The sequence below is a fragment of the Acinetobacter sp. ANC_7655 genome (assembly GCF_056784015.1).
Genome location: NZ_JBWYJB010000003.1, coordinates 173,014 through 230,684 on the forward strand (window position 1 = coordinate 173,014; position 57,671 = coordinate 230,684).

The 57,671-nt window shown below is 38.4% G+C and carries 51 protein-coding genes, 4 tRNA genes and 1 other RNA gene (2 of these 56 only partly in view); 29 read left to right on the forward strand and 27 right to left on the reverse strand.

Features of this window, described 5'->3' with window-relative positions:
* A protein-coding gene (gene rsmD / locus AC1M9N_RS06045) for a 16S rRNA (guanine(966)-N(2))-methyltransferase RsmD (protein ID WP_481954429.1) crosses the window boundary here: on the reverse strand, positions 1-287 show its 5' portion. The gene continues 265 nt to the left of window position 1, outside the view; only the first 287 of its 552 coding nucleotides appear in the window; the start codon lies at positions 285-287; its stop codon lies beyond the left edge, outside the window.
* The gene (gene mrdA / locus AC1M9N_RS06050; protein ID WP_481954430.1) at positions 288-2,387 is read right to left on the reverse strand and encodes a penicillin-binding protein 2; all 2,100 of its coding nucleotides are present in this window, start codon (positions 2,385-2,387) and stop codon (positions 288-290) included.
* A 236-nt stretch (positions 2,388-2,623) separates the two neighbouring features.
* Between mrdA and AC1M9N_RS06055 the strand changes: the two genes are divergently transcribed.
* The 4 genes from AC1M9N_RS06055 (at position 2,624) to AC1M9N_RS06070 (ending at position 5,483) form a co-directional block, all read left to right on the forward strand.
* A complete protein-coding gene (locus AC1M9N_RS06055; protein WP_035268492.1) occupies positions 2,624-3,139 on the forward strand; it encodes a hypothetical protein in 516 nt (171 codons plus the stop codon).
* Between the two features lie 64 nt (positions 3,140-3,203).
* On the forward strand, positions 3,204-4,520 hold the full coding sequence (locus tag AC1M9N_RS06060; protein ID WP_035268489.1) for a DUF445 domain-containing protein: 1,317 nt from the start codon (positions 3,204-3,206) through the stop codon (positions 4,518-4,520).
* Positions 4,521-4,595: 75 nt separating this feature from the next.
* Positions 4,596-5,255 (forward strand): adenylate kinase, encoded by a 660-nt coding sequence (gene adk, locus AC1M9N_RS06065; protein WP_035268488.1) that lies wholly within the window; start codon positions 4,596-4,598, stop codon positions 5,253-5,255.
* 75 nt (positions 5,256-5,330) lie between these two features.
* Positions 5,331-5,483, forward strand: coding sequence for a hypothetical protein (locus tag AC1M9N_RS06070; RefSeq protein ID WP_171076785.1), 153 nt, complete (start codon positions 5,331-5,333; stop codon positions 5,481-5,483).
* On the opposite strand, the gene nth is transcribed toward AC1M9N_RS06070, so the two are convergent.
* Complete coding sequence (gene nth / locus AC1M9N_RS06075; protein WP_481597251.1) at positions 5,480-6,181, reverse strand: endonuclease III; 702 nt, start codon at positions 6,179-6,181, stop codon at positions 5,480-5,482. The genes AC1M9N_RS06070 and nth overlap by 4 nt on opposite strands.
* A complete protein-coding gene (locus tag AC1M9N_RS06080) occupies positions 6,182-6,973 on the reverse strand; it encodes an RnfABCDGE type electron transport complex subunit B (RefSeq protein ID WP_180027938.1) in 792 nt (263 codons plus the stop codon). It abuts the gene before it with no gap.
* Between the two features lie 336 nt (positions 6,974-7,309).
* Here AC1M9N_RS06080 and gdhA point away from each other — a divergent pair, with 336 nt between their 5' ends.
* Positions 7,310-8,653 (forward strand): NADP-specific glutamate dehydrogenase, encoded by a 1,344-nt coding sequence (gene gdhA / locus AC1M9N_RS06085; RefSeq protein ID WP_035268479.1) that lies wholly within the window; start codon positions 7,310-7,312, stop codon positions 8,651-8,653.
* A 50-nt stretch (positions 8,654-8,703) separates the two neighbouring features.
* Here the strand turns inward: gdhA and AC1M9N_RS06090 are convergent, their stop codons facing one another.
* The 5 genes from AC1M9N_RS06090 to AC1M9N_RS06110 all read right to left on the reverse strand — a co-directional run bounded on the left by AC1M9N_RS06090 (position 8,704) and on the right by AC1M9N_RS06110 (position 14,306).
* Entirely contained in the window at positions 8,704-9,480 is a 777-nt protein-coding gene (locus tag AC1M9N_RS06090) for a DUF4377 domain-containing protein (protein ID WP_481954431.1), read from the reverse strand.
* 153 nt (positions 9,481-9,633) lie between these two features.
* On the reverse strand, positions 9,634-10,410 hold the full coding sequence (locus AC1M9N_RS06095) for a DODA-type extradiol aromatic ring-opening family dioxygenase (protein WP_481586468.1): 777 nt from the start codon (positions 10,408-10,410) through the stop codon (positions 9,634-9,636).
* 100 nt (positions 10,411-10,510) lie between these two features.
* Positions 10,511-10,993 (reverse strand): 23S rRNA (pseudouridine(1915)-N(3))-methyltransferase RlmH, encoded by a 483-nt coding sequence (rlmH, locus tag AC1M9N_RS06100; protein ID WP_035268469.1) that lies wholly within the window; start codon positions 10,991-10,993, stop codon positions 10,511-10,513.
* A 155-nt stretch (positions 10,994-11,148) separates the two neighbouring features.
* The gene (gene lon / locus AC1M9N_RS06105; protein WP_035269773.1) at positions 11,149-13,575 is read right to left on the reverse strand and encodes an endopeptidase La; all 2,427 of its coding nucleotides are present in this window, start codon (positions 13,573-13,575) and stop codon (positions 11,149-11,151) included.
* Between the two features lie 116 nt (positions 13,576-13,691).
* Positions 13,692-14,306, reverse strand: a complete 615-nt coding sequence (locus AC1M9N_RS06110; protein WP_481607589.1) for a 5-formyltetrahydrofolate cyclo-ligase — start codon at positions 14,304-14,306, stop codon at positions 13,692-13,694.
* A gap of 285 nt (positions 14,307-14,591) precedes the next feature.
* Here AC1M9N_RS06110 and AC1M9N_RS06115 point away from each other — a divergent pair, with 285 nt between their 5' ends.
* Entirely contained in the window at positions 14,592-15,788 is a 1,197-nt protein-coding gene (locus AC1M9N_RS06115) for a putative solute-binding protein (RefSeq protein WP_481954454.1), read from the forward strand.
* Positions 15,789-16,041: 253 nt separating this feature from the next.
* On the opposite strand, the gene AC1M9N_RS06120 is transcribed toward AC1M9N_RS06115, so the two are convergent.
* From AC1M9N_RS06120 to AC1M9N_RS06135, 4 genes are all read right to left on the reverse strand, one after another.
* Positions 16,042-17,016 (reverse strand): hypothetical protein, encoded by a 975-nt coding sequence (locus AC1M9N_RS06120; protein ID WP_481607591.1) that lies wholly within the window; start codon positions 17,014-17,016, stop codon positions 16,042-16,044.
* Between the two features lie 388 nt (positions 17,017-17,404).
* A non-coding RNA gene (gene ssrS, locus AC1M9N_RS06125) (6S RNA) lies at positions 17,405-17,588 on the reverse strand.
* Between the two features lie 101 nt (positions 17,589-17,689).
* Entirely contained in the window at positions 17,690-17,974 is a 285-nt protein-coding gene (locus tag AC1M9N_RS06130) for a cell division protein ZapA (protein WP_180027932.1), read from the reverse strand.
* Between the two features lie 2 nt (positions 17,975-17,976).
* Positions 17,977-18,528 (reverse strand): hypothetical protein, encoded by a 552-nt coding sequence (locus tag AC1M9N_RS06135; RefSeq protein ID WP_035269763.1) that lies wholly within the window; start codon positions 18,526-18,528, stop codon positions 17,977-17,979.
* A gap of 65 nt (positions 18,529-18,593) precedes the next feature.
* Between AC1M9N_RS06135 and AC1M9N_RS06140 the strand changes: the two genes are divergently transcribed.
* From AC1M9N_RS06140 to AC1M9N_RS06160, 5 genes are all read left to right on the forward strand, one after another.
* Entirely contained in the window at positions 18,594-19,214 is a 621-nt protein-coding gene (locus AC1M9N_RS06140) for a UPF0149 family protein (RefSeq protein WP_481954432.1), read from the forward strand.
* Between the two features lie 82 nt (positions 19,215-19,296).
* Positions 19,297-20,616 carry a Xaa-Pro aminopeptidase gene (pepP, locus tag AC1M9N_RS06145; RefSeq protein ID WP_481954433.1) on the forward strand — a complete coding sequence of 440 codons (1,320 nt, stop codon included), beginning with the start codon at positions 19,297-19,299 and terminating at the stop codon, positions 20,614-20,616.
* A 195-nt stretch (positions 20,617-20,811) separates the two neighbouring features.
* A complete protein-coding gene (locus AC1M9N_RS06150; RefSeq protein ID WP_481954434.1) occupies positions 20,812-22,020 on the forward strand; it encodes an FAD-dependent monooxygenase in 1,209 nt (402 codons plus the stop codon).
* Positions 22,017-23,255, forward strand: a complete 1,239-nt coding sequence (locus AC1M9N_RS06155; protein ID WP_481591808.1) for an FAD-dependent monooxygenase — start codon at positions 22,017-22,019, stop codon at positions 23,253-23,255. The genes AC1M9N_RS06150 and AC1M9N_RS06155 overlap by 4 nt, the downstream gene beginning before the upstream one ends.
* 170 nt (positions 23,256-23,425) lie before the next feature.
* Positions 23,426-23,674: a hypothetical protein gene (locus AC1M9N_RS06160; protein WP_035269751.1), complete on the forward strand. Its 249-nt coding sequence runs from the start codon at positions 23,426-23,428 to the stop codon at positions 23,672-23,674.
* Positions 23,675-23,714: 40 nt separating this feature from the next.
* Here AC1M9N_RS06160 and rsmI read toward each other — a convergent pair whose 3' ends face one another.
* Positions 23,715-24,557, reverse strand: a complete 843-nt coding sequence (rsmI, locus tag AC1M9N_RS06165; protein ID WP_481588939.1) for a 16S rRNA (cytidine(1402)-2'-O)-methyltransferase — start codon at positions 24,555-24,557, stop codon at positions 23,715-23,717.
* A gap of 11 nt (positions 24,558-24,568) precedes the next feature.
* On the opposite strand from rsmI, the gene AC1M9N_RS06170 reads away from it, so the two are divergent.
* The 4 genes from AC1M9N_RS06170 (at position 24,569) to AC1M9N_RS06185 (ending at position 27,567) form a co-directional block, all read left to right on the forward strand.
* Positions 24,569-25,498: a penicillin-binding protein activator gene (locus AC1M9N_RS06170; protein ID WP_481954435.1), complete on the forward strand. Its 930-nt coding sequence runs from the start codon at positions 24,569-24,571 to the stop codon at positions 25,496-25,498.
* A gap of 14 nt (positions 25,499-25,512) precedes the next feature.
* A complete protein-coding gene (locus AC1M9N_RS06175) occupies positions 25,513-25,929 on the forward strand; it encodes a YraN family protein (RefSeq protein ID WP_180027924.1) in 417 nt (138 codons plus the stop codon).
* A gap of 64 nt (positions 25,930-25,993) precedes the next feature.
* Positions 25,994-26,686 carry a BON domain-containing protein gene (locus AC1M9N_RS06180; RefSeq protein ID WP_035266827.1) on the forward strand — a complete coding sequence of 231 codons (693 nt, stop codon included), beginning with the start codon at positions 25,994-25,996 and terminating at the stop codon, positions 26,684-26,686.
* The gene (locus AC1M9N_RS06185; protein ID WP_481954436.1) at positions 26,686-27,567 is read left to right on the forward strand and encodes an alpha/beta hydrolase; all 882 of its coding nucleotides are present in this window, start codon (positions 26,686-26,688) and stop codon (positions 27,565-27,567) included. Before AC1M9N_RS06180 ends, AC1M9N_RS06185 begins: the two co-directional genes overlap by 1 nt.
* Positions 27,568-27,590: 23 nt before the next feature.
* Here AC1M9N_RS06185 and nudC read toward each other — a convergent pair whose 3' ends face one another.
* The 3 genes from nudC to dnaQ all read right to left on the reverse strand — a co-directional run bounded on the left by nudC (position 27,591) and on the right by dnaQ (position 31,536).
* Entirely contained in the window at positions 27,591-28,349 is a 759-nt protein-coding gene (nudC, locus tag AC1M9N_RS06190) for an NAD(+) diphosphatase (protein WP_481954437.1), read from the reverse strand.
* Positions 28,349-29,989, reverse strand: coding sequence for a chemotaxis protein (locus AC1M9N_RS06195; protein WP_481612975.1), 1,641 nt, complete (start codon positions 29,987-29,989; stop codon positions 28,349-28,351). The genes nudC and AC1M9N_RS06195 overlap by 1 nt, the downstream gene beginning before the upstream one ends.
* A gap of 119 nt (positions 29,990-30,108) precedes the next feature.
* Complete coding sequence (dnaQ, locus tag AC1M9N_RS06200) at positions 30,109-31,536, reverse strand: DNA polymerase III subunit epsilon (protein WP_481593053.1); 1,428 nt, start codon at positions 31,534-31,536, stop codon at positions 30,109-30,111.
* Positions 31,537-31,751: 215 nt separating this feature from the next.
* Between dnaQ and AC1M9N_RS06205 the strand changes: the two genes are divergently transcribed.
* The 6 genes from AC1M9N_RS06205 (at position 31,752) to AC1M9N_RS06230 (ending at position 41,848) form a co-directional block, all read left to right on the forward strand.
* On the forward strand, positions 31,752-34,964 hold the full coding sequence (locus AC1M9N_RS06205; RefSeq protein ID WP_481954438.1) for a LysM peptidoglycan-binding domain-containing protein: 3,213 nt from the start codon (positions 31,752-31,754) through the stop codon (positions 34,962-34,964).
* A 33-nt stretch (positions 34,965-34,997) separates the two neighbouring features.
* Complete coding sequence (locus AC1M9N_RS06210; protein ID WP_481954439.1) at positions 34,998-36,851, forward strand: extracellular solute-binding protein; 1,854 nt, start codon at positions 34,998-35,000, stop codon at positions 36,849-36,851.
* An 11-nt stretch (positions 36,852-36,862) separates the two neighbouring features.
* On the forward strand, positions 36,863-37,933 hold the full coding sequence (locus AC1M9N_RS06215) for a microcin C ABC transporter permease YejB (RefSeq protein WP_481954440.1): 1,071 nt from the start codon (positions 36,863-36,865) through the stop codon (positions 37,931-37,933).
* Positions 37,934-37,935: 2 nt separating this feature from the next.
* On the forward strand, positions 37,936-38,946 hold the full coding sequence (locus tag AC1M9N_RS06220) for an ABC transporter permease (protein WP_481954441.1): 1,011 nt from the start codon (positions 37,936-37,938) through the stop codon (positions 38,944-38,946).
* Positions 38,924-40,501 (forward strand): dipeptide ABC transporter ATP-binding protein, encoded by a 1,578-nt coding sequence (locus tag AC1M9N_RS06225; RefSeq protein ID WP_481954442.1) that lies wholly within the window; start codon positions 38,924-38,926, stop codon positions 40,499-40,501. The genes AC1M9N_RS06220 and AC1M9N_RS06225 overlap by 23 nt, the downstream gene beginning before the upstream one ends.
* 102 nt (positions 40,502-40,603) lie before the next feature.
* Positions 40,604-41,848 (forward strand): NADH:flavin oxidoreductase/NADH oxidase family protein, encoded by a 1,245-nt coding sequence (locus AC1M9N_RS06230; RefSeq protein ID WP_481954443.1) that lies wholly within the window; start codon positions 40,604-40,606, stop codon positions 41,846-41,848.
* Positions 41,849-41,907: 59 nt separating this feature from the next.
* Here the strand turns inward: AC1M9N_RS06230 and AC1M9N_RS06235 are convergent, their stop codons facing one another.
* From AC1M9N_RS06235 to AC1M9N_RS06260, 6 genes are all read right to left on the reverse strand, one after another.
* Positions 41,908-43,311 (reverse strand): iron-containing redox enzyme family protein, encoded by a 1,404-nt coding sequence (locus AC1M9N_RS06235; RefSeq protein ID WP_481954444.1) that lies wholly within the window; start codon positions 43,309-43,311, stop codon positions 41,908-41,910.
* Positions 43,312-43,468: 157 nt separating this feature from the next.
* Positions 43,469-43,544 (reverse strand) — tRNA-Glu (locus AC1M9N_RS06240).
* Positions 43,545-43,589: 45 nt separating this feature from the next.
* Positions 43,590-43,665: transfer RNA gene (locus AC1M9N_RS06245), tRNA-Glu, on the reverse strand.
* Between the two features lie 24 nt (positions 43,666-43,689).
* Positions 43,690-43,765 (reverse strand) — tRNA-Glu (locus AC1M9N_RS06250).
* Between the two features lie 214 nt (positions 43,766-43,979).
* Complete coding sequence (locus AC1M9N_RS06255) at positions 43,980-45,392, reverse strand: amino acid permease (RefSeq protein ID WP_035266846.1); 1,413 nt, start codon at positions 45,390-45,392, stop codon at positions 43,980-43,982.
* Between the two features lie 108 nt (positions 45,393-45,500).
* Positions 45,501-45,576, reverse strand: a tRNA-Glu gene (locus AC1M9N_RS06260).
* Positions 45,577-45,832: 256 nt separating this feature from the next.
* Between AC1M9N_RS06260 and AC1M9N_RS06265 the strand changes: the two genes are divergently transcribed.
* On the forward strand, positions 45,833-46,315 hold the full coding sequence (locus AC1M9N_RS06265) for a YaiI/YqxD family protein (RefSeq protein ID WP_481954445.1): 483 nt from the start codon (positions 45,833-45,835) through the stop codon (positions 46,313-46,315).
* 23 nt (positions 46,316-46,338) lie between these two features.
* Positions 46,339-47,247 carry a DMT family transporter gene (locus tag AC1M9N_RS06270; protein WP_481954446.1) on the forward strand — a complete coding sequence of 303 codons (909 nt, stop codon included), beginning with the start codon at positions 46,339-46,341 and terminating at the stop codon, positions 47,245-47,247.
* A 9-nt stretch (positions 47,248-47,256) separates the two neighbouring features.
* Here AC1M9N_RS06270 and AC1M9N_RS06275 read toward each other — a convergent pair whose 3' ends face one another.
* Positions 47,257-47,832: a PilZ domain-containing protein gene (locus tag AC1M9N_RS06275; protein ID WP_035266851.1), complete on the reverse strand. Its 576-nt coding sequence runs from the start codon at positions 47,830-47,832 to the stop codon at positions 47,257-47,259.
* Between the two features lie 23 nt (positions 47,833-47,855).
* Here AC1M9N_RS06275 and AC1M9N_RS06280 point away from each other — a divergent pair, with 23 nt between their 5' ends.
* The 3 genes from AC1M9N_RS06280 (at position 47,856) to AC1M9N_RS06290 (ending at position 52,333) form a co-directional block, all read left to right on the forward strand.
* Positions 47,856-49,091, forward strand: a complete 1,236-nt coding sequence (locus AC1M9N_RS06280; protein ID WP_035266853.1) for a lipoprotein-releasing ABC transporter permease subunit — start codon at positions 47,856-47,858, stop codon at positions 49,089-49,091.
* The gene (gene lolD, locus AC1M9N_RS06285; protein ID WP_035266856.1) at positions 49,084-49,761 is read left to right on the forward strand and encodes a lipoprotein-releasing ABC transporter ATP-binding protein LolD; all 678 of its coding nucleotides are present in this window, start codon (positions 49,084-49,086) and stop codon (positions 49,759-49,761) included. The genes AC1M9N_RS06280 and lolD overlap by 8 nt, the downstream gene beginning before the upstream one ends.
* An 82-nt stretch (positions 49,762-49,843) precedes the next feature.
* A complete protein-coding gene (locus AC1M9N_RS06290; protein WP_481597228.1) occupies positions 49,844-52,333 on the forward strand; it encodes a DNA internalization-related competence protein ComEC/Rec2 in 2,490 nt (829 codons plus the stop codon).
* On the opposite strand, the gene AC1M9N_RS06295 is transcribed toward AC1M9N_RS06290, so the two are convergent.
* Positions 52,330-53,265 carry a lysophospholipid acyltransferase family protein gene (locus tag AC1M9N_RS06295; RefSeq protein WP_035266859.1) on the reverse strand — a complete coding sequence of 312 codons (936 nt, stop codon included), beginning with the start codon at positions 53,263-53,265 and terminating at the stop codon, positions 52,330-52,332. The genes AC1M9N_RS06290 and AC1M9N_RS06295 overlap by 4 nt on opposite strands.
* A 131-nt stretch (positions 53,266-53,396) precedes the next feature.
* Between AC1M9N_RS06295 and sppA the strand changes: the two genes are divergently transcribed.
* Together sppA and AC1M9N_RS06305 are read left to right on the forward strand one after the other, a co-directional pair.
* Positions 53,397-54,410, forward strand: coding sequence for a signal peptide peptidase SppA (sppA, locus tag AC1M9N_RS06300; RefSeq protein WP_035266860.1), 1,014 nt, complete (start codon positions 53,397-53,399; stop codon positions 54,408-54,410).
* Positions 54,407-55,216: an alpha/beta fold hydrolase gene (locus tag AC1M9N_RS06305; RefSeq protein WP_481954447.1), complete on the forward strand. Its 810-nt coding sequence runs from the start codon at positions 54,407-54,409 to the stop codon at positions 55,214-55,216. The genes sppA and AC1M9N_RS06305 overlap by 4 nt, the downstream gene beginning before the upstream one ends.
* A gap of 15 nt (positions 55,217-55,231) precedes the next feature.
* Here the strand turns inward: AC1M9N_RS06305 and purN are convergent, their stop codons facing one another.
* Positions 55,232-55,861 (reverse strand): phosphoribosylglycinamide formyltransferase, encoded by a 630-nt coding sequence (gene purN / locus AC1M9N_RS06310; protein WP_481595881.1) that lies wholly within the window; start codon positions 55,859-55,861, stop codon positions 55,232-55,234.
* 18 nt (positions 55,862-55,879) lie between these two features.
* Positions 55,880-56,950 (reverse strand): phosphoribosylformylglycinamidine cyclo-ligase, encoded by a 1,071-nt coding sequence (gene purM, locus AC1M9N_RS06315; RefSeq protein ID WP_035266866.1) that lies wholly within the window; start codon positions 56,948-56,950, stop codon positions 55,880-55,882.
* Between the two features lie 135 nt (positions 56,951-57,085).
* Between purM and cxpE the strand changes: the two genes are divergently transcribed.
* Positions 57,086-57,671: the 5' portion of a chloramphenicol efflux transporter CxpE gene (gene cxpE, locus AC1M9N_RS06320; protein WP_481586444.1), read on the forward strand. Its footprint extends 638 nt past the window's final position; the window shows 586 of its 1,224 coding nt (coding positions 1-586); its start codon is at positions 57,086-57,088; its stop codon lies off the right edge, out of view.

The window sequence follows — 57,671 nt, forward strand, 5'->3', positions numbered from 1 at the left end:
GCATTATTCACATTTAAAAGCGCTAAGTTTGATTTTAAAAATTTATTTTGCTCTAAATTAGGTTCGATCATCGTGACATGAGCTGCCCCTCGAGATAGCGCTTCAAAACCTAATGAACCAGATCCAGCGCAAACATCTAGCACCTGCGCTTGTTGAATATCCCACATTAACCAATTAAATAAAGTTTCGCGTACACGATCTGGTGTTGGTCTTAAACCCTCAATAGTGGCAAAAGGTAATACACGGCGTTTCCATTCACCACCAATGATGCGGAGTTGATTTTTCATTTATTGACTCGTGTTACGTTGAGTGTCAGTGTTTGCATTCGTTGCATTCGTTGCATTCGTTGCATTCGTTGCATTCGTTGCATTCGTTGCATTCGTTGCATTCGTTGCATTCGTTGCACTGTTGCTGTTACGTGATGTTGGGAGTTCACGAGGAAGTGCATTTGGATCGGCTGACAAATTGGTAGATCCGCTAGGTAATTCACCAGGCTTAATGCCTGCTGTCATTAGGCCGCCACTGACAACATGATTCATAGGCTTTATTGGTTTACGATCACGATGGAGTAACCAATAATCCAATACAGGTCGTGCGAGTGCGGTTGCTCCTGAACCTCCACGACCATTTTCCCATATCACTGCAATCGCTATTTCTGGGTTGTCGGCAGGGGCGAAGCCTACAAATAAGCCGTGATCGAGTTGACGTTCAGTTAATAAAGCTTCGTTATACTTTTTACCTTGCGCAATACTCTTGACCTGAGCGGTACCTGTTTTACCCGCAATTTGATATTGCAGTCCACCACGAATCCCTTTACCTGTTCCAGATTGGATCACATCCACCATGGCATCACGCATCTTTATCCAATCTTCATCAGCACCATTGAAGGCAATTTTATAATCTGGTGCATTGTGGACTTTGAATTGCTTTGTTCCTTTGGTTTCACGTAATACATGCGGTGTAACATGGGCGCCATGATTTGCGGTAATTGCAGTTGCCATCGCGAGTTGTAAAGGGGTAGAAGTGAACGCACCTTGCCCAATACTGACTGAGATTGTTTCACCTTTGAGCCATTTAGAATTGCGAGTACGCATTTTCCATTCTGGCGAAGGATACAAGCCTGTGCTTTCGCTAGGAAGGTCTACACCCGTTTTCTCACCAAATCCAAACTGACGCATCCATGTGTTCATACGATCAATCCCCATCTGGTAAGAAAGAACGTAATAGTAAGTATCACAAGAGACAACAATGGATTTATGCATATTGACTACACCATGCCCCGTTTTTTTCCAGTCGCGGAATTTGTGAGAGTCTCCTGGTAAGTGGAAATAACCTGGATCTGAAATAGCAGTTGACCAATCGACAATTCCGTAGTGAATACCCCCTAATGCAGCCATAGGCTTAATGGTAGAACCTGGTGGATAGGTCCCTTGAACTGCGCGGTTATACAACGGCTGATCTAGATTGTCACGCAGTGCACTATAGTCTGTATGACTGATACCAGTCACGAATAAATTGGGGTTGAAACTCGGACTCGAAACGAGTGCCAAAATTTCACCTGTACGTGGATCCATTGCAACAATTGCACCACGACGCCCCGCAAGTTGCTCAGCAGCTACTGTTTGGAGGCCATAATCAAGTGATAAATAGAGGTCATTACCGCGTACAGAATCTTTACGCCCTAATTTCCGTAAGACATTACCAAATGCATCTGTCTCAATAGATTCAAAGCCAGGTGAACCATGCAACAGGTCTTCGTAAAATTTTTCTACGCCAATTTTACCGATCAGGTTGGTGCCTGCGTAAGCATCTTTATCAATGCTTTTAAGTTCTTTATCATTAATACGACCGACATACCCAATAACATGGGCAAATAATTCACCGTGTGGGTAATAACGCGTCATTTGGGTTTCAATGGAAACACCAGGAAATTTAAACTTTACTTCGCTAAATTTAGCGATATCTGTTTCAGTTAAGTTTAGTTTAAGCGTTACACGTTCAGTCTTTTTTGCGGTTTTTACACGACTCATGAAGCGTTCAATGTCTTCTTCGCTCAAGTTAATAATCTTTCTAAGGCGTTCTACCGTGTCTTCAATATCAGGCACATCCGCTTTACTTAATGTAGCCGTAAAAACTGGATAATTGTCAGCCAGTAGAATGCCGTTACGATCAAAAATATAACCGCGGGCAGGGGAAATCGGTTGTAAACGAATTCGGTTTTTGTCCGATGCATCTTTAAACTGGTCGTAATGCACAATTTGCAAATAAGCATATCGAGACAATAGAACAAGTAAAAAAAAGATTACCACGCAAATAGCAAACACCACTCGACTACGAAAAATTCGCTTTTCTTGTTGTACATTCTTCAGTGGGAACTGCTGCTTCATAGATCTTTACTTTTTTGCGGGTAAAAGCTGACTTTATATCAAAGTATTTTAACTCAGATTGACTATAAAATTTGTAAAATTAATAAATAGTTCGTATGTTATAAAAATTAAAATTTGACCAAATAGACACTAATTTTAAAGCTTGTTGTATATAAGAACGAAAATTATTCTGTTAAAGTCGAATCACTATGGATGAATAATAATATTGTTCTCAGTTTGAGAAAATGGAGAAAATAATGAGAAAAATCGTTTCCTTTGCTGTCATGATGTGGGTAGGGAATTTAGCATACGCAGATTTTTCATCGTTTTATCCTGAAGCAAAATTGAAACCAGAACAATTTTCTAAAATAAATGTGGGTGCTGGTGTTACACAACGGTTAGCGCATGGGAATTTAGAATACGTCACTCCATACGGTATTGGATACGGAAAGCTTGGCGCTTTCTTAAATGACGACCACGATGTGGGTGCTCAAGTCGGTTTTCGTTACCCAATAATTCTCGGAACTAAGGACTTAAATGGATTTTATTTAGGTGCATTTGCTGGTCATCTAAAATCAAAAACAGTCAATGGTGAAAAGGAATCTCAACTCGGTGGTGGTATAGATTTATCTTATGTCATGCTGAATAAAGAAAGAATTAGTACATTTAGTGTAGGGATAAAAGCAGGAGAGGAAATCACGCAAGGAAACCAAGTGATTTTTGAAACTAAACCAGAACTACAGTTTGCTTACACCTTAAGTGTAGGATTTTAGAAAGCTTTATGGTTTTATACCTCAAGTTCGACTGCAATTAGATATATGAATATGAGAGTCATGAATGTTTGGATATGTGAGTGATTTGTGGCAAGCCTTCGTCAATCGACCTGATTTTTATGCAGTACTGAGTATTATCCCAGTAACCGCATTTGTGACTTGGGCTCACGTCTGGATGGCACTCAAGATGGTGTTTTATCCAATTAAGTTTTGGGGTTTTCACTTAGGTCCGCTTCCGGTGGGATGGCAAGGAATTGTTCCACGTAAGGCAGGACGTATATCGGGTATTATTACCGACAATACACTATCAAAACTTGGCTCCTTACGAGAGTTCTTAGATGCGATGGATCCCGAGGATACTGCTCGTATCATTGGTGAACAGGTTGGCTTTGAGTTAGAGCACTTAATTGATGAAGTGATGATGGATCGCAATGCGGTTCTATGGGAAAACTTACCTTACTCAATCAAGAGACGTATTTATGCGCAAGCACATAAGCAACTTCCAAATGTTTTGAAAGAGCTCGTAACCGAATTAACTTTAAATGTTGAGTCGCTCGTGGATATGCGTGCGATGGTAGTGAGTCAAATGGAAGGCGACCGTCAATTGATGGTCAATATGTTCCTAAAAGTGGGTCAAAAAGAAATTAACTTCATTTGGCATATCAGTGCATTAATCGGTATGTTCTTCGGTATCTTCCAAATGATCGTTTGGTTTGTGGTGCCTTGGCATTGGACTGTACCATTCTGGGCAGCAATTTGGGGCTTTTTAACAAATTGGATTGCAATTTGGATGGTATTTAATCCAGTTGAACCACACTATATACGTTATCCCCAATTCTTTGAATTAACGAAAGATCGTAAATTCCCTTGGATAAAACCTGTCATTCCACGCATTGGTTCTTATAATATTCAAGGTGCGTTTATGAAGCGCCAAGAAGAAGTATCTGATGTATTTGCACGTGTAGTGACTGAAGATTTGATTACATTGAAATCTATTATGATGGAAATGATGTATGGTGGAAAAAAAGACAAAACACGCCGTATTGTTAAACGTCATATCAATGAAATCATGGAAACACCATTGGTTCGTACATCATTACAGCTATCTTTAGGTCCAAAAGAGTATGCAAAACTCAAGACAGACTTGATCGATCGCTCAATTGAAATTACGATGGTGCCTGTATGCGACCCAGCTTTTAATGCGAGCCGCGCACAGAAAATCTATCAAATGTTTAAAGAACGTATCCGTGAATTAACGCCGCGCGAGTTTCAAAATCTATTACGTCCTGCATTCCAGGAAGACGAATGGATCTTAATTGTGCTAGGTGGGGTAACAGGTTTCTTCGCGGGTCTGATTCATTTATTTGTGGCTTTCTTATAAATAGATGCTGGATTGGTGCCTACCAAAGACATTAACCAAGTATCGTCGATATAGTTAAAATGAGGATGTTTATTTATGCGCATTATATTACTCGGACCACCTGGAGCAGGTAAAGGTACTCAAGCTCAGTTGATCTGCAAGCGCTACAATGTCCCACAAATTTCAACCGGTGATATGCTCCGTGCTGCAATTCGTGAAGGAACTGAACTCGGTCTACAGGCAAAATCTGTAATGGACAATGGTGGTCTAGTTTCTGACGAACTGATTATTGGTCTGGTTAAAGAGCGTATTGCACAACCAGATTGTGCAAATGGTTGTATCTTTGATGGTTTCCCTCGTACGATTCCTCAAGCTGAAGCTTTGGAAAAAGAAGGCATTGATATTGATCACGTGATCGAAATTGATGTGCCTGATGAAGAAATCGTTAAACGCTTATCGGGTCGTCGCCAACATCCAGCATCAGGTCGTGTTTATCATATCGTCTACAACCCACCAAAAGTGGAAGGCAAAGATGATGAAACTGGTGAAGATTTAGTTCAGCGTCCAGATGACCAAGAAGAAACAATTCGTAAGCGCTTAGGTTCGTATCATACTGAAACTGAACAGTTGGTTGGCTTTTACCAAGGGCGTGCAGCTTCAGGTGAAAATGCGCCAACGTATGATAAGTTGAATGGACTTCGTCCTATTGAAGAAGTTCAAAAAGAACTTTTTGCAATTTTAGATCAAACTAAATAACCATTATTCAGCTTTGACAAAAAAGAAGCCCTAAGTCATATTAGGGCTTCTTTTTTATGATGTTAAGGTAAACAAGTGCAAAATATTGCCATTATTTTATTGATGCTTGCATGCTTGGCAGTATTGTCTTTTTTGGTATTTATAAGTTTTAAATTACTTCGCGATAGTCAAAAACAGATGAAATTAGATAAAGAGAAAAAAGATCAAAAAAAATCTCTTGATCGTTAAACCTGTTTTAAATCGATCTGTCTTGTCGCTCCATATTCGAAACGTTCAGGCCAGTTGCACACGTCACTCACAACACATTCATTGCACTTTGGCTTCCGCGCAATACAGCAATAACGTCCATGTAAAATTAACCAATGATGAGCGTCTACAATAAACTCTTTTGGAATCACTTTAACTAGACGGTGTTCAACTTCGAGTACATTTTTTCCTACCGCAAGTCCAGTACGATTACCTAATCGAAAGATGTGGGTATCAACGGCCATGGTTGGTTGACCAAAAGCGGTATTTAATACCACATTTGCAGTTTTTCGACCTACGCCCGGAAGTGCTTCTAAATCAGCACGGTTGTTAGGAACAGTACTGTTGTGTTGTTTAATCAATATTTCACAAGCTTTGATGACATTTTCAGCTTTAGAGTTATAGAGACCTATTGTTTTAATATAAGATTTTAATCCTTCTACACCTAAGGCATAGATTGCTTCAGGTGTGTTTGCTACAGGGAAAAGCTTATCTGTGGCCTTATTTACGCTTACATCAGTGGCTTGTGCTGATAAGGTCACAGCAACTAACAACTCAAAGGGTGAAGAATAATTCAGCTCTGTTTTAGGGTTTGGGCGTTGAGCTCTTAATCTTTCAAAAAAAATTTGAATTTGGTTTTTTGTCATGTTTTTTACAGTTTTAGGTGTTTTAACGTTCATTTAAACACCCTCAATTGAATTGAGTTTTTCATATAAAGTATTGAGTTGCTCTTGCTTATCGACACTCTCACGTACAGCAAGTTGTTTTTCAAGCTTTTTAATTTGTGTACGTAATTTGGCAAGTTCGATTGTAGATTTTGCATCTAATGTCTTATGAAGCGCTGTTTTTTTTATCGTTTGAATAGTAGGTACTGATTGTAATTGTTTTGAAAATTGAGCAAAAAGCGCAGTATCAATTTCAGCTTTAACGACAGGACCTTTGCGATGAAGACTGCGATTTTCCTCACGTTGAATATGAGCATAATAACGATTTCTAAGATCATTTTGTTCTAGGATGCGGGCTTGCTCATTTGGTATGGGCTGTAAATCTTCAACAAGATCGATACAGTCAACTGGACAAGGTGGTATACATAATTCGCATCCAGTACAAAGATCAGTTAACACAGTATGCATTAACTTTCCTGATCCAATGATGGCATCTACAGGGCAAGCACTGATGCATTTAGTGCAACCAATACACTCGTCTTCACGTATGATCGCTTTCATACGCTGTGGGCGACCATCAGATTGAATTGGCCAAACGCTTTCTTCAGCTTTAAGCTTAGGGCGATTCAGTAAGTGAGCAATTGCGTCAGCAACAGGTTGACCGCCAGGGACACATTTATTCGCGTCTTCTCCTTCTACAATAGCTTTAGCATAAGGTAAACAACCATCACGGTGGCCACATAGACCACATTGGGTTTGAGGTAGGAAAGCATCAACTTGTTGTATCAATGAGATTTGTGCGTGCATGTACGTTAAAACTTAATCAAGCGAAAAGGAGATCATAGGTGCGAAATATGAATGATTTTAACATGATTAGTGTTAGTTTGGGGTGCGCTGTTATGGGTCATTTATCGCGCAATAAAAGCGCCGAATAAGCATTAATTCATAATTAAAAGTAATGAATTTGATAATTTAAAATTATTAAATACTATAATTAAGTAATTGAAATTAAAAAAATATTAAAAAAAATTATGAAAACTATTGTACAGTGCCTGTAAAAGATATTTAATACTTTGCGCCAAAACTTATCAATATATTGAAATTTTGACCAATTTTGATCCATTTTCTGCTGAGGATTAAGCGTTGAAATACAACAGCCTTAACGACTTCCTAGACTACGTTAAAACACGTGATGCACATCAACCAGAATTTCTTCAAGCTGTTGAAGAGGTGATGACAAGCTTATGGCCTTTTATTGAAAAGAACCCTAAGTATGCAGCTCATGGTTTATTAGAACGTTTAGTTGAACCTGAACGTGCGATTCAATTCCGCGTTTCTTGGGTTGATGATCAAGGTCAAACACACGTTAACCGTGCGTTCCGTGTTCAGTACAACTCAGCAATTGGTCCATTCAAAGGTGGTATGCGTTTCCACCCTTCAGTGAACCTTTCAATCCTAAAATTCTTAGGTTTTGAACAGACTTTCAAAAATGCGTTAACTACACTACCAATGGGTGGTGGTAAAGGTGGTTCTGATTTTGACCCTAAAGGTAAATCAGAAGGCGAAATCATGCGTTTCTGCCAAGCACTCATGATCGAGTTATACCGTCACTTAGGATCTGACACAGATATTCCTGCGGGTGATATTGGTGTTGGTGGCCGCGAAGTTGGTTACATGGCGGGTATGATGAAGAAGCTCAGCAATGACACTTCATGCGTATTTACAGGTAAGGGTTTAACTTTTGGTGGTTCACTAGCGCGCCCTGAAGCAACTGGTTACGGCACAGTGTATTTCGCTGAGGAAATGCTTAAGACTCGTAACGACAGTTTCAAAGACAAGGTAGTTACAATCTCTGGTTCGGGTAACGTTGCACAGTTTGCTGCTGACAAAGCAATGTATTTGGGCGCAAAAGTTGTTTCACTTTCAGATTCAGCTGGTACTGTATACATTAAAGACGGTTTAACTCCAGAGCTTTTAGCTGAAGTAATGGAGCTTAAAAACGTTCAACGTGGTCGTATCTCTGAGTTTGCAGCGAAGCATGGTTTTGAATATCTTGAAGGGCAACGTCCTTGGGGTATTAAGTGTGATATCGCACTTCCATGTGCAACACAAAATGAATTAGATGCTGATGATGCGGATAAATTGCTTGCAAATGGTGTGATCTGCGTAGCTGAAGGCGCAAATATGCCTTCTACACTTGCTGCAGTTGAAAAATTCGTTGATGCAAAAATTCTGTATGCTCCAGGTAAGGCATCTAATGCAGGTGGTGTTGCAACTTCTGGTCTTGAAATGTCTCAAAATGCGCTTCGTTTAGGTTGGTCTTTCGAAGAAGTAGATGAGCGTTTACATGCAATCATGAAAGAAATTCACCGTAACTGCGTAAAATTCGGTACTCAAGAAGATGGTACTGTGAATTATGTAGATGGTGCGAACATTGCTGGTTTCGTAAAAGTTGCTGATGCGATGTTAGCTCAGGGTGTATTCTAAGAATATATTCAAAAATAAAAAACCGAGGCTTAGCCTCGGTTTTTTATTCTTTATAAAGAACCTTTTACAGCTTCACGTTCTACAGCCATATCAAAAATATAAGCATACTTTGATTGATCTGCAGCAGGATTTTTAATTTCATAACGTTTTACACGAATGATTTGACGTTCATTCGGACTATGTGAAAAACCTTCAATTTGATCGTAGAATAAAGTCCAGTCTTTATCGACTTGCGATTTAATACCGCTATCGTTGTATTTTATTTCTCTGACTTGTAGACAAGTTTGGGGAGCTACACCAGTACATTGTTTAGTTTCTGGCGAAATTTCAAGAAATATGGTTTCACCTTGAGTTTTGTATTTGGTTTCAGGTGTCATTTTACCCGTGAAGATAATCTTTTCACCATTCGGCTGTACCAAAGTCAACGTTGGATTATCACGATCATTTAAATTAAGCACGAAAGGAACAGCAGCTTGGGAAAATAGATTTCCAGCAAAGCGTTCTTGTTCGGCAGCCAAACCATTACATCCCTTCATGGTAGATGCAAGTTGAGCAGCTACGATAGTATTGTTTTTTAGCTCAAACCCGCCAAATAAAGTATTGCAGCTCGTATGAATTGAAAGTTTTTTATCAGCGGTGAAGTTTAAAGTGATTGGTTGAGGCGCATTTTGTGGATTGGCTTGCCATTGGTATGCAGAGAGAGTTTGATCAGCATTTTGTTGTTGAAGCACAGACACAGCTAAATCCCCAGCTTTTTGTAGATCGGAAGTCTGACACGCAGCAAGTGTGATAGGCAAAATAGCCAAGGCAATTAATTTTAATTTCATAACAAGTTTTCTAAATTGTATTGATCAGAAGAAGGATAACGCAGGGCATCTAAAAAAATATGGATACATTCTGCACTTTTCAGTATCAAAATGTATCCATTGATCGATGATTAATTCGTGATGGTCATTTAAAAAATGATATTTTATTTTCTCTCAATCAAAGCGATAAATATCCATTCCTAAAGCACCCATGGTAAAACTACTATGTACAATGCTAAAACGATCACCAGTGCCCATAGAGAAAAATAAAGGTGCAAAGTGTTCTATCGTAGGGTGGTTACGATGAACATAAGGAATCGTATTCCACGCTAAAATAGCAGGATAATCCGAATGAGTGAGCTGCTGCACCACGTAGTTTCTAAAAGTTGATGCCCATTCTGGAACTTCACTCGTTTCACCATGCCAAGCAAGCTCTCTTAAATTATGAGTAATGCTTCCCGAGCCAATTAATAATATTTGCTGATCTCTTAATGGAGCGAGAGCTTGACCAATTTTAAATATCGCTTCAGCAGACATCGTCATGGGTAAAGAGATTTCGACTACGGGGATATCAGCTTCTGGATACATATGTAATAAAGGCATCCATACGCCATGATCACGAGGTCTTGTACTATTGGCATGTGCAGTAATTTGTGCCTCAGCGAATAAATTTAAAACTTGTTCAGCAACATCTGGAGCACCAGGGGCAGGATAGCGAATTTCATAAAGTGCATCTGGGAAACCTCGAAAATCGTGCCATGTTTCAGGTCTAGTCCCCGTACTTACTTCGAGTGCTTTGCTTTCCCAATGCGCAGACATGACGATTATCGCTCTAGGTTTGGGCAAATTGAGACTCAAGCGATGTAAAGCTGGACCAACCTGTTCAGGATTCAAAGCCAGCATTGGAGAGCCATGTGAGATGAATAAGCCAGGTAGCGTTTGAATAGTCATGAGGGTGGTTCCATTCTTAGATGTATGAGGTGATCATCGCAAATTTTAGAAGTCAGAATAACCATTTAAATTTGAACATCATGTTGCAAATTCGGAACGATTATCCAGCACGATGGTACGGATGGTTATGATTAATGCTCATGGCACGGTAAAGTTGTTCAATCAACAGAATGCGAACCATAGGGTGGGGTAGCGTTAATTTAGATAAAGACCAGTGCCAAGCAGCAGCTTTACGAACTGCATCAGAATGTCCATCAGGTCCACCAATCGCGAGCACAACATCATTCCCTTCAAGCATCCAACCTTTCATGGTTTCAGCTAATTTTTCTGTACTAAACTCTTTTCCTCCCACTTCAAGTGCAATTAAAAGTTCATTTCCTTTCAGTGCATTTAAAATGCTATCGCCTTCGATATTACGGTATTTTAAAATATCAGCTTCAGAGTCATTCTTTCCGCGTTTCGCCATAGGAAGCTCAACAATTTGAGTTTGTACAAAAGGTTGAATTCTTTTGAAATAATCTTCAAAACCAGTAAGAACCCATGCTGGCATTTTTTGACCAATGGTCAAGATACGAATTTTCATGAAAATGTGTCACTAGAAGTTTCACGATATTATACATTTCAAAGTGATGAATTTATAAATTCAAAAGTTAAAACATAATGGGTTGTTAATTTTGCATCCATTGACATCTTATAAAAAAGAGAGCCTAAGCTCTCTTTCTTCACTTAAAAGACCGATTAGTGTCGTGCAGATTTTGATTCGTCAACTGCTTTAACAATGGGTGTTTTGACTAATGGTTTGGGCATAGAGGTTAATGCTAGTGGTAAAATTTCATCAATTGATTTTACAACTTTGATATCTAAACCTTCTTTCACATTATCAGGAATTTCGACTAAATCGCGTGCATTTTCCTGTGGAATAAAGACCATTTTTACACCGCCACGATGTGCAGCCAGTAATTTTTCCTTTAAACCACCAATACGCATTGCACGGCCACTCAAGCTAGTTTCACCAGTCATTGCAATATCAGGTCGAATCGCAATGCCAGTAAACGCTGAAACTAATGCTGTCGTCAAAGCAAGACCAGCTGAAGGACCATCTTTAGGCGTAGCGCCTTCAGGTAAGTGCACGTGAATATCGGTTTCTTCAAAGCGAGTAGAATCGATACCCAAAGCATCAGCTCGTGTACGCACTACGGTCATCGCTGCAGTAATAGACTCCTTCATAACATCACCTAAAGAACCAGTGGTTACAAATTTGCCTTTACCTTTCATTGCTGCAACTTCAATTGTCAGTAGTTCACCACCAACTGAAGTCCAAGCTAGACCATTAACACGACCGACTTGAGCTTCTTCTTCCGCCATACCAAAATCGAATTTATGTGGCCCTAAGTAGTCAGGTAGATTTGCCGAATTAACTTCAATTTGAAGATTTTTCGCTTTTTTACTAACCGCTTCTTTAACCACTTTACGTGCAATTTTAGAGACTTCACGCTCTAAACTTCGAACACCAGCTTCACGTGTATAGCGTTGTACGATATCTCGGATTGCTTCTTCATGTACACTTAATTCCTTAGCGCGTAAGCCATTATTCTTGATTGCTTTAGGTACTAAGTAACGCTCAGCAATATTGATTTTCTCTTCCTCTGTATAACCAGGGAGCCGAATGACCTCCATACGATCTAACAAAGCTTCAGGGATATTCATACTGTTTGCAGTACAAATAAACATGACTTCAGATAAATCAAGATCAAGATCAAGATAGTGATCGTTGAATTTGTGATTCTGTGAAGGATCAAGTACTTCTAACAAGGCAGATGCAGGATCACCACGATGATCTTGAGCCATTTTGTCAATTTCATCGAGTAGGAATAAAGGGTTCTTTACACCAACTTTAGAAAGTGATTGCACAATCTTACCTGGCATCGCACCAATATAAGTTCTGCGATGTCCACGAATCTCAGCCTCATCACGAACACCACCAAGTGCCATTCGAACGAATTCGCGACCTGTTGCTTTAGCTACAGACTCACCTAATGAGGTTTTACCTACACCAGGAGGACCTACGAGACACAATACTGGTCCACGTAGTTTTTTTACACGTGACTGAACAGCAAGATATTCAACGATACGTTCTTTAACTTCATCCAAACCATAATGATCAGCATCAAGAATATCTTGAGCTTTAGCAAGATTAATACTTACTTTGCTTGCCTTATTCCATGGTGTATCTAAAATAGTTTCGATGTAATTACGAACTACGGCTGCTTCACTCGATGCAGGCTGCATTGCTTTGAGCTTACGGAATTCACCTTCTGCTTTTTTACGAACATGCTCAGGAAGATCCGCTTCAGCTAAGCGTTTTTCTATCTCAGCAATGTCATCTTCAGCACCGCCATTCATGTCAGAAAGTTCACGCTGAATAACTTTCATTTTTTCATTTAGAAAATATTCGCGCTGATTCTTTTCCATTTGACGTTTTACATTGTCATGTAAATTTTGCTCAATCTGTTGTTCTTCAGACTGTTGAAGCAAATAAGTCATTAACTCTTGTAAATGAGCTTCAAATTCATCGTGTTCGAGGAATTTTTGTTTCACTTCAATGTTTAACGGCACGCGTGTTGCGACGAAGAACATGAGTTGCAATAAATCATCGATTTTATTTGCAGCATTAATTAACTCACGCGCATTACGTAGTTTTGCTTCAGCGTATTGGCTGAAAAGACCACGTAATTCTTCGAGGCGAGTTTGTTGAGTTGCCGATTCCATACGGATCGTCATTGGGCTAAGGCTGTGCTCAGCTTCTAAATAATCGTTTTGATCGTAAATATTAATCAATTTAGAGCGATAAATACCCTCGATTAAAACCTTAATGCAGTTTTCATCGTTCTCATGATTTACGACTTGCACAATCTTCGCGACAGTACCGTATTGATATAAATTGTCGTGATCAATTTCTTCTGTAAGAGAATCTTGTTGAGCTACTACAAAAACTAAATTGTCACTGTTACGAGCTACATCAACTGCTTTAATCGATTTTTCACGGCCGACAAAAAGCGCAATTTGCATGTGTGGATAAACCACAACATCACGCAAAGCTAATAGCGGTAACACGCTAGGGGTCTGAAGTTCTAAGTTTTCTTCATTCATAATAATATCAGTCATGAGCACTCCTAATGAGTGACAACGGTGTTGCCATATTTTTATAGTGATGTGTAAATTAAAAAATACAAGGGTGAAAATCGATAAAATTCGATTTATTTCTACTAATCTTGATAAATTCAGTTGGATTTAGGGTGAATTAATATTCTCCGTTTGAATTTTAATCGTTTTTTAGGGGTGATTAACTCATCTAATGGCTGATCCCAAGGCTGGCGATTTAAAGGATCTAAAATTAATTGAAAGTCATGCGCTAAACCGATGCGATAGGGGTGATTGCTCGCATGCTTTAACGTTCTATCATAAAAGCCACCTCCCATACCCATACGTGTTCCATGATGATCACACGCAACAAGGGGCATCAACAGTACATCAAGTTGTTTTACATTTTGCCCCAATCTATGCATAGGCTCATACATGCCTAATTTATGTTTAGTAAAACGTTTATTTAGATATTGATGCTTTGAAATTGGAACCCATTTTAAAGTTGAATCAAGTCTGGAGACTTTTGGGAGATAGACGACTTTATGCTTTGAAAAGCAATGCATGATTAGGATATGTGTTTGAACTTCACCGAATGCATCTAAATAAATCCCAATTTTTTGTGCAGATTTAAATTTAGAATGAGATTGGATTTTTGACAAAATCTGAAAAGCAGAACGTCGTTGCGTAAAAATTGAGAGTTGTCTTCTACGAGAACGTAGATTTTTTCTTAAAAGTTGTGTCTGCAACTGCATTTCAAACTGTACCAATCTAAGTGCATGTGTAAGGGTAAGTAGTTTATCGATTTTTACTCAGGTTTATTCAACCTGATTTGAATATTTTCGATAGTATATTTTTCATTTACTCTAGGTGTAACAAATAAAAGATTGGGGTCAATTTAATTTTTAATTGAAGCCGATAAGCTGAACTCTATCAGATCAATGAAGCTCTGATCATAAAGAATAGAAAAGGGAACGATAATGAAAAATAAAAAAAACGGTAGTCTATTTAAAAAGAGCAAGCATGCTTATCGTATGGTTATGCTCACGACAGTAATTAGTCTTTCTGGTCTAATCACAAATCATGTAAATGCTCAAACTAGCTCTAAGTTGGATTTATCACTGTCCAGCCATTCTGTGAATAAAATAAAAAAACTACTGAATGATCCAAAAGTTTGGCAACAGATTCCGAAACAAGTCACCTTATGTGTGTATTCACCGAGCGGTGCTCATGGTGAAGCATTTGAGCAGGCGACGAGCTATATGAGTGAATTACCACGAATTGCTAAAGTTGCTCAAGATTTCGGCGTGCAAATGACGGTCAATCGTACGGCTAAGCTACAAATGCAGATAGATTTGAATTATCCAAAATTAAAGCAAAAAACATCCACTGAAGTTAATTTAAAAGTCTATACAGATGAACGGGTTTTAACTGAAGACTTTAGAAGTAAACGTTGTGATGGTGCTGGAATAAGTAATTTACGTGCTAAGCAATTCAACTCTTTTGTTGGAAGTATTGATGCAATAGGTGCAGTTCAAAACTATAAACAACTGACTAAAGTGATTCAGCTGTTAGCAAGACCTGAATTTGACTCGAAAATGGTCAATAAGGATTATGAGGTTGTCGGTATTGTGCCTTTAGGTGCTGCTTATATTATGGTAAATGATCGTAAAATTGATACTTTATCTAAAGCAGCTGGGAAAAAAGTTGCTGTAATGAGTTTTGACGCAACCCAAAAAAAATTAGTCCAAAATGTTGGTGCTCAACCAGTTTCAGTGGATTTAACTTCTGTAGGCGGAAAATTCAACAATAAGGAAGTTGATATTATCGCAGCACCTGCAATCTTATTTGAACCTTTGGAACTCTATCGTGGAATGACAAACAAGGGCGAGCTACGAGGCGCAATTATTCGTTTTCCACTGGTTCAAGTGACGGGTACATTGATTATGCATCGAAATAAATTTCCTGCTGGAATGGGGCCCATAGCAAGGGAGATTATTTCCAAGCAATTAACACCAGCTTATAAATTTATTGATCAAATTGAATCTAAAATTGATCCTAAATTTTGGATGAATATTAGAGATGCTGAGAAACCTGGATATTTGAAAATTATGCGCGAAGCTAGAATTCAGATGACAAAAGAAGGGCATTATCATCCTGAAATGATGTCTATCCTTAAAAAGATACGATGTAGTGATGATCCTAAGAATTATGAGTGTGCGCTTCAAGATGAGTAACTAATAATCTATAAAATAGATGGTTTTTATAATTTTAATCGGTTTTATTTGTTTTTAGCCGTGCTTTAAATTACCCACATATTGGTTCATGAGTAAATGTGAGATGAAAATTTTTATCGCAGTAGTTACTTATACTTTGTTGATAAGTGCATGCGCATATGATCCAGTGCATTATGAGCAGCTTAGAATGTCAGAGAACGCGCAACACATGGAATTAAATGGTTAAAAAAGCCCCCAGATGGGGGCTTTATGCCTATTTCTTTTTAACGATATCGCTCCAAGACACATTAGTTGGCACGCCTGAGTTAAAGCGAACTGATGCGGATGATGAATAATCTTTAGTTTGTTCAACGACAATCTTTTGATTGTACTCATCAATAATTTCTAACTTACCGCCTGCTTTCGGGTAAATTCTCCACCACTCTTTTTCGAATGGTTGAGTTACACTGAAGTTAAATGCATATGAAAAATTAGCATCTTTAGGTTGGCCAACGATTGTACCTTTACTTGACACACTTTGTAATTGATCATCAAAAAAACGGTATTCATAATCCTGTAGCCCCATATATTCCAATGTAGTGCTAGGGTTATTTTTATCTACAATCTGGAATTTTAAAGGATCTTTTACAGAATAAATTGCGCCATTAGAACCAACTGTATCTTTTACAATTTTACCAGTGACTAAATATAGTTTAGATGTATCAGTCCACGGTGTATAAAGCGCATTATTAAACTCAACTGTGGTAGAGCTTAATGTTTCAGTAAGCGAAATAGATCCTCCTTTAAATGTTACGACTTCCTTGCCGAAACTAGTTGCACAAGAATCATTACCACTTTTTAGCTTGATTGTTTGAGTAGTTCCACTTTTAGTGAGCTCAGTACAAATTGAATTTCTAAAAATTGTAAATGCACTTGTTCCTTGATCTGTTAATTCAATTACTCTACCTGTACGAGTAATGGGTCCATCACCCAATGTTTCGCCAATCATATGTCCTAATGCTTGATTAAATCGATCATCCATGACATTCAAAGATTCTGAAAAACCAAGCTTTTCTTTAAGTTTTGTTAAAAAATCCTTATCTTTAAAAGGTATAAATGTAGAGCTCACATCGCCTGGTTTAATATAATTATCATTTGGCGTGTCAAGCTTCGATTCACTTCCACCACCACATGCACTTAGTATTGCAGCAATACTCGCAACCCCAGCCAATTTTGCTAATTTAGACATATTCTCTTCCTTTAAATATAAATGTATTCTCATTGTTTATAATGTTTGACTAATAATATGAAGTCTTTAAACAATAAGAAGACATTAAAATGAAATACTTTTTGTGTAATTTCTATTATGGGGAATAATAATTTAAATTTTAGAAAAGTTACTAGGTCATTATTAACCAAATTTACAAATAATATGTCAATTTTTTTATATTGTTAAATATATATAAAGCAATAGGTTTAAATAATTAAATAATATTGAGGATTAAATATATTTATTTTAGAAAAGTGTGTAATAATTTGTTTATGGTGATGATAATGTGATAAAAATCAAAAATTATTAATTTGGGATAAAGCACAAGGATGTTTATTCAAAAATAAGAAAAAAGAGAAAATAAAATAAAGACTCCGGAGATGCCGCTGCATGTGTCGTTACCCTGAACCCGACGAGTTCAAGGTGGACGCGACGTATACTTGCTGGGTTTCCCACTCGAGGTGGGCATACGCTCTAAATATACAGAACACAATCCATAAGTTTAAGTATCGGCAGGGGAATAGACCCGCTGGCGAACATCCCAGAGTTAAATTAAGTATAACGAAATGAGTGAGATTGGCAAACCTTGGTGTACCCATTATTTGCGTGATAATTCACTCAGTAAAACTGACTGTGCAAACTTAGATCAAATTTATACAGTTTTTTCAACGTCTTCCAAGATTGTTGCAAGTAAGCGTTCACAATGAGAATATTCTTGTAAGGATTTGTTCATTGTTAAAACTTCTTGCATAAGCTCTAAAGCCACCATGATAACGAGCTTATTGTGTTCTACGTTAGGTGCTTTTCTACGAAATTCTTGAAATTTCTCATTCAGCAAATCACCAGCACGTTGTAAATCATCTTTCCGATCTTGAGTGGTTGAAAGTCTAAATGTTTGTTCAATTAGTCTTAACTCGACTGTAACGACTTCAGACATAATTATGCTTCCTCATTTTGTTCAGCCGGATTTTCTAATTGTTGGATTTCTTGGGCATGATGATCTTGATCAGTACCTAAAATGGCCAATCGTTGAATGATTTGCTCAACCTTAGTTTTAGCGAGTTCATTTTTTTTGATTAAACGTTGATTTTCAGCCTTCAATTCATCAATTTCTTTTTGAGCTTGACGTTGTTCAGCCAACATTTTTTCTTTGATGACTCTCAACTCATTCCTTTCAGCCAAGATTTCCTGAAATCTATTTTTTAAATCAGTACAACTCTTTTCTAAACGACTATAACGTTCTGCTAAAGCAGTAGCATCTTGATTTAAAGTTTTATAAATACCATCCAATTGATTGTATTTGTCATTTAGACTTTCAATCTGTTCTTGCTTTTGAGTGATGACGCTATTTTTTTGAGCAGTTTGAGTTTGATGAGTTTCCTGAAGTTCTTTCTGCTTAGCTTCAAGAGAACTATTCATTTGTTCGGTTTCGGACAAACGATGTTTAAGCGTGCCTAAATGCGTTTGTAAACGCTGTAATTGTTCTAACATAACGAGGTCGCGTAGTTTCGCAATCAAAGGTAATATATACAGAAGTATAGAGATTGGAAAAGCGAATGCAAGACGATATTTCAGGTTGGACAGATTGGAACCAACAATTCGGTTCAATTGAGGAAATTACTAGTCCTAGTGAGTTACATGGTCTACTTACAGGTATTGTTTGTGTAACTGAACCGCCATCTCATGAGGAGTGGATACGAATTTTGTCTACATTGAATGTGCCTCAATTAGAACCTACTGCTCTTAATTTACTGGCTGAGGAATCTGAAGATGTTTCGCATGCTTTATCAGAAGATGAATTAGATTATTTACCCATTTTGCCTGATGATGAACATGTATTGTCTGAGCGTGTTCAAGCTTTAGCAGATTGGTGTGCAGGAGTGGTATTGGGGTTTGGATTAGCGTCTGGGCATATTCGTGCTGATGAAGCTGAGTTGATTGAACACTTGCAAGATATTGCAGCAGTCGAGTTTGAAGATTCTGATAATGATGAAGAAGGTGAAATTAGCTATCAAGAACTTTATGAATTTGTTCGATTAATTCCAGTGAGTTTATCTGTTGGACGAACCAAGATTGCTGTTGAAGAAAGCTCATTACTGAAACATGTAAAACCAACAATTTCGAAAAAAAATGAGCAAAGTGTCGTTGAGATGTTTACACCTCATCGACCAAGTTGATTACATTTAATCAAGAGTACTACTTAACATATAAGTAGTACTGTATTTTCTTAAATTAAATAGCCTAAGCTGCAGAAAAGATATGAAACTTACTCAATCAGATTTTCAAAAACGACGTGATCAATTAGCCGCTGAAATAGGCCTAAGAAGCATTGCAATTATTGCAACACGTGAAGAAATGTTTAGAAATCGTGATGCTGATTATAAATATCGCGCTGATAGTAGCTTTTTTTATCTAACGGGATTTGCAGAGCCTGAAGCAGTTGCTGTAATTGAAACATTTGATACTGAAGAAGAAGGTTATACCTACAGTTTATTTTGTCGTGAACGCAATCGAGAGATGGAAATCTGGACAGGTTACCGTGCAGGGATTGATGGTGCAGTCGATGATTATGATGCGGATGAAGCTTATGCGATTGATCTACTAGACGAAGAAATGATCGCAAAGCTTCAAGGAAAAGAAAGATTATTTTATAGAATTGGTCAACAAGCCAGTTTTGATGCAAAAATTACAAAATGGATTGCAGAAGCAAGTGGTGAAAGCCGACGTGGTACCGCTGCACCGACACAATTGATTCAGTTAGATACAATTTTAGATGAGATGCGTCTACACAAAGAGCCAAAAGAAATAGAGTTAATGCAAATCGCATCTGATATTTCTGCTCAAGCACATATGCAAGCGATGAAATCTGTACGACCAGGAATGATGGAATATGCTTTAGAAGCGGAGCTGAATTATATTTTTGGTAAAAATGGTTGTGTACCATCGTATAACAGTATTGTGGGTGGTGGTGAAAATGCTTGTATATTGCACTATGTTGAAAATAACAAACAACTTAATGACGGCGATTTAGTTTTAATAGATGCAGCTTGTGAATATGAATTTTACGCGTCAGATATCACTCGGACATTTCCAGTAAATGGTAAATTTAATCCTGAACAAAAGGCGCTTTATAATATAGTGCTTGATGCTCAAATCGCTGCAATAGATGCGGTTAGAATTGGTAACTCTTACAAAGAGCCACACTACGTTGCTGTTCGTATTTTAGTGCAAGGCTTGCTTAATCTTGGAATCATGCAGGGTGATCTCGATGAAATCATTGAGACAGAAGCCTATCGTCAATTTTATATGCATGGAACTGGTCACTGGTTAGGCATGGATGTTCATGACGTAGGGGCATATAAAGTCGATGGAGAATGGCGAACATATCAAGAAGGTATGGTGGTGACCATTGAACCAGGTTTATATATTGCCCCTGATGATGAAACTGTCGATCCAAAATGGAGAGGGATTGGTATTCGCATTGAAGATGATATTGTGGTCACTCAAGATGGACCGAGAAACCTGACTGCTAAAGTAGTGAAAACCATTGAAGATATCGAAGCCTTGATGGCGAGTTAACCATTTTCACAAATCTCAAAAGTCGATGGAAACATCGGCTTTTTTTCAATGTCATATTCAATATTGAAAAATGAATTATGGCTTCATCTTCAATAACGCTAATTCATTATAAAAAGTAAAAACTTTATTGTAAGATGAATTTGATTAAAAATTTATGTGTATGCAGCTATTGCTTGCTTTTATAAGGATCAAAACATGCAACAAGAAGTCATCATTGTCGGTGGTGGAATGGTCGGATTAAGCCTTGCTCTTATGCTGGCTAAAACTAACATTGCAGTGAAATTGTTAGAGGCGATCAGCTATCCTAACTATGATGATGCTAACCTTGCACCATATCATTCAAGTTTTGATGCCCGTAATAGTGCGCTGTCACGTCGAAGCGTGCAAATTTATCAAGAATTGGGAATTTGGGATTCACTGCAACAATATGCAACGCCTATTTTAGAAGTAAATATCACAGAAGAAGGAAGTTTCGGTAAGGCACGTTTAATCGCGGCTCAAGAGAAAGTAGAAAGCTTTGGTCAAGTGATTGAGAATGCATGGCTTGGACGAGTATTGTTATCAGAAGTCAAAAAAAATCCACTCATTGAGTTAATTGATGGTGTTCAAGTGACGTCGCTTAAACAGGATGAGAATTTAGCTTATCTCGAAGCATCAAAAGCGAATGAACATTTGCAGTTTCAATCCAAATTAGTCATAGCAGCAGATGGACGTGATTCTTTCTGTCGAAAAGCACTCGGTGTCGGTGCATCAGAGCATGATTATGATCAAGTGGCGATTGTCACTACAGTGCAGACATCCAAACCTCACTCCCATGTCGGTTTTGAGCGTTTCAGCCCACTTGGGCCTTTAGCATTGTTGCCTTTACCTGGTGAATACCGTCGCTCTGTTGTTTGGCCAGTGCCTAAAGGCACTGAGGGAGAGTGGTTAGGTGATGAAAATGATCAGCATTTTTTAGATGCTCTTCAAAAAACGTATGGCGATCGAGCTGGAAAATTTGAGAAAACTGGACGTAGATTTAGTTTTCCTTTATCTCAAGTTTTGTCTGAAAAACAAGCAGTAGGACGTGTTGTACTTATGGGTAATGCTGCTCATACGATTCATCCAGTCGCAGGTCAGGGTTTTAATTTGTGTATGCGTGATGCATATGTATTGACCCGATATTTAAAACAACAAGTCATCAAAAATGCCGATTTAGGTGAAGCTGCTGTACTGAAAGAGTATGAAAAATCTCGACTCAAAGATCAGCAACGTGTGATTAAGTTTTGTGATTCTGTGGTGCGAGGCTTTAGTAATCAAAATCCAATTCTAAAATTTGTGCGAAATACAGGTCTAATGTGCTTTGAAAATATTCCAGGTATTAAGCCACTCGTTGCCAATTATGCAATGGGGTTAAAAGCATGAATGATGCTATTTTAGATGTCGTGATTGTGGGTGGTGGTTTAGTTGGTGGATTAACGGCTTTATTGTTGGCTAAAGGTGGAGTTCAAGCGACTGTACTTGATGCAGCACCGATATTGGATCACGAGAAGACCTTAAAATCATTGAATCCTCGTGTACTTGCATTGAGTCAAGCCACTATTCATTTGCTTAAGCATGTTGATGTATGGGGAAAGTTAGCTCGTCAACAACCCTACACGGGAATGCAGGTGTGGAACAAAAATGGCTTTGGTGAAATCAATTTTGGAACATCAGCGCATTCTAAACCTGATCAAGCACAAATATTAGGTTCAATGGTCGAACCAAGTATCTTGAACCTTGCGATTCAGAGCATGATGATCGACCAGATTGATGATTACCGTACTCAGATTCAAGTGAAACGTATTGAGCAAGGAAATGGTTGTTGGATTCTTCATCTCGCTGATCAAACTCAATTGAAAACGAAACTTTTAATTGGTGCGGATGGTGCAAACTCATTCGTACGTGAACAAGCCATGATTGATTTGGATGTTTTGGATTATCATCAGGCTGGTATTAGCTGTGCGATCAAGACGGAACAAGCGCATCAACATGTTGCGAGACAAATTTTCTTAGAAACAGGGCCACTGGCTTTTCTCCCAATGGCAAGTTTAGAAGATCAAGAATATGGTCATTGGCAGTCCATTGTATGGACTTTACCAGATGATTATGCAGACGAATTTGCGTCACTCTCAGATGAAGATTTTGTACAATTACTGACACGAGAGAGTCATCATATGTTGGGCAAAGTATTAGCCGCAACGCCTCGAGCAAAATTCCCACTGAAAGCACGAGCTGCTCAACGTTATATTAAAGATGGCTTAGCGCTAATTGGTGATGCAGCCCATGTTATTCATCCACTTGCTGGTCAGGGGGTGAATATTGGTTGTCTTGATGCAGCAATTCTATGCGATGCGCTACTTTCGGACTACGCACGTGGCGTTTGGGCTCATGAGCAAACTTTATTGAAATATGAGCATCGCCGTAAATTTCAAAACGATGCCATGATGCATAGTATGTCTATGATTGGGTGGATGGAATCTGCTCCTGTTTTTCCTATTGTTTGGGCGAGAAACTTTGGGTTGAAACAAGTTGAAAATATCAGTGCGTTAAAATCGGCGTTTATGTCGCAAGCGAATGGTTTGAGTCAGCTCAGTAATACAAGATATCAAGTGAATTGAAATCTGATCTAAAAAGAATCATCAGTATATATTTTTTTACCAATATGATTAAAAAATATACAAATGAGGTGCTTTAGATACTATGCGAAAGATAAAGAGCTTGATACATTTCTCTAAAAATCAAAGCACGTTCCAATCAGGTGCGTGAAAACATTGATGGGGAGTTTGAAATGACAGACGCAAATGATTTTGATGACAACGAAGACAGTGTTGTAGACGAAAATGAATCACAAGCAGCAGAAAAAGGTGCGGCCGTAAGTGACGTTACTGTATCTGATGCCGATGTCGCGGAAGCTGAAACATTAACAGTGACAGCTAAACTCAAACAACGTCAGGCACTGGAAGATGAAGTTGCTGCTTTTCTAGCACGTGGTGGTCGTATTACTGAAGTTCCACCTGATGAATCAATAAAAGATTAATAAAAAAAGCACCATCAATATGGTGCTTTTTTTATTTTGCTTAATCATTCGCACCACTGAGCTCTAGCGCGCGTTGATATGCGACTTTCTTTTTGATTCCGGTGAGATCAGCTGCAAGTTGAGATGCTGCTTTTACAGATAAATCTTGCAATAAGCGATTGAGTAATTTATCTAATTCTTCTTGCTGCATGTCTTTTTCAGTGGCTGCTCCAGCAATGACCAGTACAATTTCACCTTTTTGCTGGTGATGATCATTTGCAATAAATGATTGTAAATCTCCAAGGGTCATTTTTTTGATTGTTTCGAAGGTTTTGGTAATTTCACGTGCAAACCCGACTTCACGGTCAGCCCCGAACACAGAGACCATATCCGTTACAGAGTCTAGGATTCGATGTGGTGCCTCATAGATGATCATGGTATGCGTGTTGTCTTTCAGTTTATTTAATTGAATAAGACGTTGTGATTGTTTCGAAGATAGAAATCCTTCAAAACTAAAGTGATCACTGGGTAGACCTACAGCGCTTAATGCTGCAATAGCTGCACATGCACCTGGAACAGGAACGACACGAATACCATGCTCCTGAGCTGCACGAACCAATTTAAAACCAGGATCACTAATCAATGGTGTACCTGCATCACTGACGAGTGCAACATTTTCACCATTTTTTAACTTATCGATAATTATATCAATTTTGTTACTTTCATTGTGATCATGGCACGCTGTAAGCGGAGTTGAGATATTATAGTGTTTCATTAAAAGAGCGGACTGACGTGTGTCTTCTGCCGCGATAAGAGAGACAGACTTTAAAACATCAATTGCTCGATAAGTCATGTCATCTAAGTGCCCAATTGGCGTCGCTACAACAAATAACTGAGCACTCATAAGGTTTCTCCATGTTGGATCTATTAAGAATAAAAAAAGAATTCATTGGTATTGGCTTATGTGGAATGATTTTCCAAGCCCAAGCGGAAGTATTGGTTATTTTACCTGATTCAGGCCCTATGGCGCGAGCAAGTAATAGTATTAAAAATGGTATTGATGAGGCTTATCAAAAGTCGAACAGTGAAATACCAATAAGATATGTCAATTCGGATCAAAAACGAATAAAAGAGATCCTAAAGACGCAAGTCAGTCAAAACACCAAACTTATTATTGGTCCACTAGCGAGACAGGATGTCGAAGCAATAATGAAAGAACCGCTTAAAATTCCTGTTTTAGCACTGAATGAAGTTCCTTCAAAACATGTGAAAGTGTGGCAGTTTAGTTTATCGAAAACTGATGATGCTCAAGTTTTAATTAAACAGATTGAAAGTGATCGAGTTCAGCATCTCTATATCTTGCGTGAGTCTGGTACTGAGTCTGAGAGCTTAAGCTTTGTAAATGCCGTGTTTAAAAATTTTCATGGTAAATTTTCTCTAGTCCAACAATTGCCTGATATAAAGTCAAATGAAGGTGTGTTGCTTTTAGGCAGTATGGCGTGGATCAACTCATTGAAGAATAAGCCTTCAAAACGTTTGTATGTTCAGGCTTTTGCTATTGATCATAATATGGATATTCCGAAGGGAACTAAATTCTGTGATGTTCCAGTCATGGTTCAATTTTTAAAAAAACCTAATCAAACAACAGAAAATACTGCTGCATTCCAACGTCTCAATGCCTTCGGTCAAGATGTTTGGCGTTTAGCGGATTTGATGTTGAAAACGAAGAATCCTGATCAGATATCAATTCAAGGTCAGACTGGGCATTTGAGTTTTAAAGAGCATCGGATCGAAAGAAAACCTGCGTGTTTCGAGAAAACATGGTTTAGATTAAAAAATATTTAAGAGGACTTAAATGGATGAGTTCTCAACAATTAGGTATATGGGCTGAAGACCAAACTGAAAAAATCTTGATCTCACAGGGTTATATTGTGCTGGCTCGAAATTTTCATTCTCTTTATGGTGAGATAGATCTGATTGCTCAACGTGATCTTGAGCTTATATTTGTTGAGGTCAAAGCCAGATCAAAAACAACCTATGCTTCAGCCCTAGAATCAATATCATCGAGCAAGCAAATTAAAATTGCGAAAACAGCAATGTCATTTCTTCAAAAATTTCCAAGCTATACAGAGTTTTATTATCGTTTTGATGTGTTTTGTTTTGATTTTCATAAAAAAATTGCAAAACCGTTACAGCATGAAATTTCTGATATGGATTATGATCTTGAGTGGATTGAAAATGCATTTACAATAAATGCAGACTTGATTAATCTATGAACCGAATGAGCTAAGCCATTTCCAACAATAGAAAAAATTCAAGTTTCACGAGGAGACGGATTGAGTGTTGAAGCGTATTGTAATTTCGATGGCGTGTGTTGCTAGTCTTTCAGGCTGTGCAAGTTTTATTTCAGGTGGAACTGGCGCAGAACCAGTTGGGGTGGTGAGTGGAGCTCGTTCTTTAGGTCAGGTATTTATTGACTCTTCAATTGAACGTACAGCAAAGATCAATTTATACAAATTGGATGCTCGTTTTAAACAATCTCGAGTCAATGTGAATAGCTTTCACAGTAATGTCTTGTTAACAGGTCAAGTGCCTGATGCGCATTTGAAACAGTTAGCAGAAGATAACGTTCGAGCGATGAGTGATGTGAAATCTATTCATAATTACATCACAGTTGGTCCTCAAATTGGTTACTCTACCATCATGCAAGATGCGACTGCGACAGCGAATACACGTGGCTTAATTATGCGTGCGCCAGTTGTTTCAGACAGTAAAGTCTTGGTTCATACTGAAGATGGCGTGTTATATGTGATGGGACGCTTAAATACAGCTGAAGAGCAAGATCTCATTGAAGTTTTACAACGAGTAGGGAACGTCACGAAAATTGTTACTTTGATTGATAACGTGGAATCTGCTCAAGTAGGCGCAGGTGTTCAATCATCATCACTTATGAACCCTTCAGCGGTGAGTACTCAACCTTATGTTGAAACACCCGTTGCAATTGATCCTGATGCTGGTGTTAGTTACCAATAATGTCGAATAAGATTGCGCAATTTTTTCCGAAATCAGTTCAGTTAAAACTTACCCAGTTGAATCAAAAACTGAATGCTTTTCGCCCATATAATTTGGGTGGTTTGGCATTAAATCAATTGACCTCAAATAAAGGCTATTCTGTAAAAAGAAATATTGCTTATGGTCTTAAAGCTCGGCAACGACTGGATCTTTATGTTTGCCAAGCGCCAGCGAATAAACCTTTAGTTATATTCGTGCATGGTGGTGCATGGAGTAGAGGAAGTAAGGACGATTACAAGTTTCTTGGAGAAAGTTTGACACGTGCTGGATATAACCTCGCCGTAATAAACTATCATCTGGCGCCAGAACATATTTTTCCTCGTTACGTAACTGACCTTGCAGATTCAATTCAATATTTAATCAAAAGTACTGATAAATATGGTATTTGTGCAGATCAAATAGCGCTTATCGGACATTCTGCTGGTGCTTTTAATGTGATGTCACTGATTTACCATCCTTCATTCATTGACTTTGAAGGACGAGATCGAATTAAAGCGTTGATTGGTTTGGCTGGACCCTATCACTTTAACTATCTAGGTGATCATTTATCTGAACATGCATTCGATAAAGCAGTAAATTTCAAAGCGGTGATGCCATACTATTTTGTAGAGAAAAATAATATTCAGCACTATATTTTTCTAGCAGATCAAGATACGTTGGTAAAAGATCATAATTCTGAAGAGATGCATCAAGCACTGTTAGCTGTAGAGAATCATAGCAAGCTCATTCGGGTGCCTCGTAGTGGACATGTATCAATCATGGCAACAACTGCCACATTATTTGATCGACTCTTCAAAACTCGATCTCTCATCCTGAAAGTTTTAGAAGAGTCCTTCAAATAAATCTATAACGATTCGGATTTGATTTATTCTGATTTGAAAGGAGTATTGTGAATGACATGTTGAATCATGGCATGCGCAATACTTCCTGCAAATGGAATTTCTGGTAAATCATCAAATTTAAAGAATTGGGCATCACTAATTTCATCTTCTTGAAGCACAATGTCACCTGAATCATACTCGGCCCGAAAAGCAATCATTAAATTACTTGGGAATGGCCAAGGTTGGCTGGCAAGATATTGAATATTTTTAACGTTTAGACCAATTTCTTCCATGGTTTCGCGTTGCACAGCCTCTTCTAAAGTTTCACCAACTTCGATAAAACCTGCAATTAATCCATACATATTGGATTTATTTTTTGCATTTTTCGCCAGCAAAATTTCATTGTCACCTCGTGTGATTACGGTGATAACACAAGGTTGAACACGAGGGTATTGGTGATAATTACATGCTGGGCAGATCATGGCATATTCTGAACGGTGCACATCTGTTTCTGTACCGCAATGACTGCAAAATTTATGATTACGACGCCATTCTAATAATTGAACTGCTCGACTCGCTTGTTCAAATTGTTGCTTAGACCATTGAGTGATCAACTGTCGGATTGGCACAAGTTGATAACCTTTAGGAATTGCTTCTTCAATATGTAGATCTCGTGCAATTACTTGATCACCAGATTGGAAAATCAGATCACTCTCTAAACGTTCAACACGTGGTAATTGGAAGTTTTCATCGACGAGAAGTTGATGTTGTTTAAAAATATAAGCAACAGAGAGTTCAGACATTAGGCAACCGCTTTAATTTTTTGACTGCTGATGAGTGCAGTCTCAGATACTGATTTATGAATAGGATAATCATACTTCAAGCCATCAAGATGAAGTTCTAGACTGGCAAGCACATCTAGAATGTGCTGAAGTTGTTGGTGGGTGAGTGATTTCTGAATATCGTAATAGTGTTCAACCGCCTCAGCACTATTTTTTAGCGCATTACTTAATACTTGAGCATCAAGAAATAGAGCAGCACCGCTTAATTGTCTTAAATTGGTTGTGATGTTTAATAAATCATTTGTGTCTTGAACATCATTGCTTTGAAAAAGTTTATCGCCTAGTTCTTGCAAGAGAATTCGAGCTTCTTTTTGCAGCGTTTCATGTGCATCATCTAGCCGATCCAGTGATATATTCATATTATTCACATCAAGTTGAATGCGAGTTGGTGCAAAATTTCGCTTCAAAATCCCGATAGAGTTCATAGCCGATAGCATGCTGTTCATTAATCGTTGAGCAAAATCGGCATTTTGTTGAATATAGGTTCGATGAAAATGATCTGCTTGCAGTTTCATCTCTGCATAAGCTTCATTAAGATTCATGACTAAAAAGATATTTGCCATACGATACAGCTTTAAGCGAATATCTAAAATTTGATCATCGGTAAAACTTTGATAGTGACTTTCAATATCTAATCTTAATTGATTTAATTCTTCTGTAATCAAGTGAGCAACGGTATCCATTGTTCTTTGATCAGGTCCAAACAGATGGCGACTAAAAATTTGTAGTTGAACATCAGTCAAAATGTTGTCCGAGATTTGAAAATACTCACGAAGCATTTGTGAATCGTAGTTTTCTTGGCTAATACAAATCGCTAAAGCATTAGCAAAGTCAGTTTCATCGACCTGAAAATGCTGGGGTGCATTTAAAAACTCCCGAATTTGACTGCCAACTTTAGCCAACCATTTTAGGCGTGCATCACTGAGAATGAGTTGGTCAAGTTGATTAAATGCGATTTGCATCAGAAGCCAATATTGTTGACTCGGTGTTTCAAGAGAGAGCAGTGCTATATGATCTACAATGAGTTTAAAACGATCAAAATCGTCTTCAGTTTCATTTTGCGTCACTAATTTTATTAAACAATCTTTATATAGTGTACTCCAATAATCAGATGAATAAATCTGATTCGATGATGCTTGCGGTGTTAAAGTTAATTGTTTCTGAGTGGTCTGAATTCCATTACCCAATGCTGTACAAGGGATGTTCAATACTCGCTCTAGATGGTTAAGTGTATCTAAGAGAAATTGGGGGACATCGACTTCACGTAAGCAAATAAATTCGATATATCGCTTTAGCATCGTTGTACCATCACTTAATGCAGCAGCGTATTTCAGGTTTTTTGCAGTTGGATTTTGCATCATCTTTGACATGACTTGCGCACAGTAGTGTGCAAGTTGTGCGAGATGAGGAAGCTCGATCATGGCAAAAACTTGATTGGATTGCTCAAGTCGAATGAATGCGTCATCTATCCCAAAAGGAAGTGTTTGATCCTCAATAAGCTCTGATACTGTATTTTCGACCTGATCGATGATTTGATCAATTTCTTTTTTAACAATAAGTAATGCTGTAGGGTCAAAATAAATTGAACTTTGATAAGACATCGATCGAAACCTATGTTGGCCGTTAATTTTGCTCAGAGCCCAGATAAGGGGAATTTTTGCTCTAAATGAATATAGCCGAACTGATCGTACTTTACAAAATGAATCAAGCAGATGGAAGATTATTTAGCAAATAAGCACGGCTCGCCATTTTTTTCTTGGTAATCTTCGATCCATTTTTGGTGTGCTGCTAATTCCTCATCAGAAGCATAAATGATTGGTAAATCTACCTCAATTTTTTGGTACTGATTTTGTCCAGTTTCAGAATGATGATCATGCGCTGAGAGTGCATCGATATCAAATGAAACTTGACCACCTGTCATGGCTAAATAGACATCTGACAGAATTTCTGCATCCAGTAAAGCACCGTGGAAGGTACGATCACGCTGTGGAACTTCGTAGCGCTTCACTAATGCATCCAATGAGTTCTTTTGACCTGGATGTTTCGCTTTTGCCATTGCAAGTGTATCGGTGACTGCGCAGACTTCTGAAAGCGTACCAAAGCCAGCACGTTTGAACTCCATATCTAAGAAGTTCATATCGAAAGTTGCGTTGTGTGCGATAATTTCTGCACCTTTTAAGTACTTGTACAGTTCAGCAGCGATTTCTTCAAATATAGGTTTATCTTTCAAAAAATCATCAGAAATACCGTGAATTGCTTCAGATTCACCGACTGGTTTTTTGGGATTGATATAAATGTGAATTGAACTTCCTGTCAGTTTACGATTGATCATTTCAATCGCACCTACCTCGATAATACGGTCTGTATCTTGATAATAAAAACCTGTAGTTTCCGTATCTAAAATCAATTGGCGTGGTCCCTGTAAATTTAAACGAGCAGGTGTGACCACAATATGTGGATGCGATTTTTCAGCTAACTGAGGAACGCTTTGATCTACAGATTCAGAATTTAAGTCCTGTGCATCAACTGTCTTAATAATATCCTTAATAATATCTGAGGAGTTTGAGGTGACTTCGTCCGTGCTGTATTCAGCTTGATCATCATTTTCTGCTAAATCAATTTCAACTTCTTCATCTTGATCGTTGAGATCTAAACCAAACGGATCATTGAGCAACCAATCTTCAGACTGTTTTTTTTTATCATTCGCTTGCAGGGAATTTTTAAATTGTTCAGCCGTTTGGTCAGCGCCTTGATTAGCTAACTGATCTGCCATTTCATTGCCTGGATGTCCTGCATGACCTTTAATCCAGTTCCATTCAATGTCTCGACCTTGACAAACTTGATCCAAAGTTTGCCATAAATCAGGATTTTTTACGTCTTTCCAATTTTTCTTTTTCCAACCACTGATCCATTCAGTAATTCCACGTTTTACATAGTTTGAGTCTGTCCAAATGATCAGCTTTGCATCAACAGGACAAAATTTGATTCCTTCGATTGCAGCGGTTAACTCCATACGATTATTGGTCGTGTCTGGTTCACCACCACATATTTTATGTTCTGTATCCTTAGTGATGATGTAAGCACCCCAGCCACCTAGCCCAGGATTACCACGACATGCGCCATCAACATAAAGTGTTATTTCAGACATAGTTTGAACCAATCAATCGAATAAAGTGTTGAACATCAAGTTCGGAAATTTTATTGTATACGTAAATGCGAAACATCAGTGCGATAACTGGATATTTTTTAATGTCTTGTAACATTTATAAGCAATTACTCATCAAGAAGAGACTTGCCTGAACAACGAGCTCCTCTAAAATGGCTTATATACAATAAATTTACTATGCGTCTTTCGGAATTTGTATGTCTAAAACAACCACCGCAGTGTGGCAGCCATCTGCAACTTTTTTATTTAAAATTTCAGTAATTACTTCCGCAGTAACCGGATTAGGCGTAATGACTGGCTGTACAGCGAGTCCCACTTCCGCAAAGACGCAAAAGTCGAATCAACTCGGCATGTTAGATGCCAGTAGCTTAGATTCACTTGAAGATCTTTTATCTGCAACTGATATGCGTGCAGTTGAAGGTGATCGTTTACTTATTTTAAAACACGGCGATGTTTGGAAACGTATGACCGTTGGTTTTAAAATGGATGAAACAAAGTGGGATCCACGGATTGATGCTCAAAGAAGTTGGTTTATTACGCGTCAGCCTTATCTGGATCGTTTATCCGCTCGAGCTTCTCGTTATCTTTATCATACTGTAAAGGAAGCAGAGCGCCGTGGATTACCTACTGAACTTGCTTTACTTCCCGTTATTGAGAGTTCCTATGATCCTGCTGCAACGAGTTCAGCGGCAGCTGCAGGGATGTGGCAATTCATCCCAAGTACAGGTCGTATTTATGGATTAAGACAGACCAATTTGTATGATGGACGCCGTGATGTAGTTGAGTCTACACGTGCAGCCTACGAGTTTTTAGGAAGTTTATATAACCAATTTGGTTCATGGGAATTAGCTTTAGCGGCTTATAACGCTGGTCCTGGACGTATTCAACAAGCGATTAACCGTAATAAGGCTGCTGGCTTGCCTACAGATTATTGGTCATTACGTTTACCTCAAGAAACAATGAACTATGTACCTCGTTTCCTTGCGGTTGCACAGATTATCAAATCCCCTGAAAAGTATGGCGTAAGATTACCACCAATTGCGAATCGTCCTCACTTTAGAGAAGTTCCAGTTCCAGCAGGTGCGAGTTTAAACGAAATTGCTTCTCTGACAGGCTTAAGTCGTGCAGAACTTTATCAACTGAATCCAGGGCATCGTGGTGATATTATTGATCCTCAAAGTCCACAGCGAATTTTAATTCCAGCAGATTTAAGTCCAAATATTGATCGAAAACTGAAAGCACTTAAACCAAGCAGCACAGGTCTATGGGCGAGCGCTTCAAGCCCTGTTTCTACATCTACGCCAGCAACCACAATTACAACGACAGTAAATACACCAAAAGCTTCAAATGCTTCCGTATTGGCAACTCAAACAGCGAAGCCAGTTAATAATACTCAAACACCTTCAGTATCTACAACAATTTCAACTTCGAAGGGTAGGACTCCTTCTGGTTCTGATGCATTGGCAGCTTTTGCTGCTTCGGCAGTGGTGCCAAGCGCACCTCGTATACCTGTTGCTGTTACACCGGCGCAAAATGTTAAACCTGTACGTGTAGAACCAGAAATCACTGCTGAAGAAAAAGCCAAAATCTTAGCTTCAATTGCACCTGAAAAAACCACAACAACTACGAGTTCTGATCAAATTATTGCCTCGGTCATTGAACCACAGGCCACTGAAGCAGAAAAAGCGGAAGTCGTTAGAGAGATTAGTGCCATTGCACCCCAAGGTACTGAGATTGTTGATCCGTTGGATGGCAAGATTAAATTAACTGCGATTCAAACAAGTCAATCTGTGGCAGCAGGACAAGGTTCAGAAGTTAAAGTTGGCTTTGCTTATCCTAAATCTGTAGCAGAAAGTACTTTGCCTACTTCTGAGGAAGCCCAGCTTAATCAAGGTAAGGCATTTAAGAAAACTGAAAGTGAAGTGGTTGTAGAACCACCTAAGGGTAAGCGTAGTACCTATACGGTACTCCCTGGTGACACGCTAGCAATTATTGCAATGAAAAACGGCGTAAGTTGGAGAGATATTGCAAAATGGAACCAAGTAGATCCAAATGCAACCTTATATGTAGGTGCGACCCTATATCTGTACGATGCTAAACCAGTAGCATCTGCTCAGAAAACGGATGTAAAGCCAGCAAGTTATATTGTAAAATCAAATGATAGTCTGACTAGTGTTGCAAACCAGTTTGATTTGAGTGTCCAACAATTGGCTGAATTGAATGGTCTAACTATCAATAGTAATTTACTGGTTGGGCAGAAGTTAAATCTAATCCAGTCTCAAGCATCTAAATCAAGCAAAACTGAACAAGCGGTAACAAAGGTTCAAACGAAATCTTATACGGTTAAACGTGGCGAATACTTAAAGTTAATCGCTGATCGATACGGAATTTCGACTCAAGAGTTAGCGTCATTAAGCTCAGGACTGAAAGCTGATAGTAGCCTGTACGCGGGTCAAAAAATTAATGTTCCTTTAGAAGAAGTGCAATCTGCTACAGCTTCATCAACAACTCGCGCGAGTAATGCTAAAACTGTACCTGAAATTCAGACTGAAACTTACCGCGTACAACGAGGAGATACGTTGTACAACATTGCAAATGCGAATAAGTTAACCGTTGTTGAGTTGGCGACACTGAATAATTTGGATATTGAAAAAGGATTGATGGTTGGTCAAACCATTAAAGTACCAGTGGGATCTAAAGTACCAGAGCAATATGTTGTTCAATCAGGTGATAGCCTGAATGCCATTGCGAGCAAATATAATCTTTCTGTCGCACAGTTAGCAGAAATGAATGGCTTGCGATCGAATGCAGGATTGCAAGTTGGGCAAAAGCTGAATTTGAAAGAAGATGAAAATAAAGCTTCAACTAAGCAGAGTTCGACACGAAATAATTCGGCTGCTGAGAAAGTGGAGTCTCACACTGTGAAAAGTGGAGAGACCTTAGCAAGTATTGCGCGACAATATGATATGCCGCTTCAATCATTACTTACGCTGAATGATCTAAATGCGAGATCAGTCCTTCAAATTGGTCAAAAATTAAAAGTAAGTGGCGATGTTGAAAAGGCGGCTGCGAGTACTGAAAAAACACCAGTCCGTCAATCAAAATCGCGTGATACAGAGGATTATGCTGTCAAATCAGGTGAGTCTCTCCATGTTATTGCTACACGATTTGATATGACTGCAAAAGAACTTGCAGATCTAAATAAGTTGAACCTACGTGCTGGATTGCAAAGAGGTCAAATTATTCAAGTTCCTAAAGTTGTTACAGATTATAAAGTCCGTAGTGGTGATTCCCTGTACAGAATTGCGAATCGATTTGGTATAGCCATTGATCAGCTTGCAGAAATGAATGGTTTGAAACCAAACACACCTTTACAGATTGGTGCTACGATTAAAGTTCCACATTCTTAAGTCTGCTTAAGCAATCAGGAATTTCATATCGAGATGCGCATTTCATCAACTTTGTCAAAAGCAAAGTTTATTTTCCTCTTCTTGCCCATTCATATCAGTGCATGGGCAAATCTTCAAACGACGCCTTATATTGCTTTACAGTCAAAACCGAAATATCTGAATTTAGATGCGATGCCATATGCCAACCCAGACGCACCAAAGGGTGGAAAGTTGGTGAAAGCGGCTGATGGGACATTTGATAATCTAAACGGTATGAATGGGCAAGGAAGTTGGGTTGAAGGTACAAATTACTTGTTCGATACGCTATTTTCCAAGTCATTAGATGAACCAAATGTGTTTTATCCACTTTTGGCTGAGAAAATTCAGTTTGATCCAACCCGAACAAAATTTGTGATTTTTCATTTAAATCCACGTGCTCGATTTAGTGATGGATCTCCTGTACTGGCTGAGGATGTTAAATTCACGTTTGAAATGTATTTAACCAAAACCAATCCCGGTTTACAGATGTATTTGTCTGATTTAGATAAAATTCAGGTTCTGTCTAAACATGCCGTAAAAATGGTATTTAAATCAGAAAGTAATACTGAAATGCCAGCAATACTTTCACAGATGCCAATTTTTTCTAAAAAAGATTGGCAATCTAAAGATTTTAGTCGAGCAACACTCAAACCCATTTTAGGATCAGGGCCATATACAATTAAAAATCTTGATGCTGGTCGTAGTATTACCTATCAGCGTAATCCCCATTATTGGGCTAAGGATTTACTTGTAAATCGTGGTCGTTATAATTTTGATCAAATTAAATATGTTTATTACCGTAGTTCGGACATTGCATTTGAAGGATTTAAGGCTGGACAATATACATTTCACCAAGAGAAATTTGCTCGTAAATGGAAGACGGAATACAACTTTCCAGCATTTAACTCAGGGTTGGTTAAAAAATATAGTGTAGCTTTACAAAACCCTGCTCCGACACAAAGTATCGTTTTTAACACACGGAAAAAACCACTAAATGATATCTATTTCAGACAAGCAATGACCTATGCATATGACTTTGAATGGCAAAATAAAGCATTGTTTTATCAACAATATCAACGTTTACAAAGTCATTTCCAGTTTAGTGAGCTAGAGGCAAAGTCAGTCCCAAGTCCTAAAGAATTAAATATATTAAAACCTTATTTATCTCGGTTACATCCTTTACAACGAGAAGGAGTATTAAAAGCGTGGAAATATCCTATCACTGATGGTACAGGCTACAATCGTAAAGGCTTACTCACTGCTCGGAAAATTTTAATTGACCAGGGGTATTCATTTAAAAATGGTAATTTGCATGCGCGTGATGGAAAACCAATTCAATTAGAGTTGCTTCTTCATCAAGAAGGCTTACAACGGACGCTCATGCCTTATCTTCGAAATTTAAAAAAATTGGGTATTCAGGTTTCGATTCGGCAAGTCGATATGCCTCAATATTTACAGCGGATGCGTCAATATGATTTTGATTTAACCACGATGGTGATGCCTCAATCACTAAATCCTGGGAATGAGCAAGCGCAATTTTGGAGCAGTCATGCTGCAGATGAAGAGGGAAATTATAATTTTTCTGGTGTGAAAAATAGCGTTATAGATGAAATTATACAACGTATTATTCATGCACCCGATCGAGAAAAATTAATATTAAATACACGTATCTTGGATCGTTTATTACGTGCAGGATATTATCAGATACTTACTTACGGAAATGATCGTGAATGGTATGCGTATTGGAATATGTATAAACAACCACAGATTAAACCCAAACTCGCTGTTGGTGAAGATTATTGGTGGGTAGATCAACAGCAAGCTCGCAAAGTGTCTGCTTATCTTGGTCGAAGTAAAGGCTCACGTTAAAGGTTAAATTTATGGGTCTTTATATACTTAAACGACTTTTGCTGATCATTCCCACCTTATTTTTGATATTACTCATCAATTTCGCCGTCGTTCAAATTGCTCCTGGTGGACCTGTTGAACAGGCAATACAGAGAGCTGAACAGTTTCAAGGCATTGGTGTTGTGTATGGTTCGACATCTCACATCAATGAAGTCCAGAGTCATTATCAGGGTACACGAGGACTCAGTCCTGAAATGGTCGAGCAGATCAAAGCGCAATATGGATTTGACCGCCCTGTGCATGAGCGCTTTTTGCAAATGCTCAAAGGATATTTTCAACTCGATTTTGGAACGAGCTTTTTTAAAAATAAATCAGTAACAACATTAATTTTGGAAAAAATGCCAGTCACGATCTCCCTTGGATTATGGAGTACCTTACTGATCTACAGTATCGCCATTCCTCTAGGGATTAGAAAAGCGAATAAACATGGCGGTCTGTTTGATCAAACGACCTCCCTAGTATTGGCGGTTGGTTATGCAGTGCCAACTTTTGTATTTGCTATTCTACTTATTATGATTTTTTCGGGGGGATCGTATTTACAATGGTTCCCATTACAAGGATTGGTCTCTGAAAATTTTGCTGAACTCAGTTTCATTGATAAAGTTAAAGATTATTTTTGGCATCTTACATTGCCTGTCCTTACTATTATATTAGGTGGATTTGCGACCCTCACATATCTAACAAAATACTCTTTTATGGAAGAGTTAAATAAACAATATGTGACGGCAGCTCGTGCTAAAGGTCTGACCGAGCAACGCGTTTTATACAATCATGTTTTCCGTAACGCCATGTTAATCGTTATTGCAGGATTACCTGAAGCACTGATCGGAATTTTTTTTGTTGGCAATCTATTTGTAGAAATTATATTTAATCTTGATGGTTTGGGATTGCTCGGATTTGAGGCAATTCAGCAGCGTGATTATCCCGTGATTTTTGGAACATTGTTTATCTTTACGTTGGTCGGTCTAATTTTGAGATTACTCAGTGATGTTCTATATCAATTGATTGATCCAAGAATCAATTTTGATCGTCGAGGAGCATAATAATGTCTCCACTTTTCGATCAACGAATTTCAAAATTTAAGTCACATCGACTCGGATTCTTCAGCTTCATTTTATTTATCGCGATCTTTATTTTATCCTTGGGGGCAGAGTTTATTGCCAACGAAAAACCAATACTTATTTATTATAAAGAAGAAATTTATTTCCCAATTTTTAAGCCTTATCCTGAAACAACATTCGGTGGTGTCTTTGAGACTGAGGCTGATTATAAAGATCCAGCTGTTCAAGAATTGATTAATGAGCATGGATGGCAGATTTGGCCTATCATCCCATTTTCATATCAAACACCTAATTATGAATTGGCAGAAGCTGTACCATCTCCACCGACTTCCGTGAATTGGTTAGGCACAGATGATCAAGGTCGTGATGTCTTGGCAAGATTAATATATGGTATTCGTATCTCTTTGCTGTTCGGCATTGCACTTACTATTGGATCTGCATTCATAGGAATTACCATTGGTGCTATCCAAGGCTACTTTGGCGGTTGGTTGGATCTAATCGGTCAAAGGCTGTTAGAGGTGTGGGGTGGTCTACCAATGCTATTTATTGTGATGATCTTAGTGAGCATGTTTACACCAAGCGTATATTGGCTGTTTTTAATTATGCTGATGTTTGGTTGGACTGCGTTAGTTGGTCTTGTTCGTGCAGAGTTTCTGAAAGCCAGAAATTTGGACTATGTGCGAGCTGCTCGATCACTCGGTGCTACAGATAGTCAAATTATTATCAAACATATTTTACCCAATGCTATAAGTTCGTCACTCTCACAGCTTCCTTTCATTCTTACCGCTAATATTACCGCACTTACAGCCTTGGATTTTCTGGGCTATGGTTTGCCACCTGATACAGCTTCAATTGGTGAAATTTTACTGCAGGGTAAGAATAATCTATCAGCACCGTGGTTGGTTTTATCTGGATTTTTTAGTCTAGCAGTTATGTTATCTATTCTTATTTATATTGGAGAGGCAGCTCGAGATGCATTTGATCCAAGAGGCTAAACCAATACTTGAAGTCAACAAGCTCAATATTCAGTTGAATGAACAAAAAATCTTAACTGATTTGTCTTTTAAGCTAAATGCGGGTGAGACAGTAGCGATTGTTGGTGAAAGTGGTTCAGGAAAATCTCTAGCTTGTCTAAGTCTTCTAGGTCTTCAAGATCGCGCTCTAGACTTAAGTGGTGAAATCATATTTCAAAATGAAGATCTGCGTCTAAAACACGAAGATCAGTTGCGCTTAATACGTGGCAATAAGATCGCGATGATATTTCAAGAGCCAATGACGGCACTTAATCCATTACATACAATTGAAAAAATTATTTCAGAACCTTTATGGTCGAAGGGGCTTAAGAGAAAAGACATTCGAAAAAAAATAGAAGAAGTGCTTTGTGATGTAGGGTTGGGTAATTCATCAGACATCCTCAAGCGATATCCACATCAGTTGTCTGGTGGACAGCGTCAAAGGGTGATGATCGCAACAGCTCTGATTTCAGAACCTGAAATTTTAATTGCAGATGAACCAACAACAGCCCTTGATGTATCACTACAGAAACAAATTTTAAATTTAATTAAAGACCAAGCGCATCAAAAAAATATGGCCTTAGTTTTGGTTAGTCATGATTTAAGGTTGGTGCAACAATATGCTGATCAGGTATTGGTTTTGTCTAAAGGTGTCACAGTTGAACAGGGTGATGTCTCTCAAATATTCCTGCAGCCTAGCCATGAATATACTCGACTGCTCCTTAATCAGCAGTTTGATTCGATTTCAGCTATCAGTGAACAGGCCAAAGAACTTTTAAATACTGAACATCTTCGAGTGCGGTATCCACCTAAGCTGAATTTTCTGAATGTATTTAAAACTCAATTTATAGCGGTGGAAGATTTAAGTTTCCAGCTTAAACAAGGAGAGTCGCTTGGTATTGTAGGTGAAAGTGGGTCTGGAAAAACCAGTGCTGCACTCGCGCTTGCACGACTCATAGAGTCAACAGGTACCATTGAGTTAAATTGTTTCAATCTCAATCAGTTGTCTGACAAGCAATTAAGAGCGCATCGAAAAGATTTTCAAATCGTTTTTCAAGATCCTTTTTCGAGTCTCAATCCAAGAATGGATGTTTTGTCATTATTAACTGAAGGGTTAAGATTAAAAAAATTGAGAAAGAGTGAAAAATTAAATCTCGCGATTCAAGCCCTTGAAGAGGTTAATCTCACAAAAGAATTTCTTGATCGTTATCCTCATCAAATGTCGGGTGGACAGCGACAAAGAGTATCGCTGGCCAGAGCACTGATTCTGAAACCTCAATTACTCATTCTGGATGAGCCAACGTCTGCATTAGATCGCAATACACAAATAAAATTGGTGAACTTACTTCAAGATATACAGCAGAGAACAGGGATCAGTTACATCTTTATTAGTCATGATCTGAAAATTGTGAAAGCGTTATGCCATCGAGTTATAGTGATGAAAGATGCAAAAGTTATAGAAATTCAAGAGACAGAACGTTTATTCCGTGCACCGATTCATGCTTATACGCAACATCTTATACAAAGTAGTTTATAAAAGTTATTTGACAAGAAGGATTGTCAATTCTAGACTGAAATTCAGGGAAGTCACGCCTAATTGGTTTTAGGTTTAGATAAGCACAAAATTGAGAACTTCAAGATGAGTAAAATTGCTGAGCCGATTCAAATTCGCAATACAACTTTCAAAAATCGCATTATTAAAGGCGCAATGAGTGAAGCTCTAGCGAATGCTGCTGGTGAACCAAATCATTTGCACACAGGCTTGTATGAAGCTTGGGCAAGAGGTGGTTTAGGGTGTTCAATCACAGGAAATGTGATGGTTGATCTGCGTGCGAAAAATGAGCCTGGTGTCGTTGTGGTCGAAAATGAGCGAGATTTACCTAAATTAAAGGCTTGGGCTGACCTAGGTAAACGTTATGGAATGGTACAGCTTGTTCAATTGTCTCATCCGGGCAGACAGTGTCCTAAAGGCTTAAATAAAGAGACTGTTGCACCATCTGCTGTGCCATTTAGTGCTATGTTGGCAACTACCTTTGCTACACCACGGGCTCTCGAGCATGAGGAAATCCTAGATCTAATCCAACGATTTGCAACCTCTGCGGCGATTTGCGAAAAAGCGGGCTTTGAAGGTGTTCAATTACACGGTGCTCATGGATATTTAATCAGTGAATTTCTATCGCCACTGACCAATAAACGTAATGATCAATGGGGTGGCAGCATCGAAAATCGTATGCGTTTTTTATTAGAAATTTATAAAGCTGTTCGAGCTGCAACATCTGATAATTTTATCGTTTCAGTGAAATTGAATTCCGCAGATTTTCAACGTGGTGGAATTACTGAAGAAGAAGTGATTCAAGTATTTAAAGCTATTGATGATGCAGGAATCGATTTAATTGAAATTTCAGGCGGTACGTATGAAGCGCCCGCAATGGCAGGTGCTAAAGCTGAACAGCGTAAAGCAAGTACCATTGCACGTGAGGCTTACTTTTTAGATTTCGCAGAGAAAATACGTCAAGAAGTAAAATGCAAGCTGATGGTTACAGGTGGATTCAGAACCGTTAAAGGGATGAATGATGCTTTAGAAAGTGGTGCATGTGACTTTATTGGAATTGCACGTCCGCTCGCTGTAGAAACGGATTTAACTGATCGTTTGATTGCAGGACACGATGTTAGGTATGCAGTAAAACCAATTAAAACAGGAATTCCATTTATTGATAAAATGGCAATTATGGAAATTATTTGGTATGCGGCACAATTCAAAGCGATTGGTGAGGGTAATCAACCTAATCCAAAACTTTCACCTTTAAAAGTTTTTCTGAATTATGCAAAAGGAAATGTGAAGGCTATCATTCAAGGTAAAGTTAATTCAAGAAAATCTGCATAGTGTGAATCAATATATATAAGGAGCCTTGATGGCTCCTTATTTTATGAGGCGACTTAGAACTAAAGCGCAAGCGTTTGAAAAGGGAAAAGTATCTTAGAAACTTCTTGGGTTGCCCATAATCCGATCGCTCGTGGATGATAGTAAGGTGATAGATATGGAATTAATAATGTGAGTTTATCGTTTGTATCATCTAATGAATGACATTGATGTTTGATCTGTTCAAGTTCATGTTGATTATTGTATTTTGAGAGCCAGTTTTGATCTCCTGTTACAGGCATTCTTTTTAAACGAACAGTTAATGATTCCCCTTGAATCCAGTCTTTGATCAGCATTTTCTCAGTTGCATTAAACACACCAAACATTTTGCCATTACTATCGTGAATAAGTTTCCAAAAACGACTTTCTTCGACAGGCCTGTTTTTAATAATCCATTGTTTATCAATTAAGATTTGAATAAATTCAGATATTAATTCAGGTTGAGCGAGCCATTCGTTAATTGATCTGCCATTAAATTGACATTTTTGGTTATGGATATGTTGACCGACAACTGCTTTTCTTTGCAGAAGTTGATAAACGCTTTGAGTCAGATCAATTTCTTGGATGATATTTGTTGAGCTCAAGCCAAGATCATTCATTTGGAAACCCATTTTAACCAATTCAAGATATTTTGATTTATCTTGAGCTTGATGATAATGATCAATAAATGCCTGTATTGATTTTTCAGCATGTCCATTGTGTGCATTATCAATTGTAATATGAACATTAAAATAATGAGGATCAATTCCAAGTTCTGCTAACTCATAATTGGTGATTAACAGGTGTAGTGGTAATTGTTCATAACCCAAGTTAAATCCAATTACCAGTGGAAATAAATCATGTGGTATATATGCGAGAGCAAGTTGAACAGCGGCTTGTTCAAAATAAATATCATCTAAATAATTAATGTAAGGTTCAAGCTCGAAATGTCGCAGTAAGCTTTGATACATGCAAACATGATTTGCTTTAGCATCTCCCAAGCCAAGTTCTTCTAAGTAGATATAGCTTAGATCTTTGCTTTCAAACAGAGAGGGGTGCGTAAGAGATGAATATAGCCAGGAGCCATCTACATATTTAACTGGAGCAACTTTATATAAAAATTCTAAAGCATGAGAGATGGTTGGAAAGTAGTCACGCCCAAGGCCTGATTTTCGTTGATCTAGATAACTTTGAAATTTAGAACAAGTTTGATCATGTTCGTGTTGTATATGTTGCCTAACTTGTTCTACCTGATCAATCCACGATAAATGAGTCGTATTGAGTTGATCGAATAGTGAAAGAACATAGGTTTCAGCATATTCTGTTTTACATTCACGATTCACTTTAGGGTCTAAAAAAAACTCAACCCAGTCTTTATTTGTTTTAGGACTAATTGTATTTAATTGTGATGGGGATGCTAGTGGATTAAGTACGGTGTTGTCCAACATCATCTTCTCCAAGCGTTATTAAGGGTTTAAACCACCATAACCTGCAAAGATGATAATGTTGTTTATTTTGTGTTCGATTTTTAGGGTGACTAAGTTATAAAAAAAAGCCCAAGTCTTAAATGCTTGGGCTTTTTTATGAGATGTATCATCTCGAATATGGCGTCCCTACGGGGATTCGAACCCCGGTTACCGCCGTGAAAGGGCGATGTCCTAGGCCTCTAGACGATAGGGACAGTGCAGAAATATATTTTAAACCATGTTATTTCAATTGAAATTAATGGCGTCCCTACGGGGATTCGAACCCCGGTTACCGCCGTGAAAGGGCGATGTCCTAGGCCTCTAGACGATAGGGACTTAATAAAATCTACTTCTGAAAATTGGCGTCCCTACGGGGATTCGAACCCCGGTTACCGCCGTGAAAGGGCGATGTCCTAGGCCTCTAGACGATAGGGACGTTTCAGAGGTGGGCGTATAATAGGGTGAAAATAGGGGGGTGTCAAACGCATTTCAGCAAAAAAATTAAAAAAATGGTGTGTTCGTATGAAAATAAAACAATATTGAATTTAAAGGCTAAATTTAGATCAAATCTCCAAGAAATATTAGAAAAGCATTTGGAAAATAGGAACTGTCTAAGCAAAAAAATAGCGACCGAAGTCGCTATTTCAAAATCAAGATTTATCGTGATAAAACAGGTAATAACTGGCATAGCATACAGCAATGAACGCTAAACACCCGAAAAAGCTAATACGCATACTTGGATCAAATACCATACTTAAGCATGTGATAAAACAGAACACAAAACCTAAGATTGGGACAATTGGAAATAATGGAGCAGCAAAGCCCAGCTCTTCTTTTTTGCGCCCTTGCTTATACCAATCGCGTCTGAAATTAAATTGGCTTAAACAAATACTCATCCACACAACGACCATTGTAAAAGCAGCAATACCTAATAAATTGGTAAAAATAGTCTCAGGTGCGAATTGTTCTGACAATAAGCCTGGTAACCCACCGATCATTGTCACGATCACTGCAACATAGGGGATACCACGTGCATTCACTCTAGAAAATACTGCAGGGAGCTGCTTTTTGTAAGATAAAGACCACATCATGCGTGACGCAGCAAACAAACCAGAGTTAGCAGCTGACAATAAAGCGGTAATAATTACAAAACGGATGATATCTTCTGCATAGGGAATACCAATATGCTGGAAAACAGTCACGAATGGAGAGCTACTCACACCTTCAGCAGCTAAGCCAGCTTCTTGATGTGGAAGAAGTGACGTTACTACAATGATTGTACCTACGAAGAAAATCAACAGACGAAAAATCGCTGTATTAATCGCTTTAGGAACATTTTTAGCTGGGTCTTTAGTTTCACCAGCAGCAACCCCAATTAATTCTGTTCCAGAGAATGCGAAGTTTACGATAAGCATCGTAGCAAAAATTGGGAATAGACCTTCAGGGAACCAACCTTGAGCAGTTAAATTGCTAAATAAAGGCGCCGTTTCGTAACCTTGATAGCCAATTACGCCAAAAATTGCGAGTAGGCCTAAGAGAATAAATGCAACAACAGTAATAACTTTAACTAAGGCCAGCCAAAATTCAGATTCTGCGAACCATTTTGTGGAAATCATATTTAAAACAAATACGAATACACCAAAGACTATAGTCCACATCCACATGGAACTATCTGGGAACCATTCCTGCATGAGGAGGGCGGCGGCTGTAAATTCAGTTCCTAAAGTAACCGACCAAGTTAACCAATATAACCAAGTGATGGTATAGCCTGTTCCTGGTCCAATATATCTTTTGGCATAAGCACCAAACGAACCAGACTCAGGCATATGAACGGCAAGCTCACCTAAACACAGCATAACCATGTAGGCGATAATCCCGCCAAGGATATAAGAAATAATGGCACCTACAGGCCCCGTTTGTGCAATGACTTCACCCGAACCTAAGAAAAGTCCAGTACCGATTGCGCCGCCAAGCGAAATCATAACCAGATGTCGAGTACTCATAGCGCGTTGTAAAGGCGCAGAATTGCCCTGATGCGAAGCATCATTCGGAGATGAGTGCATAGGATTGAAAATTCGAAACAAATGAAGCGAGTTATTGTAGTGAAAAACTACAATTCTTCAATGAAATAATAGTAATTTTGAATATTGAGTGATCGTATGAGACGATAATGGCGTCCCTACGGGGATTCGAACCCCGGTTACCGCCGTGAAAGGGCGATGTCCTAGGCCTCTAGACGATAGGGACGTTGCGAGGTGCTTGTATATTAAGGATAGACATATCAATTGTCAAAAGCTTCGTATCAAAAAAAGTTTTAATCGTTCATACATTAAGCAAAAACAAACAATTAGTTTTAATTTTGATTAAACTGACAACAATAAGGTTTTTTGATGTATTTGATTAGTATGGAGAGAAGGTCCTCACTATGAAAAAACGATCCGCTTTATATTCATCATATCAAACCAACCATCTATTAAATTTGATAAGATGACGTGGTAAGACAATGAAGGAAAGAGGCGTGTTGCCATTTAAACTCTGGGTCGATGCTGATGCATTACCTAAAATTTTGCGTGAAGTCATCTTAAGAGCTTCTGATCGTTATAAACTCGAAGTAACTTTTGTCGCCAATCAAAATGTAGGAATAACTCCTTCTGTTCGTATTAATTCAATACAGGTGATGAGTGGAGCAGATCAAGCTGATAAAGAAATTATCGAACGTATGAAAGAGCATGATATTGTCATGACGCAGGATATTCCTCTAGCAGCTCAAGTCATCGAAAAGGGTGGCGTTGCAATTCATCCACGTGGTGAAATTTGGACAGAAGCTAATATTAAGGCACGATTACATTTGCGTGATTTCATGGAAACTTTGAGAGGGGCTGGCGTTCAAACCGGTGGACCACCGCCAATTTCAGAAAGAGATAAGCGTGAATTTTCAAGTGCTTTGGATCAAACGATTCAAAAACAAAAAAGAAAAACTGCCTGATTTATCTTATCAATCGAGTTCACATGCCAGAAAAACCTAAACTTATGCTCATTTATGCCTTATTGGTCATCATCTGGGCAACAACTCCACTTGCGATTGTGTGGAGTGTAGAAGATATTTATTTAATGTGGGCATTGGTGATTCGATTAGGCGTGGCACTGCCTATCGCGGCATTGCTTCTCATTGTTTTAAAGGTAAAATTTCCTTTAAATTCAATTGCATTGCATAGTTATTTTGCTGGTTCATTTAGCTTGATTGGTTCACAATTTTTTACTTATGTAGCTACTGATTATCTAAGTTCTGGCATGATTGCACTGATGTTTGGATTAGCACCAATTATGGCGGGGCTTATTGGAAAATTTATCTTTCAACAAGATTTGCTTAAGCTGCAATGGTTAGGAATGATCGTCGCGATTACTGGGCTCGTAGTGATCAGTTTTACTGGATCATCACAACATATCCATCCCATTGGAATTGGTTTAATGTTGCTTAGCGTTTTTTCATACGCAATGTCAATTTTTTGGGTAAAAAAAATAAATGCTGATGTAGCACCGATGGCACAGGCGACAGGTTCAATACTGGTTTCTACCTTTGTTGCATGTTTAATTGTGCCATTTATATGGAAATATTTACCTACTGAATTACCTTCAATGAAGTCATTACTTGCGATCATATATTCTGTTGTTATGGCTTCATTAGTGGCTATGTTTTGTTATTTCTATTTGGTCAAAAAAATCCAACCGACGACATTGTCACTGACAAATGTAATGACTCCAGTTCTAGCTCTTGGTGTAGGTGCTGCATTTAATCATGAGAAATTAACGCTAGGTATGATACTGGGAGCAATGATCCTACTTCTGGGATTGTTTATGTATTTTTATCGGGATATAGAAACGAATCAGAAATTTAAACAAAAAGTATTAAAGCCTTAAGTTGGATGCTCAGCGATTCTGTGAGTTTTTTAAATGCTTCAAGGCTTCTGTTAACTTTACTTTGTCTTGGGGATGTAACGTTAGAAAATATGCACCGGTTCTAAACAGCCCATTTTCTTCTTGATTGCTGTAGACAACTTGTGCAGTTGCAGCGATATGAAAATCATTTTCAGGGTGACTCAATGTGATGTGTATATAGGTTTGTTCAGGGATATGTTGCTCAGCATAAAAACTAAAACCCGTTTCAGACAAATTGACTTGAGTAGGTACTGGTAACATGGTTTGTACAATAGAGTCGTAAAGTGAGCCCGTAATGAGGTTTAATTTTTGATTAAATAAGGATAATATCCGAGCAATTTGTTGATCTTTTTGATTTAATTGTTCTAATTCGTACATAAGCGCATGATCAAATTGATCTAATTCTGCAAGTAAGAGAAAATAGCGCGGTAGTACAAAATTTGAATCATAGGGATCATTCAAAGCGACATCTTTAGTGATGATCTGATAATTTATTCTTAAGGCAGCATCAATACGTGACATGACGCGTCTTTCAATATTGCCACTTTGATGCTGAAGATTTTCCATTAAAACACCTCGGACTAGATGGTATGTTTAAACCGATCTCGCTGTATATAGGGTTGAGATACACTCGCGCACGGCGAAGTAATCACTTTATTTCTTTTATTGCTTTAGTTTCCATGATCGGTCTGACTTTGGGCGTCGCTGTTCTCATTACTGTGTTATCTGTAATGAACGGTTTCGATCGTGAATTAAAAAACCGTGTCTTGGGAATGGTACCTCAAGCGACTGTTTCCTCTACACAAATTCTAACAGACTGGCCTGAGCTTGCAAAGAAAATAGACCAACATGAACATGTGACGGGTGTTGCACCTTTTACACAGTTGCAGGGGATGTTAACAGCCCAAGGACAGGTTGCAGGGATAATGGTCACGGGTATTGAGCCTGACTATGAAAAAAATGTATCTATTATTCAAAATCATATGGTTCAAGGCGACATCAACTCATTAAAGAAAGGTGAGTTCGGGATTGTTTTGGGCAAGCAGATGACGGATGCTTTAGGTTTAAGTCTCAATGACAATGTAACATTGGTATTACCTGAAGCGACACCATCACCCGCTGGCGTTGTTCCACGATTTAAACGTTTTAAAATTGTCGGTATTTTTAGTATTGGTGCGGAAGTGGACTCGATGATGGGTTACATCGCGCTAAATGATGCTTCGACACTGTTGAGACTGCCGGATGGTGCACAAGGTATCCGTATGAAGCTAGATGATATCTTCAAAGCACCACAAGTCGCTGAAGAAGTTGTTATGGATTTACCAGGCAATTTCTATCCATCAAATTGGACTTATACGCACGGCAATCTCTTTAGTGCCATTCAGATGGAAAAAGCAATGGTCAGCCTTTTACTTTTCCTGATTGTCTTGGTTGCAGCATTTAATATTGTATCTTCATTGGTGATGGTGGTTACTGATAAAAAATCCGACATTGCTATTTTAAGAACCTTAGGTGCTTCACCAGCAACGATCACTAAGATTTTTATGGTACAGGGTACGGTGATTGGTGTTGTAGGAACACTGGCAGGAGCAGCACTAGGTATCATCTTTGCAACGAGCATCAGTGGATTTATTGGCTGGCTGAACACCGCTTTTGGACTAAATTTATTCGATGCATATTTCATTAACTATTTACCATCGTATCTACGTTGGCAAGATGTGGTGGTGATTGTTAGCTTATCACTAGCGCTAAGTTTCCTTGCAACAATTTATCCAGCGCTGCGTGCTGCTAAAGTTCAACCAGCAGAGGCTTTACGCTATGAGTAATATTGTCTTAGAAGCCAAAAATATTCATAAACATTTTACAGATGGTAAATCAACTGTTGAAGTGATTAAGGGATTGGATTTAGTTGTTGAGCAAGGACAATTTGTTTCAATTGTTGGATCAAGTGGTTCGGGTAAGAGTACGCTGTTACATGTATTAGGGGGGCTTGATCGTCCGTCCGAAGGTGTAGTGATGCTTAATGGGCAGCGTTTTGACACTTTAGGCGAAGCTGAACGCGGTTTCCTACGTAATGAACACCTCGGATTTGTGTATCAATTTCACCATTTACTTCCTGAGTTTACGGCTTTAGAAAATGTATCAATGCCGCTGATGTTACGTAAAGATGCAAATTTTAAAGAAGTAAAAGAACGTGCAGAATATTTGTTGAATAAAGTGGGTTTATCACATCGTTTAACGCATAAACCAGGTGAGTTATCTGGCGGTGAGCGACAACGCGTTGCGCTTGCACGAGCTTTAGTGGCTCAACCTAAATTGATGATGGCAGATGAGCCTACTGGAAATTTAGATCGTAAAACTGCCGTCACAATTTTTGAATTGCTTTCCGATCTGCGTAAAGAATTTAATATGGCAATGCTCATCGTGACCCATGATGAACAGCTCGCACAAACTGCTGATAAGATTTTGCATATGCAAGATGGATTGTGGGTATAGGCTCAAAATCCGATTAACAGTCTTGTTAAAGCCCACTTAGGTGGGCTTTAATCTATTTAAGAAAAATAAACATAAAAGTTAGATGTTTTTAATATTTATTCTCATCTTTTGGATCATTGGTGTTGCTACGATCAGCTTTCAGGGTGAAGCTGAATATTCAACTCTCTTGCTGGGTATGGCAAGTATCATTTTGATCATGGGTTACTTTTTACGATTAATAAGGCAACCTGATCGATTCATTTATCCTCACACCTCAAGTATTGTCCAGTCATCATCAAGAATGCTTGTGCTAACGGGAATTTGTCTGATCACATTTGTTTTGGGGCATCAACATGCAAAAACAGCCTTACACGATTGTTTAGATAAACGTGTTCAATATATTGAAGAAAAAGAAATAGTTGTTTATATCAATAAAATTAATCAGCTGAAAATGGATCAGGAAGGTCGATCAATACAGCAGCGTGCGCAGGTGATCGACAAGAAGCAAGGACAATCTCAAACGCTATTATTATATTTGCGAGAGTCAAAACTTGATACGACATTAGAACTTGGGCGCTATTATAAAGTTACGGGAAAATTAAGACCCGCACATAGTTATGCAGTAGATGGGGTCTTTGATCAAGAGAAATGGTTGTTGCAGCAAAATATAGCTGGAACAATGCGTGTAGATTGGATCGTACCTGTAAGTGAAGCGGTGTTATATTCTGAAGGTTATTTATCTTCAACCGATGTGCATCGGAGCCTTATCGCACGATTGAGCCTGAGCATTGAAAAAGCACGTTTAGCTTTTAGGGATGATATCGAACAGGGAGTATTCAGGAATAAGGGTTTGCTAGTCGCGTTACTCACAGGTGATAAGAGTCTACTGACGGAGCAACAAGAAGAATTATTTAAAAAACTAGGCATTACGCATTTATTGGCTATTTCAGGTCCACATGTTCTAATTTTTGCTGGCTTATTATCGTGGTTCATGGGGTATCTTGTATCAATTTTTCGTCCTCATATTTTTCTAAAAGTTCCCAAAACATATTTACTTTTAATCCCTTTCGTATGTGGGGTAATTATTTATAGTTTTTTTTCAGGGCTCGAAATTCCTGCACTAAGAACTACATTGTCAGTTTGTCTAATTAGTATCGCTATTTTATTCAAATTTAAGATTAAGCCTTTTGTGCTATTACTTATAAGTGCGAGCTTAATGCTCTATTTAGACCCTTTTAGTATTTTATCTGCTGCATTTTGGCTTTCTTACGGCGCATGTTTGATTTTGATTCGTGTATATCAAACGATCGCTAATGAACAGCAAAACACTGCTTTAATCAACAAATATCATTTTCTAGATAAAGCAAAAATGTATCTTAAAATACTTTTGCAATCCCAATGGAAAATATTTATTGCACTGATACCACTCACTTTACTGATATTTCAACAGATTTCTTTACTTGCGCCATTTGCTAATTTAGTTGCTGTTCCAATGATTGGGACCTTGATCGTGCCATTGGAAGTACTGGGCTATTGTCTTAGCTATATTCCTTTTGTTGGTCAATTTTTATTTCATCTGGCTGATGTATTGATATCGGTTCTTTTGGTGCTACTGACTAAGCTGGGAGCAATATTAGACAATCCATTGAAATGGGTAGCGTTAACGAAAGCACAAATGTTATTGCTCGTTTTGGCAGTATTCATGTTCTTTATGCCAAAGAATGTAATCCCTCGATTATGGATACCCGTATTAGGTGTGGCATTGCTGATGCCTAAACGTGATGATGGATACGATATCATTGAAATTTTGGACATAGGGCAGGGGCAGTCCATACTCTTACAGTCATCAGGGAAAACTGCTTTAGTTGATACAGGCGGGAGCTTTGATGAGAATACATTTAGTATCGGAGAAAATGTAGTTGTCCCTTTCTTAATTCAACGTGGCATATCAAAATTAGATCAAGTTTTTATCAGTCATCTTGATCAAGATCATGCTGGAGCATACCGCACTATTGGAAAACATATACAAATTGATCAAGTTATCTCAAATGAAAAAGATGATAGGTTTCAGTATGTTGAATTTGATTATTGTCGACAGCATCAACAGGTACAATTGGGTAAGATCAATATACAATTTCTTTCACCAGTTGAATCACAATTAAATTTTGTCAGTCAAAATCGTAATGAGCTCTCTTGCGTAATATATCTGACATTACCCTATGCTAACGATTTTAAGCATATTCTGATTATGGGGGATGCAGGGTGGGAGACAGAGTATCGTATTTTAAAGCAGTATCCTGAACTTAGAGTAGATATTTTAATCTTAGGACACCATGGCAGTCGACATAGTTCATCTTACGACTTTTTAAAAAATACCAAACCTAAAATTGCCATTGCATCGGCTGGTTTTGATAACCGCTATAATCATCCACATCCTGTTGTCAAAGAGCGTTTAAAAGCGCTTAATATTCCGCTACTCGATACCCAATCGAAGGGCAGCATTCGAATGACCTTCGATAAAAACGGAGATGTACAATTTCGATATCATCGAGATCAAAAAGCGTGGTTAACTCGGAATATCCCCATAGATTAACTTGCTTTTCTGACTTGTTCTATTTTTGCTCTGGCTTGTTCTGCAGGGATACGATAAATGTTATGTAGATCAGGATTTGCACGGAAACGTTTGTAGCTCCAATGAGCATGTTCAGGATAACGATGAATCAGGCTTTCTATTGCACGGTGAATTACTAACGTTCCATCAGCGGGAGTGCCTTCATAAATCGAAGCATCCATTGGTTCAATAAATACATCAAAATCTTCAGTTTCATTGCGAATTGCATAGACCAAAAGGCCTTTGGCTTTAGTTTTTTGGATGAGTTTGGCACTTAAATTACTGGACTCGAGTGGTATGCCGAAATAATCGATCATTTCACCACCGTGTTTAGGATTGTGATCTGGAAGAATCACAGTTGTCCCCCCTAATTTAAGGGCTTTAAAAATTTGTCTTATACCACTCTCATCTGTAGGGACTAAAGTTGCTTGTTCTCGACTACGAGCCTGGCGCACAAATTGATCTGCTTCTTCATTCTTGATGGGTTTATACATGATGGTCATCTTAGTATATTGTGCGAACCACGCATTCATGACTTCCCATGTACCAAAATGTGGTGCGAGTAAAATAATACCTTTCTTTTCAGCCATTGCTTCATGAAAATATTCAGCACCAGTGACATTGCGTATTCGTGAAATATTGGTTTCGTTTGAGCTTCCCCAAATACTAAAAAATTCCATATAAGATTGAAGTTCGTTTCTTACCGCTGCACGAGTCACTAAATGTTTTTCTTCATCAGAAAGATGCGGTAAGCAAATGTCGATATTGAGGCGGATGGTATTCGTAGTTTTTGTAATTTTTAGCGTATTAATCAGCCCTGCAAGCATTTTTGCAAAAAAACGAGAAAAACGAATCGGACGGCGACTGAAGAAATTTAACAGGCGGGTTGTGGTCGATGTTTTGGTTTCAGGCATTAGATTCAAAATTTGGTAAGTTCATAGAATATTGTGATTTGGGTTTATTATATGTTAAATCTTGACTTATAAATAGTTTGACCTCATTCCTTGTATATAATGTCAGCTTAAATTTAATTTGGATGGTATGTATGTCCGCTTGGCCGCCTGAACCACAAAATGAAAATCAAAAACCAAATAACCAACCGAACGGAAAAGAATGGCAAATTTTAGAAAAAGCTGTTCTCGCATCTGTAGAAGAACAGAGACGTGCAAGACGTTGGGGAATCTTTTTTAAATTTCTTACTTTCGCATATCTGTTGTTTATAGTTTTGGTCATGGGGAAAAGTTGTTCAACGACTTCCACTGATAGTGCGGTGTCATCACAGCATATTGCTACAGTCGATATTGTAGGAACGATTGCTGCAGACCAGCAAAGTGTGAATAGTGCAGATACGATCAAAGGTTTGAAAAAAGCATTTGAAAGCAAGCAATCGCAAGCTGTTGTTTTAAATATTAACTCTCCGGGTGGATCTCCAGTTCAGTCTGATGAAATTTGGCAAGAGATCCAATATTTAAAGTCGGTTTATAAAGATAAAAAACTTTATGCATTAATTGGTGACACAGGTGCTTCAGGTGCATATTACATTGCGTCTGCAGCGGATGAAATTATTGTTAATCCATCAAGTTTAGTCGGCTCAATTGGCGTCATTATGCCAAACTATGGAGTGAGTGGTTTGATGCAAAAACTTGGCGTTGAAGATCGCACCATGACTTCAGGTGAGAACAAAGCATTATTGTCGATGACACAACCAGTTGATCCTGCACAACGTGCACACGTACAAGGTGTATTGGATAATGTTCATCAACATTTTATTGATGCAGTCAAAAAAGGTCGTGGCAATAAATTGAAATCGCAAGACCCTGCTATATTTTCAGGTTTGTTTTGGACTGGTGAGCAGGCTGTGAAGCTCGGTATCGCAGATCGGATTGGCAGTATTCACACACTGAAACGTGAATTAAAAGTCGAAAAAACGGTAGATTATACTATTCAACGTAGCCCTTTTGATTCTGTGCTTGGACGACTTGGAAGTGAAATTGGTCAAGGTTTTGCTTCTTCAATTTCCAAGCAGATTCAATCTGAGCAGGTGAATCGAATCCAATGAAACCATTGATCCATTTTGCTCATGCCAACGGGGTTCCATCGAAAGTTTATCAAAAATTTTTTGATGCTTTGTCTGATCAATTCGATGTGATTTATACGACCAATCTTGGTGTTGATCAACGTTATCCTGTAGATCAACACTGGGAAAGTATGACACAGCAAGTGATTGATAATATTGTTCAGAAATCCCATGGTCGTAAAGTGATTGGTATCGGGCACTCCTTAGGAGGAGTTTTGACGTTCAAAGCTGCGTTGAAATGCCCAGAACTTTTTAGTCAAACTATTCTTCTCGATCCACCTCTTATTATGGGGCTAGAATCATTTGCTATGCATATTGCAAAGTCTTTAAAGTTAAAAGTAGTGGATCAAATGTCGCCAGCGGCATTGTCTAAACGTCGACGTGATCACTGGGATAGTCGTGAGCAGGCTGCAACATTACTTCGACCCAAAGCATTATATGCAGCATTTGATGAGCAAAGTTTTAATAACTATATTCAATTTGCATTAGTTGAAGATCCAACGCGTGGCGGCGTTGAATTGGCGATTCCAAAATCTATTGAAGTGGATATTTTTAGAACCAATCCTTCATTATGGTGGCTGCCTCAACCTAAGCTCAAAGTTCCAACTCAATTAATTGTTGCTTCTGAAGGTCCATTCTTAGCACGTAAATTCCCTCATAAAGTGAGGAAAAAGTTTGGTGTGCCTTTTAGTATTTTTGAAGGTGGACACATGTTCCCACTTGAACATCCTGAGCAATTAGCTGCGCATTTAAAAACTATTTTGACGCCACTAAAAAACGCAGCCTAAGCTGCGTTTTTTAAATCAAATATGACAGAACTGTATTGGATCTTTCAAAATTTGATTTTTATAGTGCACGCCTTCGGATGTGACTTGAATGGTTTGATTACAAATCCATTCTACAACTTGAGGATAAATTAAATGTTCAAGTTGATGTACACGATCTGCTAAAGATGCAACATTATCATGGTGAGAAACTTTGAGTACGCCTTGAGCAAGTGCTTGACCTGCATCTAGTTCTGCAGTGACATAATGTACTGTGCAACCATGCCATAGATCACCAGTATTTAATACACGTTGATGTGTATGCATTCCTTTGTAATTTGGCAGCAGAGAGGGGTGGATATTGATCATTTTACCCTCCCATGCTTTAACGAACTTAGCACTTAAAATGCGCATAAACCCCGCTAAAACCACAAGATCAGCTTCCCAGTCGAGCAGTTGCTGGTGCATAACATCATCAAATGCTTCACGATCTGGGAAGTTTTTATGTTCAATCACTGCAGTTGCAATGTTGGCATGAGCAGCACGCTCAAGTGCGTAAGCAGCAGGTTTATTCGAGATCACACCGACAATTTGACCTGAAAGGTTTGCATCGATTAATGCTTGTAGGTTTGATCCGTTACCTGATACTAAAACAGCAATTTTAATCATGTTATAACAATAAACAGATTAAGCGAAGATCACACGAATTTTTTCGTCTGCACCTTCGACAGATTCAGCATTGTCAACAATGTGGCCCATTGTCCATGCTTTTTCGCCGAGTTGATTTAAGATTTCAACTGTTTTATCAGCTTCAGCAGCATCAACAACTAGAACCATACCTACGCCACAGTTGAATGTGCGGTACATTTCAAATTGTTCTACACCACCTTCACGTTGAAGAAGTTTGAACAGCTCAGGCCATTCCCAAGAAGATTCGTTTACTACAGCTTGGGCACCATTTGGTAATACGCGAGGTAAGTTACCTGGTAAACCGCCACCTGTGATGTGTGCCATCGCATGAACATCAACCTGTTTGAGAAGCTCTAGAATTGGTTTAACGTAGATACGAGTTGGCTCCATTGCGACATCAGCAAGTGGACGACCATCAACAATTTGAGTTAAATCAACATTTTTTACATCTAAAATTTTACGAAGAAGAGAGTAGCCATTAGAGTGTGCGCCGCTTGAAGCAACACCAACTAATACGTCACCAGCTTTAACTTTAGAGCCATCAATAATTTTACTTTGTTCTACAACACCTACACAGAAACCAGCTAAATCGTAATCTTCACCTTCATACATGCCTGGCATTTCAGCAGTTTCACCACCGACCAACGCACATCCAGCAAGTTCACAACCTTGACCGATACCTGTCACTACATTTGCTGCGACATCAACATTGAGGTGACCAGTTGCGTAGTAATCAAGGAAGAAGAGTGGTTCAGCACCACAGACAAGTAAATCGTTCACACACATTGCAACCAAATCCTGACCAATTGTGTCATGACGGTTTAAATTCAATGCTAAACGTAATTTTGTACCAACACCGTCTGTGCCAGATACGAGAACAGGTTCTTCATAACCTTTAGGAATTTTACAAAGTGCACCGAAGCCACCAAGACCGCCCATTACTTCAGGACGAGTCGTGCGTTTAGCGACAGATTTGATACGATCGACTAACGCGTCGCCCGCCTCAATGTCGACACCTGCATCTTTGTAGCTTAAACCAGTGTTTGGGGTAGAAGTTGAGTTGCTCATATTGAAGTCTCCGCATTCGCGCGGGGATTATAACCTGAATATACGAAACTCTTATGTTATTTATGCACTAAAATGTTATCTTTACTAAAATATTTTCCTTTACATAACGAATAATCTTAAAAAAGGCGAGTTTCTATGGTAGATCGTACCCTACGCCGTGTTTTTATCCTTGCAGGGATAGCTTTATTTCTCTGGATTTTATACTTATTAAAACCGGTCGTAATCCCATTTATTGGTGCATTTTTAATAGCTTATCTTTTCAGTCCATTGGTTGATCGATTGCATAAGATAGGTTTACCTCGTTGGTTGTCTATCAGTTTGGTATTTATTGGTATTGGCGTCGTGATCACATGGGCAATGTGGTATTTGGTTCCATTAATTTGGGAACAGCTAATGTATGCTAAATCCAGTATCCCGAAAGTAGTTCATTGGGTAAATTATAGCTTCTTACCGTGGTTATCAGATACTTTCAATATAGTGCCACTAGAATTAGATGTAGACCAGATTTCAGCAGCTGTTATGGAGTATGTTCAAACCAATTATAGTGCTGACAGTATCCAAGCGATGGCACTCAAATTGGCACAATCTGGTCTGAATTTTATTCAGATTGGTGGGACAATTGTACTGATTCCAATTATTGCATTTTATTTCCTCTTAGATTGGGATCGAATGCTCAATAGTTTGCGTCGACTCATTCCACGTCCTTATGAAGCTTCAACGC

What these genes read in the sequence shown, in the direction of transcription:
- AC1M9N_RS06060 (WP_035268489.1), top strand. Translation starts at nt 3,204, where the DNA reads ATGTTTGGATATGTGAGTGATTTGTGGCAAGCCTTCGTCAATCGACCT.
- AC1M9N_RS06185 (WP_481954436.1), top strand. Translation starts at nt 26,686, where the DNA reads ATGTCGAATAAGATTGCGCAATTTTTTCCGAAATCAGTTCAGTTAAAA.
- lolD (WP_035266856.1), top strand. Translation starts at nt 49,084, where the DNA reads ATGAGTAATATTGTCTTAGAAGCCAAAAATATTCATAAACATTTTACA.
- AC1M9N_RS06130 (WP_180027932.1), bottom strand. Translation starts at nt 17,974, where the DNA reads ATGTCTGAAGTCGTTACAGTCGAGTTAAGACTAATTGAACAAACATTT.
- purM (WP_035266866.1), bottom strand. Translation starts at nt 56,950, where the DNA reads ATGAGCAACTCAACTTCTACCCCAAACACTGGTTTAAGCTACAAAGAT.
- AC1M9N_RS06280 (WP_035266853.1), top strand. Translation starts at nt 47,856, where the DNA reads ATGTTTAAACCGATCTCGCTGTATATAGGGTTGAGATACACTCGCGCA.
- AC1M9N_RS06290 (WP_481597228.1), top strand. Translation starts at nt 49,844, where the DNA reads ATGTTTTTAATATTTATTCTCATCTTTTGGATCATTGGTGTTGCTACG.
- AC1M9N_RS06235 (WP_481954444.1), bottom strand. Translation starts at nt 43,311, where the DNA reads ATGTTGGACAACACCGTACTTAATCCACTAGCATCCCCATCACAATTA.
- AC1M9N_RS06170 (WP_481954435.1), top strand. Translation starts at nt 24,569, where the DNA reads ATGTTGGATCTATTAAGAATAAAAAAAGAATTCATTGGTATTGGCTTA.
- AC1M9N_RS06175 (WP_180027924.1), top strand. Translation starts at nt 25,513, where the DNA reads ATGAGTTCTCAACAATTAGGTATATGGGCTGAAGACCAAACTGAAAAA.
- AC1M9N_RS06305 (WP_481954447.1), top strand. Translation starts at nt 54,407, where the DNA reads ATGAAACCATTGATCCATTTTGCTCATGCCAACGGGGTTCCATCGAAA.
- AC1M9N_RS06195 (WP_481612975.1), bottom strand. Translation starts at nt 29,989, where the DNA reads ATGTCTTATCAAAGTTCAATTTATTTTGACCCTACAGCATTACTTATT.
- AC1M9N_RS06255 (WP_035266846.1), bottom strand. Translation starts at nt 45,392, where the DNA reads ATGCACTCATCTCCGAATGATGCTTCGCATCAGGGCAATTCTGCGCCT.
- AC1M9N_RS06270 (WP_481954446.1), top strand. Translation starts at nt 46,339, where the DNA reads ATGCCAGAAAAACCTAAACTTATGCTCATTTATGCCTTATTGGTCATC.
- AC1M9N_RS06110 (WP_481607589.1), bottom strand. Translation starts at nt 14,306, where the DNA reads ATGCAGTTGCAGACACAACTTTTAAGAAAAAATCTACGTTCTCGTAGA.
- AC1M9N_RS06090 (WP_481954431.1), bottom strand. Translation starts at nt 9,480, where the DNA reads ATGAAATTAAAATTAATTGCCTTGGCTATTTTGCCTATCACACTTGCT.
- rlmH (WP_035268469.1), bottom strand. Translation starts at nt 10,993, where the DNA reads ATGAAAATTCGTATCTTGACCATTGGTCAAAAAATGCCAGCATGGGTT.
- AC1M9N_RS06115 (WP_481954454.1), top strand. Translation starts at nt 14,592, where the DNA reads ATGCTCACGACAGTAATTAGTCTTTCTGGTCTAATCACAAATCATGTA.
- AC1M9N_RS06205 (WP_481954438.1), top strand. Translation starts at nt 31,752, where the DNA reads ATGTCTAAAACAACCACCGCAGTGTGGCAGCCATCTGCAACTTTTTTA.
- lon (WP_035269773.1), bottom strand. Translation starts at nt 13,575, where the DNA reads ATGACTGATATTATTATGAATGAAGAAAACTTAGAACTTCAGACCCCT.
- AC1M9N_RS06225 (WP_481954442.1), top strand. Translation starts at nt 38,924, where the DNA reads ATGCATTTGATCCAAGAGGCTAAACCAATACTTGAAGTCAACAAGCTC.
- nth (WP_481597251.1), bottom strand. Translation starts at nt 6,181, where the DNA reads ATGAACGTTAAAACACCTAAAACTGTAAAAAACATGACAAAAAACCAA.
- AC1M9N_RS06095 (WP_481586468.1), bottom strand. Translation starts at nt 10,410, where the DNA reads ATGACTATTCAAACGCTACCTGGCTTATTCATCTCACATGGCTCTCCA.
- AC1M9N_RS06210 (WP_481954439.1), top strand. Translation starts at nt 34,998, where the DNA reads ATGCGCATTTCATCAACTTTGTCAAAAGCAAAGTTTATTTTCCTCTTC.
- AC1M9N_RS06220 (WP_481954441.1), top strand. Translation starts at nt 37,936, where the DNA reads ATGTCTCCACTTTTCGATCAACGAATTTCAAAATTTAAGTCACATCGA.
- AC1M9N_RS06155 (WP_481591808.1), top strand. Translation starts at nt 22,017, where the DNA reads ATGAATGATGCTATTTTAGATGTCGTGATTGTGGGTGGTGGTTTAGTT.
- AC1M9N_RS06265 (WP_481954445.1), top strand. Translation starts at nt 45,833, where the DNA reads ATGAAGGAAAGAGGCGTGTTGCCATTTAAACTCTGGGTCGATGCTGAT.
- rsmI (WP_481588939.1), bottom strand. Translation starts at nt 24,557, where the DNA reads ATGAGTGCTCAGTTATTTGTTGTAGCGACGCCAATTGGGCACTTAGAT.
- adk (WP_035268488.1), top strand. Translation starts at nt 4,596, where the DNA reads ATGCGCATTATATTACTCGGACCACCTGGAGCAGGTAAAGGTACTCAA.
- AC1M9N_RS06150 (WP_481954434.1), top strand. Translation starts at nt 20,812, where the DNA reads ATGCAACAAGAAGTCATCATTGTCGGTGGTGGAATGGTCGGATTAAGC.
- AC1M9N_RS06055 (WP_035268492.1), top strand. Translation starts at nt 2,624, where the DNA reads ATGAGAAAAATCGTTTCCTTTGCTGTCATGATGTGGGTAGGGAATTTA.
- AC1M9N_RS06160 (WP_035269751.1), top strand. Translation starts at nt 23,426, where the DNA reads ATGACAGACGCAAATGATTTTGATGACAACGAAGACAGTGTTGTAGAC.
- AC1M9N_RS06295 (WP_035266859.1), bottom strand. Translation starts at nt 53,265, where the DNA reads ATGCCTGAAACCAAAACATCGACCACAACCCGCCTGTTAAATTTCTTC.
- sppA (WP_035266860.1), top strand. Translation starts at nt 53,397, where the DNA reads ATGTCCGCTTGGCCGCCTGAACCACAAAATGAAAATCAAAAACCAAAT.
- dnaQ (WP_481593053.1), bottom strand. Translation starts at nt 31,536, where the DNA reads ATGTCTGAAATAACACTTTATGTTGATGGCGCATGTCGTGGTAATCCT.
- AC1M9N_RS06215 (WP_481954440.1), top strand. Translation starts at nt 36,863, where the DNA reads ATGGGTCTTTATATACTTAAACGACTTTTGCTGATCATTCCCACCTTA.
- pepP (WP_481954433.1), top strand. Translation starts at nt 19,297, where the DNA reads ATGAAACTTACTCAATCAGATTTTCAAAAACGACGTGATCAATTAGCC.
- AC1M9N_RS06140 (WP_481954432.1), top strand. Translation starts at nt 18,594, where the DNA reads ATGCAAGACGATATTTCAGGTTGGACAGATTGGAACCAACAATTCGGT.
- AC1M9N_RS06230 (WP_481954443.1), top strand. Translation starts at nt 40,604, where the DNA reads ATGAGTAAAATTGCTGAGCCGATTCAAATTCGCAATACAACTTTCAAA.
- AC1M9N_RS06120 (WP_481607591.1), bottom strand. Translation starts at nt 17,016, where the DNA reads ATGTCTAAATTAGCAAAATTGGCTGGGGTTGCGAGTATTGCTGCAATA.
- AC1M9N_RS06275 (WP_035266851.1), bottom strand. Translation starts at nt 47,832, where the DNA reads ATGGAAAATCTTCAGCATCAAAGTGGCAATATTGAAAGACGCGTCATG.
- nudC (WP_481954437.1), bottom strand. Translation starts at nt 28,349, where the DNA reads ATGTCTGAACTCTCTGTTGCTTATATTTTTAAACAACATCAACTTCTC.
- AC1M9N_RS06135 (WP_035269763.1), bottom strand. Translation starts at nt 18,528, where the DNA reads ATGTTAGAACAATTACAGCGTTTACAAACGCATTTAGGCACGCTTAAA.
- AC1M9N_RS06080 (WP_180027938.1), bottom strand. Translation starts at nt 6,973, where the DNA reads ATGCACGCACAAATCTCATTGATACAACAAGTTGATGCTTTCCTACCT.
- purN (WP_481595881.1), bottom strand. Translation starts at nt 55,861, where the DNA reads ATGATTAAAATTGCTGTTTTAGTATCAGGTAACGGATCAAACCTACAA.
- mrdA (WP_481954430.1), bottom strand. Translation starts at nt 2,387, where the DNA reads ATGAAGCAGCAGTTCCCACTGAAGAATGTACAACAAGAAAAGCGAATT.